55 protein-coding genes, 3 tRNA genes and 1 pseudogene (1 of these 59 only partly in view) are annotated in these 56,319 nt (G+C 66.3%); 43 read left to right on the top strand and 16 right to left on the bottom strand.

The window, feature by feature from the left end; genetic code table 11:
* The 5 genes from J2S97_RS07845 to J2S97_RS07825 form a co-directional block, all read right to left on the bottom strand.
* On the bottom strand, window positions 1-722 hold the 5' portion of the coding sequence (locus J2S97_RS07845; RefSeq protein ID WP_307048123.1) for a cation diffusion facilitator family transporter. Its footprint begins 199 nt before the window's first position; the window shows 722 of its 921 coding nt (coding positions 1-722); its start codon is at window positions 720-722; its stop codon lies off the left edge, out of view.
* Window positions 723-736: 14 nt separating this feature from the next.
* On the bottom strand, window positions 737-1,165 hold the full coding sequence (locus tag J2S97_RS07840) for a metallopeptidase family protein (protein WP_307048122.1): 429 nt from the start codon (window positions 1,163-1,165) through the stop codon (window positions 737-739).
* 9 nt (window positions 1,166-1,174) lie between these two features.
* Window positions 1,175-2,152 carry a DMT family transporter gene (locus tag J2S97_RS07835; RefSeq protein WP_307048121.1) on the bottom strand — a complete coding sequence of 326 codons (978 nt, stop codon included), beginning with the start codon at window positions 2,150-2,152 and terminating at the stop codon, window positions 1,175-1,177.
* Between the two features lie 119 nt (window positions 2,153-2,271).
* Window positions 2,272-3,213, bottom strand: a complete 942-nt coding sequence (gene bla, locus J2S97_RS07830; RefSeq protein WP_307048120.1) for a class A beta-lactamase — start codon at window positions 3,211-3,213, stop codon at window positions 2,272-2,274.
* Window positions 3,214-3,351: 138 nt separating this feature from the next.
* Window positions 3,352-4,233 (bottom strand): ArgP/LysG family DNA-binding transcriptional regulator, encoded by an 882-nt coding sequence (locus J2S97_RS07825; RefSeq protein WP_307048119.1) that lies wholly within the window; start codon window positions 4,231-4,233, stop codon window positions 3,352-3,354.
* A gap of 72 nt (window positions 4,234-4,305) precedes the next feature.
* Here J2S97_RS07825 and J2S97_RS07820 point away from each other — a divergent pair, with 72 nt between their 5' ends.
* Window positions 4,306-4,908 carry a LysE/ArgO family amino acid transporter gene (locus J2S97_RS07820; protein WP_307048579.1) on the top strand — a complete coding sequence of 201 codons (603 nt, stop codon included), beginning with the start codon at window positions 4,306-4,308 and terminating at the stop codon, window positions 4,906-4,908.
* A 95-nt stretch (window positions 4,909-5,003) separates the two neighbouring features.
* Entirely contained in the window at window positions 5,004-5,537 is a 534-nt protein-coding gene (locus tag J2S97_RS07815) for a methyltransferase family protein (protein WP_307048118.1), read from the top strand.
* A gap of 67 nt (window positions 5,538-5,604) precedes the next feature.
* Here J2S97_RS07815 and J2S97_RS07810 read toward each other — a convergent pair whose 3' ends face one another.
* Window positions 5,605-6,627 carry a PHP domain-containing protein gene (locus J2S97_RS07810; protein WP_307048117.1) on the bottom strand — a complete coding sequence of 341 codons (1,023 nt, stop codon included), beginning with the start codon at window positions 6,625-6,627 and terminating at the stop codon, window positions 5,605-5,607.
* A 174-nt stretch (window positions 6,628-6,801) separates the two neighbouring features.
* Between J2S97_RS07810 and J2S97_RS07805 the strand changes: the two genes are divergently transcribed.
* The 18 genes from J2S97_RS07805 to J2S97_RS07720 all read left to right on the top strand — a co-directional run bounded on the left by J2S97_RS07805 (window position 6,802) and on the right by J2S97_RS07720 (window position 25,390).
* Window positions 6,802-6,874, top strand: a tRNA-Glu gene (locus J2S97_RS07805).
* Window positions 6,875-6,987: 113 nt separating this feature from the next.
* A tRNA-Asp gene (locus J2S97_RS07800) sits at window positions 6,988-7,061 on the top strand.
* A gap of 48 nt (window positions 7,062-7,109) precedes the next feature.
* Window positions 7,110-7,185 (top strand) — tRNA-Phe (locus J2S97_RS07795).
* Between the two features lie 463 nt (window positions 7,186-7,648).
* Window positions 7,649-8,731, top strand: a complete 1,083-nt coding sequence (locus tag J2S97_RS07790; RefSeq protein WP_307048116.1) for a LacI family DNA-binding transcriptional regulator — start codon at window positions 7,649-7,651, stop codon at window positions 8,729-8,731.
* Between the two features lie 78 nt (window positions 8,732-8,809).
* On the top strand, window positions 8,810-10,489 hold the full coding sequence (locus J2S97_RS07785; protein WP_307048115.1) for an ABC transporter substrate-binding protein: 1,680 nt from the start codon (window positions 8,810-8,812) through the stop codon (window positions 10,487-10,489).
* A gap of 142 nt (window positions 10,490-10,631) precedes the next feature.
* A complete protein-coding gene (locus J2S97_RS07780; protein WP_307048114.1) occupies window positions 10,632-11,609 on the top strand; it encodes an ABC transporter permease in 978 nt (325 codons plus the stop codon).
* A 12-nt stretch (window positions 11,610-11,621) separates the two neighbouring features.
* On the top strand, window positions 11,622-12,689 hold the full coding sequence (locus tag J2S97_RS07775; RefSeq protein WP_307048113.1) for an ABC transporter permease: 1,068 nt from the start codon (window positions 11,622-11,624) through the stop codon (window positions 12,687-12,689).
* Window positions 12,686-13,621, top strand: a complete 936-nt coding sequence (locus tag J2S97_RS07770) for an ABC transporter ATP-binding protein (RefSeq protein WP_307048112.1) — start codon at window positions 12,686-12,688, stop codon at window positions 13,619-13,621. The genes J2S97_RS07775 and J2S97_RS07770 overlap by 4 nt, the downstream gene beginning before the upstream one ends.
* Window positions 13,618-14,757, top strand: a complete 1,140-nt coding sequence (locus J2S97_RS07765; protein ID WP_307048111.1) for an ATP-binding cassette domain-containing protein — start codon at window positions 13,618-13,620, stop codon at window positions 14,755-14,757. The genes J2S97_RS07770 and J2S97_RS07765 overlap by 4 nt, the downstream gene beginning before the upstream one ends.
* Window positions 14,754-16,367, top strand: coding sequence for a glycoside hydrolase family 32 protein (locus J2S97_RS07760; protein WP_307048110.1), 1,614 nt, complete (start codon window positions 14,754-14,756; stop codon window positions 16,365-16,367). The genes J2S97_RS07765 and J2S97_RS07760 overlap by 4 nt, the downstream gene beginning before the upstream one ends.
* A gap of 168 nt (window positions 16,368-16,535) precedes the next feature.
* Window positions 16,536-20,276, top strand: coding sequence for a GH32 C-terminal domain-containing protein (locus J2S97_RS07755; RefSeq protein ID WP_307048109.1), 3,741 nt, complete (start codon window positions 16,536-16,538; stop codon window positions 20,274-20,276).
* Window positions 20,277-20,671: 395 nt separating this feature from the next.
* Window positions 20,672-22,267: a glycoside hydrolase family 68 protein gene (locus tag J2S97_RS07750; protein ID WP_307048108.1), complete on the top strand. Its 1,596-nt coding sequence runs from the start codon at window positions 20,672-20,674 to the stop codon at window positions 22,265-22,267.
* Window positions 22,268-22,558: 291 nt separating this feature from the next.
* Complete coding sequence (locus tag J2S97_RS07745) at window positions 22,559-23,002, top strand: hypothetical protein (protein WP_307048107.1); 444 nt, start codon at window positions 22,559-22,561, stop codon at window positions 23,000-23,002.
* A gap of 88 nt (window positions 23,003-23,090) precedes the next feature.
* Complete coding sequence (locus J2S97_RS07740; RefSeq protein ID WP_307048106.1) at window positions 23,091-23,552, top strand: Asp23/Gls24 family envelope stress response protein; 462 nt, start codon at window positions 23,091-23,093, stop codon at window positions 23,550-23,552.
* Window positions 23,549-23,740, top strand: coding sequence for a hypothetical protein (locus J2S97_RS07735; RefSeq protein WP_104173701.1), 192 nt, complete (start codon window positions 23,549-23,551; stop codon window positions 23,738-23,740). The genes J2S97_RS07740 and J2S97_RS07735 overlap by 4 nt, the downstream gene beginning before the upstream one ends.
* Window positions 23,737-24,120, top strand: coding sequence for a hypothetical protein (locus J2S97_RS07730; RefSeq protein ID WP_104173700.1), 384 nt, complete (start codon window positions 23,737-23,739; stop codon window positions 24,118-24,120). Before J2S97_RS07735 ends, J2S97_RS07730 begins: the two co-directional genes overlap by 4 nt.
* Window positions 24,117-24,782 carry a DUF6286 domain-containing protein gene (locus J2S97_RS07725; RefSeq protein WP_373460517.1) on the top strand — a complete coding sequence of 222 codons (666 nt, stop codon included), beginning with the start codon at window positions 24,117-24,119 and terminating at the stop codon, window positions 24,780-24,782. The genes J2S97_RS07730 and J2S97_RS07725 overlap by 4 nt, the downstream gene beginning before the upstream one ends.
* Complete coding sequence (locus tag J2S97_RS07720; RefSeq protein ID WP_307048105.1) at window positions 24,779-25,390, top strand: hypothetical protein; 612 nt, start codon at window positions 24,779-24,781, stop codon at window positions 25,388-25,390. The genes J2S97_RS07725 and J2S97_RS07720 overlap by 4 nt, the downstream gene beginning before the upstream one ends.
* 165 nt (window positions 25,391-25,555) lie before the next feature.
* Here J2S97_RS07720 and J2S97_RS07715 read toward each other — a convergent pair whose 3' ends face one another.
* Window positions 25,556-27,520: a glycoside hydrolase family 13 protein gene (locus J2S97_RS07715; RefSeq protein WP_373460516.1), complete on the bottom strand. Its 1,965-nt coding sequence runs from the start codon at window positions 27,518-27,520 to the stop codon at window positions 25,556-25,558.
* 109 nt (window positions 27,521-27,629) lie between these two features.
* On the opposite strand from J2S97_RS07715, the gene J2S97_RS07710 reads away from it, so the two are divergent.
* From J2S97_RS07710 to J2S97_RS07690, 5 genes are all read left to right on the top strand, one after another.
* Window positions 27,630-28,916 (top strand): ABC transporter substrate-binding protein, encoded by a 1,287-nt coding sequence (locus J2S97_RS07710; RefSeq protein WP_307048104.1) that lies wholly within the window; start codon window positions 27,630-27,632, stop codon window positions 28,914-28,916.
* Window positions 28,917-28,923: 7 nt separating this feature from the next.
* Complete coding sequence (locus J2S97_RS07705; protein ID WP_307048103.1) at window positions 28,924-29,961, top strand: carbohydrate ABC transporter permease; 1,038 nt, start codon at window positions 28,924-28,926, stop codon at window positions 29,959-29,961.
* On the top strand, window positions 29,958-30,845 hold the full coding sequence (locus J2S97_RS07700) for a carbohydrate ABC transporter permease (protein ID WP_307048102.1): 888 nt from the start codon (window positions 29,958-29,960) through the stop codon (window positions 30,843-30,845). Before J2S97_RS07705 ends, J2S97_RS07700 begins: the two co-directional genes overlap by 4 nt.
* A gap of 23 nt (window positions 30,846-30,868) precedes the next feature.
* Window positions 30,869-31,123, top strand: coding sequence for a hypothetical protein (locus J2S97_RS07695; RefSeq protein ID WP_307048101.1), 255 nt, complete (start codon window positions 30,869-30,871; stop codon window positions 31,121-31,123).
* A gap of 100 nt (window positions 31,124-31,223) precedes the next feature.
* Window positions 31,224-32,303: a LacI family DNA-binding transcriptional regulator gene (locus J2S97_RS07690; RefSeq protein ID WP_307048100.1), complete on the top strand. Its 1,080-nt coding sequence runs from the start codon at window positions 31,224-31,226 to the stop codon at window positions 32,301-32,303.
* Here J2S97_RS07690 and J2S97_RS07685 read toward each other — a convergent pair.
* Window positions 32,300-33,256: a hypothetical protein gene (locus J2S97_RS07685; protein ID WP_307048099.1), complete on the bottom strand. Its 957-nt coding sequence runs from the start codon at window positions 33,254-33,256 to the stop codon at window positions 32,300-32,302. The two genes, J2S97_RS07690 and J2S97_RS07685, sit on opposite strands and share 4 nt — an antisense overlap.
* 10 nt (window positions 33,257-33,266) lie before the next feature.
* Window positions 33,267-34,073, bottom strand: coding sequence for an exodeoxyribonuclease III (locus J2S97_RS07680; RefSeq protein ID WP_307048098.1), 807 nt, complete (start codon window positions 34,071-34,073; stop codon window positions 33,267-33,269).
* A 274-nt stretch (window positions 34,074-34,347) separates the two neighbouring features.
* Between J2S97_RS07680 and J2S97_RS07675 the strand changes: the two genes are divergently transcribed.
* The 4 genes from J2S97_RS07675 to J2S97_RS07660 are packed head-to-tail and all read left to right on the top strand — an operon-like array spanning window position 34,348 to window position 38,720.
* Complete coding sequence (locus J2S97_RS07675) at window positions 34,348-35,847, top strand: CoA-acylating methylmalonate-semialdehyde dehydrogenase (RefSeq protein ID WP_307048097.1); 1,500 nt, start codon at window positions 34,348-34,350, stop codon at window positions 35,845-35,847.
* Window positions 35,847-36,947, top strand: coding sequence for an enoyl-CoA hydratase/isomerase family protein (locus J2S97_RS07670; protein WP_307048096.1), 1,101 nt, complete (start codon window positions 35,847-35,849; stop codon window positions 36,945-36,947). The genes J2S97_RS07675 and J2S97_RS07670 overlap by 1 nt, the downstream gene beginning before the upstream one ends.
* Before the next feature lie 10 nt (window positions 36,948-36,957).
* A complete protein-coding gene (gene mmsB, locus J2S97_RS07665) occupies window positions 36,958-37,899 on the top strand; it encodes a 3-hydroxyisobutyrate dehydrogenase (protein WP_307048574.1) in 942 nt (313 codons plus the stop codon).
* A 41-nt stretch (window positions 37,900-37,940) separates the two neighbouring features.
* Window positions 37,941-38,720: an enoyl-CoA hydratase gene (locus tag J2S97_RS07660; protein WP_307048095.1), complete on the top strand. Its 780-nt coding sequence runs from the start codon at window positions 37,941-37,943 to the stop codon at window positions 38,718-38,720.
* Between the two features lie 11 nt (window positions 38,721-38,731).
* Here the strand turns inward: J2S97_RS07660 and J2S97_RS07655 are convergent, their stop codons facing one another.
* The 4 genes from J2S97_RS07655 to J2S97_RS07640 form a co-directional block, all read right to left on the bottom strand.
* Complete coding sequence (locus J2S97_RS07655) at window positions 38,732-39,364, bottom strand: SAM-dependent methyltransferase (protein WP_307048094.1); 633 nt, start codon at window positions 39,362-39,364, stop codon at window positions 38,732-38,734.
* A gap of 156 nt (window positions 39,365-39,520) precedes the next feature.
* Entirely contained in the window at window positions 39,521-39,949 is a 429-nt protein-coding gene (locus J2S97_RS07650) for a DUF1761 domain-containing protein (RefSeq protein WP_307048093.1), read from the bottom strand.
* 82 nt (window positions 39,950-40,031) lie between these two features.
* Window positions 40,032-40,538, bottom strand: a complete 507-nt coding sequence (locus J2S97_RS07645; RefSeq protein ID WP_307048092.1) for a MarR family winged helix-turn-helix transcriptional regulator — start codon at window positions 40,536-40,538, stop codon at window positions 40,032-40,034.
* A gap of 30 nt (window positions 40,539-40,568) precedes the next feature.
* Window positions 40,569-42,311, bottom strand: coding sequence for an AMP-binding protein (locus J2S97_RS07640; protein ID WP_307048091.1), 1,743 nt, complete (start codon window positions 42,309-42,311; stop codon window positions 40,569-40,571).
* 224 nt (window positions 42,312-42,535) lie between these two features.
* On the opposite strand from J2S97_RS07640, the gene J2S97_RS07635 reads away from it, so the two are divergent.
* From J2S97_RS07635 to J2S97_RS07625, 3 genes are all read left to right on the top strand, one after another.
* A complete protein-coding gene (locus tag J2S97_RS07635; protein WP_307048572.1) occupies window positions 42,536-43,669 on the top strand; it encodes an acyl-CoA dehydrogenase family protein in 1,134 nt (377 codons plus the stop codon).
* 87 nt (window positions 43,670-43,756) lie between these two features.
* Window positions 43,757-43,915: a hypothetical protein gene (locus tag J2S97_RS07630; RefSeq protein ID WP_307048090.1), complete on the top strand. Its 159-nt coding sequence runs from the start codon at window positions 43,757-43,759 to the stop codon at window positions 43,913-43,915.
* A gap of 8 nt (window positions 43,916-43,923) precedes the next feature.
* Complete coding sequence (locus J2S97_RS07625) at window positions 43,924-44,811, top strand: hypothetical protein (RefSeq protein WP_307048089.1); 888 nt, start codon at window positions 43,924-43,926, stop codon at window positions 44,809-44,811.
* Window positions 44,812-44,843: 32 nt separating this feature from the next.
* On the opposite strand, the gene J2S97_RS07620 is transcribed toward J2S97_RS07625, so the two are convergent.
* Both J2S97_RS07620 and J2S97_RS07615 read right to left on the bottom strand, forming a co-directional pair.
* On the bottom strand, window positions 44,844-45,410 hold the full coding sequence (locus tag J2S97_RS07620) for a dihydrofolate reductase family protein (protein WP_307048088.1): 567 nt from the start codon (window positions 45,408-45,410) through the stop codon (window positions 44,844-44,846).
* Between the two features lie 59 nt (window positions 45,411-45,469).
* A pseudogene (locus tag J2S97_RS07615) lies at window positions 45,470-45,583 on the bottom strand (GNAT family N-acetyltransferase); the annotation flags it as partial.
* A gap of 211 nt (window positions 45,584-45,794) precedes the next feature.
* Between J2S97_RS07615 and J2S97_RS07610 the strand changes: the two are divergent.
* The 11 genes from J2S97_RS07610 to J2S97_RS07560 all read left to right on the top strand — a co-directional run bounded on the left by J2S97_RS07610 (window position 45,795) and on the right by J2S97_RS07560 (window position 55,756).
* Window positions 45,795-46,196 carry a cytochrome c oxidase subunit 4 gene (locus tag J2S97_RS07610; RefSeq protein ID WP_307048087.1) on the top strand — a complete coding sequence of 134 codons (402 nt, stop codon included), beginning with the start codon at window positions 45,795-45,797 and terminating at the stop codon, window positions 46,194-46,196.
* A gap of 98 nt (window positions 46,197-46,294) precedes the next feature.
* Entirely contained in the window at window positions 46,295-47,602 is a 1,308-nt protein-coding gene (locus J2S97_RS07605; protein WP_307048086.1) for a glutamyl-tRNA reductase, read from the top strand.
* A gap of 217 nt (window positions 47,603-47,819) precedes the next feature.
* Window positions 47,820-48,404, top strand: coding sequence for an HAD family hydrolase (locus J2S97_RS07600; protein WP_307048085.1), 585 nt, complete (start codon window positions 47,820-47,822; stop codon window positions 48,402-48,404).
* Window positions 48,401-49,120: a TetR/AcrR family transcriptional regulator gene (locus tag J2S97_RS07595; protein WP_307048084.1), complete on the top strand. Its 720-nt coding sequence runs from the start codon at window positions 48,401-48,403 to the stop codon at window positions 49,118-49,120. Before J2S97_RS07600 ends, J2S97_RS07595 begins: the two co-directional genes overlap by 4 nt.
* A 56-nt stretch (window positions 49,121-49,176) precedes the next feature.
* A complete protein-coding gene (locus tag J2S97_RS07590) occupies window positions 49,177-50,112 on the top strand; it encodes a hypothetical protein (RefSeq protein ID WP_307048083.1) in 936 nt (311 codons plus the stop codon).
* A 125-nt stretch (window positions 50,113-50,237) separates the two neighbouring features.
* The gene (locus J2S97_RS07585) at window positions 50,238-50,765 is read left to right on the top strand and encodes a PadR family transcriptional regulator (protein ID WP_307048082.1); all 528 of its coding nucleotides are present in this window, start codon (window positions 50,238-50,240) and stop codon (window positions 50,763-50,765) included.
* Window positions 50,762-51,478 carry an ABC transporter ATP-binding protein gene (locus J2S97_RS07580; protein ID WP_307048081.1) on the top strand — a complete coding sequence of 239 codons (717 nt, stop codon included), beginning with the start codon at window positions 50,762-50,764 and terminating at the stop codon, window positions 51,476-51,478. Before J2S97_RS07585 ends, J2S97_RS07580 begins: the two co-directional genes overlap by 4 nt.
* Window positions 51,475-53,709, top strand: coding sequence for an ABC transporter permease (locus J2S97_RS07575; protein ID WP_307048080.1), 2,235 nt, complete (start codon window positions 51,475-51,477; stop codon window positions 53,707-53,709). The genes J2S97_RS07580 and J2S97_RS07575 overlap by 4 nt, the downstream gene beginning before the upstream one ends.
* A gap of 189 nt (window positions 53,710-53,898) precedes the next feature.
* Window positions 53,899-54,306 carry a DUF1801 domain-containing protein gene (locus J2S97_RS07570; RefSeq protein ID WP_307048079.1) on the top strand — a complete coding sequence of 136 codons (408 nt, stop codon included), beginning with the start codon at window positions 53,899-53,901 and terminating at the stop codon, window positions 54,304-54,306.
* Window positions 54,307-54,323: 17 nt separating this feature from the next.
* Complete coding sequence (locus tag J2S97_RS07565; protein WP_307048078.1) at window positions 54,324-55,085, top strand: VOC family protein; 762 nt, start codon at window positions 54,324-54,326, stop codon at window positions 55,083-55,085.
* Between the two features lie 119 nt (window positions 55,086-55,204).
* Entirely contained in the window at window positions 55,205-55,756 is a 552-nt protein-coding gene (locus J2S97_RS07560; RefSeq protein ID WP_307048077.1) for a hypothetical protein, read from the top strand.
* 22 nt (window positions 55,757-55,778) lie between these two features.
* Here J2S97_RS07560 and J2S97_RS07555 read toward each other — a convergent pair whose 3' ends face one another.
* Entirely contained in the window at window positions 55,779-56,195 is a 417-nt protein-coding gene (locus tag J2S97_RS07555; protein ID WP_307048076.1) for a cupin domain-containing protein, read from the bottom strand.
* Window positions 56,196-56,319 lie beyond the last annotated feature (124 nt).

Here is a 56,319-nt window from a genome sequence, read left to right as displayed (position 1 = left end):
TGGATGTCGTGTACGGACACCACACCGTCCACGGAGAGGATGTGTTCGCGGATCATCTGGACTTCAACGCCCTTGGGGGTGGCCTCCAGGAGCACGTCCACCACATCGCGGAGCAGGTGCCACGCCCGGGGGAGGATCATCACTGCGATGACCATGGAGGCAATCGTGTCCGCCGCTTGGAACCCGGTGACCATGATCACCACGGCCGCGGCGATCACGGCGAACGAACCCAGAAGGTCCCCGAGCACCTCAAGGTAGGCGCCGCGAACGTTGAGGCTTTCCTTTTGGGCGCTGCGGAGGATCAGCAGCGACACCAGGTTGGCTATGGCGCCCAGGACGGCGGCGTAGAGCATCACATCCGTCTGGACTTCCGGTGCCGAACCGATCCGCCGGATGGCTTCAATGAAGATCACCACGGAGATCACAATCAGCACCAGTGCGTTGGCGAGAGCTGCCAGCACCTCGGCGCGCTGGTACCCATAGGTCCGCTGGTCGCTCGCGGGCCGGGTGGCAATCCAGGCGGCCAGCAGGGCAATGAACACGCCGGCGGCGTCGGACAGCATGTGGCCGGCATCGGCCAGCAACGCCAGGGATCCGGAGATCGCGGCGCCGATGATCTGGATCAGGACCACGGCCAGGGTGATGCTGAGGACGGCGATCAGGCGTTTGCGGTGCTTGCCCGTGGCCGTAATGCCGTGTGAGTGGCTGTGGTCGTGTCCCATGCCTACAAGGCTAGCTAGTCCCAGCCCAGTTCGTGCAGTCGTTCGTCGCTGATGCCGAAGTGGTGCGCAATCTCATGCGTCACAGTAATGGCCACCTCCTGGATGACTTCTTCCCGGGACGAGCAGATTTCCAGGATGGGCTCGCGGTAGATGGTGATGCGGTCCGGGAGCGAGCCCGCGCCCCACCAGGCATCGCGCTCGGTTAGGGGGACGCCCTCGTAGAGGCCCAGCAGCACGGTGTCCGGGTCCTCGCCGGGCTGCGGAACGTAATCGTCCTCGATGAACACGGCAACGTTGTCCATGGCCCGCGCCACATCCGGAGGGATGCGCTCCAGGGCGTCGCTGACGGCCGACTCGAAGTCTTCCTCGGTCATCGGGAATGGTGTGTCATCATCCGCCCCGTCCGGGACGATCGGGAGACCTGGCGGCAGGTTGGCGGGCATACCAAGACTCTAGCGGGACTTTCGCCGCGTCAGCCCCACACCTACGAGGCAGATCACGCCGCCCACCAGGCCCCATACGGTGGGCACTTCACCGAGCACCAGCCAGGAGATGAGGATGGTGGTGCCGGGGACCAGATACGTGGTGGCAGCCAGCTTTCCGGCGTCGATGAGGGACAGTGCGTACGCCCACGTGGTGAACGCGATCGCCGTCGGGAAGATCCCGAGGTAGACGAGCCCAAGGGTTGCCGGCAGCGGGGCCTGCTGCAGTTCGCCCACCAGCTGGCCGCTGAACGGCAAGCAGCAGATGGCGCCGACCATGATGCCGAACCAGGTGGCCTGTGCCGCGGGGAACTTCCTCAACACCGGCTTCTGGACGATGACGCTGACGGCGGCGAGCACAGCGGCCAGGAGGCAGAGCAGCACGCCCAGCACGTCCGCCGTCGACCGGTGGCCGGAACCCAGCGCGATGACGGCCACGCCCGCGAACGCTATCAGGCTGCCGATAATCAGCCAGCGCGGGAATCCCTCTTTGAGGATCACCCCGGCCATCACGGCGATCAGGATGGGGTTGACGTTGATCAGCAGGGCGGCGGTGCCCGCGTCCAGCATGTGCTCGGCGGCGTTGAGGGCCACGTTGTAGCCGCCGAACCACATCACGCCGTACGCGAGGATGGGCCACCACTCACGCCCACGGGGCAGGTTCCGCAGCTTGGGCAGCACCACCAAGCCGAGGACGACGGCGGCAATCGCCAGCCGTCCCAGGGTCAGGGATCCGGGGGAGAAGCTTGGGCCCACCGCGCGGATGCCCACGAAAGCGGAGGCCCACAGGATCACGGTGACGGCGACGGCAGCGACTCCAAGTTTGTTGACCGGCCCCCGTCCGGTAGTGGTCGGCGCGGGTTGCGGGGCGGGTGAGGGGGCAGCGTGCGGAGACCCTTCGTGGGGGCCTGCGGACGGAATGGGGCCGGATGCGGCGGTGCTAGCCATGTTGCCAATCTAGCCCTCGCCGCGTCGCTGCGGCTGGCGGAAATCGGTCATGTGTAGTCGAGATCCTGCCAAACTCGTCGGGGCGTGGCTGGACGCTTTCGGCGGGACACTGGCGCTGGTTACTTGCCGCTGGTCACCGCCCGGGTAATGGCCGCCACCAGTTCGTTGCTCCCCGGCGTTTCGGCCACGTCGGTGGCGGAGTCAGTGAGGATGGAGAGCACCAGCGGTTCGCCGGCGGGATTCCAGATGACGCCGACGTCATTCACGGTGCCGAACAGCCCGGCGCCGGTCTTGTCTGCGGACGTCCAGCCGTCCGGCAGGCCCGCCCGGATGCGCCTTCCCGATGTGACGTTGGCCAGCATCCAGCCTGTCAGCAGGGACCGCGGTTCCGGGTTGAGGGCGCCGCCCAGCAGCAGCTCCCGGTACCCCTGTGCGAGCGCCCGCGGCGTGGAGGTGTCCCGCGGATCACCGCGCTCGGCGTTGTTTAGCTCGGGCTCCCAGCGGTCAAGCCGTGTTTCCGTGTCGCCAAGGGACCGGGCGTAGGCGCCGATCGCCGCAGGTCCTCCCAGTTCCTCCAGCAGCTGGTTTCCCGCCGTGTTGTCGCTGTGTGTCAGCGCCACTTTGCAGAACCATTTCAGCGGCAGGGTGCTCCCGGCGAAGTCAGCGCATTCAGGTGAGTTCACCACCACCCCGGCCGGATCGATGGGGATGCCCCGGTTGAGGTCCGCTAGCCCATTCCAGGCGCGTTGCAGCAATGCCGCCGCGGCGTAGACCTTGAACGTGGAGCACATGGCGAACCGCTCGTCCGCCCGGTGCCCGAACTCCGCGCCGGTGAGTCTGTCTGCCACAAACAGCCCGACCCTCGCGGAGAAATCCCGCTCGAGCCTCTCCATCCGCCGCGACAGCCAGTCCCTCCGTTGAAGGAGCACACTGGCCGCTGCCGACCCTTGGTAACTTGCTGCCACCGGCGCGCCGGCGAGGGCGATGCTTCCTGCCACAGGTGCCGCCAAGGTCCCGGCGAGCAGGGTCCGCCGCGAAATGTTTGAGTTACGTCCGGCCATGACTGCTCCCCAGTGAGTTGGGCCCGTTCCGCACCGCCATCCGGATCGCCGACTGGAAAATCGTTCGCGCCGACGGCGTGCACGCGAGGTCCACTCAACCGACGTCACCCTAATTTGTCAATCACTTTTACAAAGCTGTCACCTCAGCACGCGGGCAGCATCCTGGATCGCTGCCGCGACGCCGTCCAGCAAGGTCGATCCGTAGCGCCACTGCTGCCAGTGCAGCGGGACGTCCACGAAGGACCTGGCGGCCATTGTCTGGAGCGTTCGCTGATCAAGGTCTTCACCGATTTCGATCTCGGGAAGCAGGCCCCATCCCATGCCCAGCCGGATGGCTTCGCCGAACTCGTGGGCTGCGGGCACGTAGTGGCGCGGCGGCTGCAGGGGCTTGCGGCTGAACCGCCGCAGGTAGCGGTCCTGCAGGTCGTCCTTGCGGTCAAAGATGATAACCGGGGCCTTCGCCAGCGACTCCGCCGTTGCCCCGCCGCCGAACCAGGTTGCGGCGAAGGCCGGAGTGCAGACCGGCAGGTAACGCATCACCCCGAGCCGGCGGGAAGTGCAGCCGGGGGTCGGTTTGGCGGTGGCCGTGATGGCCGCGGCCGCTGCTCCGCTGCGGAGGAGTTCCAGCGAGTAATCCTGGTCCTCCCGCAGGATTTCCAGCTGGACCGTTCCGGCCGCCGCAGCCAGCCCGGCAAGCGCCCAGGTGTGCAGCGAGTCGCTGTTGATCACGAGGGTCAGGCGGGCGTCCTGATGGCGGTTGCCGGGCTGCAGTTCGTCGGCGAGGTCTGCGGAGAGCATTTCCAGCTGCCGGGCGAACCGCACCACGGCCTGGCCGGACTCGGTGAGTTCAATCGGCCTGGTCCTTCTCAGGACGGGACGGCCCACGGCCACCTCGAGGGCGCGGATACGCTGGCTGACGGCGGAGGCGGTCACGGAGAGATGGCTGGCCGCGCCATCGAAGCTGCCTTTCGCAACGATGGCCGCGAGCGTCCGGGCCTGATCCGGATGGATGTCGATCATTAGCTCATCTTATCTAAGCCCAGAATGTTTAACTGGTTTCATGAGGAAGATCCTCCTACCGTTGGGAGGGTGATCCTCCTCCCCGTAGTCTCAGGCCTGGCCAGCGGCCTCTCGCTCATCGTCGCCATCGGCGCCCAAAATGCCTTCGTCCTCCGCCAAGGACTCCAGCGCTCCCATGTCGCCCTTGTCATCTCCGTTTGCGCCGTCTCGGATCTGGTGCTGATCCTGTTGGGTGTGGCCGGTATCGGCGTCGTGATTGAACAGGCCCCGGCTGCCCTCGAGGTGGTGCGCTGGGCAGGAGCTGCCTTCCTGGCGGCCTACGGAGCCTTCGCCGCGTGGCGGGCCATCCGCGGGCAGGCGCTTGGGCAGCTCGCGACGGGGAAGGCTGCCAGCTGGGTTGCCGTCCTGGGAACCGGCCTGGCGTTTACATGGCTGAACCCCCACGTGTACCTGGACACCGTGCTGCTGCTCGGGTCCCTGGCCAGCACCCACGGCCCGGACGGCCGGTGGTGGTTTGCCGCCGGGGCGGGACTGGCCAGCATTGCCTGGTTCACGGCCTTGGGTGTCGGCGCGCGGTTCCTGGCCCCGGTTTTCCGGCGCCGGAGCTCATGGCGCATTCTCGATGCCGTGATCGCCTGCGTCATGTTGACGATGGCCGTCTTCCTGGTCGCCTGAGTTCCGGCGAACGCTCCTGCTGTGGCAGTCACGGGCCGGCAGGTCAGGGCCGGTGGCCCTTGTCCGTTCAGGAGGGCGGGTTCACGATTGCTGGTATGACAGCGTCTTCAGCCTCGGCCCGCGAAAGAAGGCGCGCAGCCATCGGCACTGCGGCCTTCGCGATTGCGCCGGCAACGGTGGCCGGAGTGGTTCCGTGGCTCCTGACCGGCTGGGAAGTGGCGGCGCCTGTCCCCGGCGGAGTTCCTGCGCAGCTCACGGGCGCGCTGCTGATCGGAGCAGGCGCGGCGGTGATTGCGAACTCCTTTGTGCATTTTGCCGTGGAAGGCCTCGGGACCCCCGCGCCTTTTGCGCCTCCGAAGCGTCTGGTGGTGGGCGGGCTCTACCGTTACGTGCGGAATCCGATGTACGTGTCCATCGCGGCGGCCGTCGCCGGGCAGGGGCTTTTGCTTGGCCAGCCGAAGCTCTTTGTGGCACTGGCCATCGGCGCCGTTCCCGTGGTGGCGTTCGTCAGGCTCTACGAGGAGCCGGTGCTGACGCGGAAGTTCGGGGCTGACTACGAAGAGTACCGCCGGAACGTCCCGCGCTGGCTGCCCAGCCTCACGCCGTGGCGGCCCGAGGATCAGGAATAATCCCGGCGCTGGTTGCAGCACGGCCAGGCCTCCGGCGGGCGCCGGGGTTAGCCGGCCGGAACGGAGGCTACTTTCCGCGTCCGGACCACTCCAGCAACCGGTCCAGTGGCCAGGTCGTGACGATCCGCTCCGTGGGTACGCCGTTCGCGGCCGCCCGCTCGGCTCCGTATTGCAGGAAATCCAACTGGCCCGGCGCATGGGCGTCACTGTCGATGCTGAAGAGGCAGCCGGCAGCCAGGGCCAGTTGGATCAGCTCGCCCGGCGGGTCCTGCCGCTCGGGACGGGAATTGATTTCGACGGCGACACCCTGCTCGGCGCACGCGGCGAACACCCGCTGGGCGTCGAACTCGGACTGGGGCCGCGTTCCCCTCGACCCCTGCAGCAGGCGCCCGGTGCAGTGGCCCAGGACATTCGTGTGCGGATCGCTGATGGCGCCCAGCATCCTGTCGGTCATGGTGCGCCGGTCGGAACGGAGCTTCGAGTGGACGCTCGCCACCACGATGTCCAGCCGGTCCAGCATGTCGGGTGACTGGTCCAGGGTGCCGTTCTCCAAGATGTCCACCTCGATGCCGGCCAGCAGGCGAAAGCCGCTGCCGTCGTCGTGGTTGATCCCCGCCACGACGTCCAGCTGCTCCGTGAGGCGTTCGGCGCTCAGTCCGTTGGCGATCTTGAGGTTGGGTGAGTGGTCCGTCAGGGCGAGGTAGTCCCGGCCCAGCGTCCGGGCGGCGTCAGCCATGAGTTCGATCGGGGACCCGCCGTCGGACCAGTCGCTGTGGCTGTGCAGGTCACCGCGGAGGGCGGAGCGCAGTTCGGCGCCGCCTTTCGCGAGCGGCTGCTGCCCGCGTTGCCGCAGGCCCTCGAGATACTCGGGGACGCCGCCGTCGACCGCCTGCCGGATGACCTCGAAGGTTCTGTCCCCGATGCCCTTCATGCTCTTCAGCCGGCCGTTGCGTGCCCGCGCTGCAACCTCGTCCGGATCCAGGGCGCCGATGATTCCGGCCGCCTTTCGGAACGCCTGGATCTTGAACGTGGGGGCCAGCTCGCGTTCGAGCCAGAAGGCGATTTCATTGAGGGCATCAACGGCGTCCATCAGTCCATCTTGCACCCGCCCCGCACCGAATCCTGCACCTGTGCGAGGCCGATTTTGGATATTCGGGAAGTAGGCTCTATAGTTTTAGAGGTCCAGTTCGGAGCAACTCGAAAGGACAAAAACGAAAGGCTTCGGCCCTTTATTTTTGCCCTGAATGAGCCGGATTGAGTTCAGGCCCCCATCGTCTAGCGGCCTAGGACACCGCCCTTTCACGGCGGCGGCACGGGTTCGAATCCCGTTGGGGGTACGCAAGGAAGTGGTCAAACCGGACCGAAAAGTCTGGTAGGCTAAAGGCCTTGAAAAATTGCAGTAGCGATACTGCAGACAGCAAGAAACACGCAGTACAAGCAGTACAAGCAAGGCCCTGTAGCGCAGTTGGTTAGCGCGCCGCCCTGTCACGGCGGAGGTCGCGGGTTCAAGTCCCGTCAGGGTCGCTCTGATTGCCAGAAGAAATTCCGGCTGTCATGGTGACATGTCACCTAGGCTCTGTAGCTCAGTTGGTAGAGCGTTCGACTGAAAATCGAAAGGTCACCGGATCGACGCCGGTCGGAGCCACCACTGGGAAGCATCAGTTCTTCGGAACTGGTGCTTTTCTTCTTTAACCGCCCGCCCCTGAGGTGGCCCGCCCCAGCCTAGCGGGCCCGCCCCAGCGTGGCCCTGTGGTTTGGCCGCCCTAGAGGTGGCCCGCCCCTCCGCGCCGGCCCCTTGCCCTGCCGAGGTGTATTCCCCGTCGCCTGGTCTTTTCCCCCAGCCGACAGCGGGGGAGCCGACCGTTTCGAGGGGATTTCCTGTCAGCCTAGCCCGGCCACCCGCGTCGTCGGTACGTCGCGGCAACATCGCGGTGGGCGCCGGAAGCCGCGGCAAGCTGGACGCAAACTGCAGGACCTACCGCGAAAATTACCCGTTGACAGGATCCAAGTAACGCGCGTAACCTAAATCACACGCTCGAAGTAACGCGCGTTAGTAACCGAGATTTCAGCTGGCCACGGCGGCCAGTGTTGGCAACGTTCCGGAGCATTCAATGGCGAACAGCACACCCACTGCGGCGGAGGCGACTCCCACGGCCCCCGGGCACCGCGGCGTCACCATGGCGGACGTGGCCAAGGCAGCCGGCGTGTCCCGCACCGCGGTGTCCTTCGTCCTCAGCAACCGCGAGAACGCCAGCATCTCCGAGGAAACCCGCACCCGGATCCTCGAAGCCGTCCAAGCGCTCGGCTACAGGCCCAACGCCGGCGCCCGCGCCCTGGCATCGCAGCGCAGCGACTGGTACGGCATCGTCACGGAGATCGTCACGGCACCGTTCGCCGTCGACATCATCAAGGGCGCGCAGGACCAGGCCTGGCTGGACCGCCGGTTCCTGCTCATCGCCCCGTCAGACCAGGCCGACGCCGTAGGACCCAACAAGGGCATGGAGGATGCAGCCTTCGAAAAGCTGCTGGAGCAGAGGGTGGAAGGACTTCTGTACGCGGCCACCTTCCACCGGCCCGTGCACGTTCCGAAAAGCGCCAATGAGGTGCCCACTGTCCTGATCAACTGCTTCGACGCCGACGGGAAGCTGCCCTCGATCGTCCCGGACGAACGCGCCGGGGGCCGGGTCGCCGTCGAGCATTTGCTCCAGGCCGGCCACAAGAGAATCGGCGTCATCAACCTGGATCCGAATATCCCCGCCGCCGTCGGACGACTGGAGGGGTGCCGTGAAGCACTCGCCGAAGCAGGGCTGGAACTGGACCCTGATCTTATAGTCGCGGGATACGCGACGGCGGACGGCGGCTACGAGGCAGCCTGCCAAATCCTTGACAAATATCCCGCTGGGGAAGGCAGGCCAACTGCCCTGTTCTGCCTCAACGACCGGATGGCCATGGGCGCGTACGACGCCATCAAGGAACGTGGACTGGCCATCCCCCAAGACATCGCCGTGATCGGCTTCGACAACCAGGAACTCATTGCGGCCTACCTCAGGCCCAAGCTGACCACGGTTGCGTTGCCCTTCGAGGAGATGGGTGCGCTGGGTGTCCAGACACTCGCAAGCCTTACAGCAGGACAGCCGATCATTGCACATCAGCAAATGGTCGACTGTCCGCTGCTAGAACGCTATTCAGTCTGACGGCAAATCAACTACTGAACGGCAACCCCAACCACACCTTCACCTTCGACAGCGAAGACGAGGAAAGAGATATCCATCATGACACAAGCACGATTCCTTAGGTCTGCCCGCATCGCAGCGGCCGGCCTGGCCATGGGCGCCCTGGTGCTCACCGGCTGCTCCGCCAACGCGGGCAACTCCGGCTCCGCCAAGGCTGACGCCTCGGCCCAGAGCGCGCTCCTGACCATTCCCCGCGAAGACATGGGCACGTTCGTCCGGAACTTCAACCCGTTCGCCCCCACCGTGGCCCCCATGACCCAGCAGGCCATCTACGAATCCCTGCTGGTCTACAACCCGGCCAACGGTGACACCACCCCGTGGCTAGCCAGCGAATGGAAGGCAGCCGAGGACGGCAAGTCCATCACCTTCACCCTCCGCGACGGCGTCAAGTGGTCCGACGGCCAGCCCCTGGTCCCGGCCGACGTTGTCACCACCTTCGCGCTGCAGAAAAAGATCAAGGGCGGCTACGACTACCTGGACACGGTCACGGCCGAAGGCACCAACCAGGTCAGGTTCAGCTTCAAGACCGCCTGGTCCCCGGCCCTGTTCGATCTGGGCCAGCTGAGCATCCTGCCGGACCACGTCTGGTCCAAGATCGCGGACCCCGAGAAGGAAGCCAACGAAAAGCCTGTTGGCACCGGCCCGTACACCGAAGTGGATACTTTCCAGGCCCAGTCGTTCGTGCTGAAGAAGAACCCCAACTACTGGCAGCCGGAAAAGCAGAAGATCGCCGGCATCAAGATGCTCGCCTTCGCCGGGAACGACGGCGCCAACCTCGCCGCCGCGAACGGCGATGTGGACTGGGCGCCGCAGTACATGCCCAACATCGAGAAGACCTTCATTTCCAAGGACCCGGACCACCGCAAGTACTGGTTCCCGCCCACGGGTTCCATGATCAACTGGCAGCTGAACACCACCAAGGCCCCCTTCAACGACACGGACGTCCGCAAAGCACTCTCGATGGCCGTGGACCGTGAGCAGGTCACCAAGATCGGCATGAGCGGCTACACCAAACCGGCGGACTGCACCGGGCTCTCCGGGAACCATGAAACCTGGAAGAACAAGGACGTCCAGGACAACTGCGACTGGACGAAACTCAACGTTGACGAAGCCAACAAGCTCCTGGACAAGGCCGGCTACCCCAAGGGCGCGGACGGCAAGCGCACGCTGAAGGACGGCAAGCCCTTCGAGTTCAAGATCTCCGTGGGCGCCGCGTCCTCCGACTGGCTCTCGGTGGCCAATGTGATCGCCCAGAACCTCGCCGAGGTGGGCGTAACGGCAAAGGTTGATTCCCCGGACTGGGCAGCCGTGGTTGCCGGCTATGAGACCGGCGACTTTGATTCCGGCATCGTCTGGAGCGCCAACGATCCCAGCCCCTACAAGTACTTCGCGGGCATGATGGGCACCGCCACGGTCAAGCCGGTGGGTGAGAAGGCGTTCGAGAACTACCACCGCTTCGGCGATGCCAAGGCCGACGCCCTGCTGACCGAATTCGCGGCCGCCGCCGACGAGGACAAACAGCACGAAATCGCGGACAAGCTCCAAGAGGAGTACAGCGCCGTTGCCCCCGCCATCCCGCTGTTCGCAGGCCCGGAATGGGGCGCGTACAACAACACACGCTTCACCGGCTGGCCTACCGAAGAAAACCCGTACGCCACCCTGTCGGTCCGGGCACCCACTACGGTGCTGGTCCTGACCTCGCTGGAACCGGCCAAGTAAGGGCTAGCCGGCCCCGGGCCCGTATGCCCACACCACCCCTTCAGCAGCAACGGCGTGCCCGGTGCCCTTAGGCATCTGATCACCGGTACCTACGCACCGGGCACGCCGCCCCACTTCCGCAATTCCCGAATGGAGGGAAACCGTGCGCTTTATCCTGCGCCGCCTGGGTTTCTACCTGATCGCCTTCTGGGTGTCCATCACTTTGAATTTCCTCCTCCCGCGCTTTATGCCGGGGGACCCCGTATCCCGCATGTTCGCCCGCACCCAGGACCGCATGCAGCCCGAACAGATCGAGGCCCTGCGCAAGCTGCTTGGCGTCGATGACCGGCCCATCTGGGAGCAGTACGTCGACTACCTGCACAACATGGTCACCGGGCAGATGGGCGTCTCCATCTCCCGGTTCCCCACCCCGGTCACCGAAGTGATCGCCTCGCAGGTTGGCTGGACGCTCCTGCTGGGCGGGACCGCGCTGGTGATTGCCGCCGTCGTGGGCAACCTGCTCGGCATCCTGGCCGCCTGGCGGCGCGGCGGGGCCATTGACTCGGCTCTGCCTCCCTTCCTGATCTTCATCGGGTCCTTCCCGTACTTCTGGCTCGCGATGGGCGCCCTCTACCTGTTCGGCGTCACCCTGGGCTGGTTCCCCATCCGCCACGCGTTCAGCGACACCATCGAGCCCAGCTTCAGCTGGGAGTTCGTGTCCGACGTCGGGATGCACCTGGTGCTGCCGGCCCTCACCATCGTGCTGGTTTCGGTGGGCGGCTGGATGCTCGGCATGCGCAACACCATGATCGCCACCAACGCCGAGGACTACATCACCATGGCCGAAGCCAAGGGTCTGCGCCCCGGCCGGATCATGTTCCGCTACGCCGCCCGCAACGCCATGCTGCCGTCGGTGACCAGCTTCGGCATGAGCCTGGGCTTCGTGGTGGGCGGTGCGCTGCTGACCGAAGTGGTGTTCGCCTACCCCGGCGTGGGCTACCAGCTCCTCAACGCCGTGCAGGGCCTCGACTACCCGCTGATGCAGGGGCTCTTCCTGACCATCACGGCCGCCGTGCTGCTGGCCAACTTCCTCGTGGACATCCTCTACGTCCGCCTCGACCCGCGCGTGCGCGCCAACTAGGAAGGACGGATCATGACCACTTCCATCGCAACCACCGCCTCCTCCGTGTCCGGGGAGACCCTCGCCGGCGGCACGCTTCCCGGCACCCTTGCCGGAAACACTGCAGGAACGCCCGACGGCGGTGCCGGACTCCCTCCCGGAGCCTCCGTCCGCAGGCCCAACCGCAGCCTGCTGCACGGCCTGCTGACCAACAAGAAGGCCATGGTGGGCGCGGCCATCCTGTTCGTCTTCATCGCCCTGGCGCTGCTGGCCCCCGTGCTGTACCCGGACAACCCCTCCAAGATCACCGGCATGGCGTCCCAGGAGCCCGACGCCGAGTTCTGGCTGGGCACCACGGCCAAGGGCCAGGACGTCCTGGCCCTCACCATCCACGGCGCCCGCAGCTCCCTGCTGGTGGGCCTGACCGTGGGCTTCGCCTCCACGTTCATCGGCATCCTGGTGGGCCTGGCCTCGGCCTACTTCGGCAAGTTCATCGACGAGGCACTGTCCCTCACCACCAATGTGTTCCTGCTCCTGCCGGGGCTGCCTCTCCTGGTGATCCTGGCCGCGTTCCTGCCGCCGGGCCTGGGCACAGTCGTCCTGGTCCTGGTGGTCACCGGCTGGGCCGGATCCGCCCGGGTGCTGCGCTCGCAGGCACTGTCCATCCGGTCCAAGGACTTCGTGGCCGCGGCCGTGGTCACGGGTGAACGGCCCCTGCGGATCATGTTCCGCGAAATCCTGCCCAACATGGCCTCCATCGTGATGGGCACGCTCCTGGCCTGCATCATCTACGGCATCGGCGCCCAGGCCGGGCTCGAGTTCCTGGGCCTCGGTGACGTCAGCACGGTCTCGTGGGGCAACAACCTTTACTGGGCCGGCAACGAGGGCGCCCTGCTCACCGGCAGCTGGTGGGTGTTCATCCCCTCCGGCCTGTGCATCGCGCTGGTGGCGTTCTCGCTGTCGCTGATCAACTACGCGGTGGATGAGGTCACGAACCCGCGACTGCGGAAAATACAGGTGAGGAAAATACAGGTGCGGAAGATCAAGAACACCAAGCCCGCGCGCAAGCCTTCAAAACCCGGAAAGCGAGCATCGGCATGACCGTCTCCCAGACCTCCTTCGGGTCGCACGAACCTGTCCTGGAAATCAGGGACCTCACCGTGAAGTACCGCGGCGATACCCGCTCCACCACCGCCGTCGACCGCGTCTCCTTCAGCATCGGGACGGGGGAAATCTTCGGCCTGGCCGGCGAATCCGGCTGCGGTAAATCCACCATCGCCAACGCCATTATGCGGCTCCTCCGGGACCCGGCGGAGATCGCCGGCGGCAGCATCCGCTTCGGCGGCAGGGACGTCCTGGCCATGGGGACCGAAGAGCTGCGCCGCTTCCGCTGGCAGGACGTTGCCATGGTGTTCCAGTCCGCCATGAACTCGCTGAACCCCGTGATGACCATCGGCGACCAGATTGTGGATATCTATACCACCCATGCCGGCTACACCCGGAAGGAGTCGCTGCGGCGGGCAGCCGAATTGCTGGAGCTCGTCCGGATCGATCCCGCCCGGCTGAAGTCCTACCCGCACCAGCTCTCCGGCGGGATGCGGCAGCGCGCCGTCATCGCGATGGCCGTGGCCCTTAAGCCCTCGCTGCTGATCCTGGACGAACCCACCACCGCCCTGGACGTGGTGGTGCAGCAGGAGATCATGGCCCAGATCAAGGAGCTGCAGCGAGAACTGGGCTTCTCCGTCCTGTTCATCACGCACGACATGTCCCTCATGGTTGAGCTCTCGCACCGGATGGCCGTGATGTACGGCGGCCGGATCGTGGAGACCGCCAAAGCCAAGGACATCCACGCCGCGCCACTGCACCCCTACACGCAGGCACTCATGGGCGCCTTCCCTCCGCTCACCGGACCCCGTGTTCCCCTGACGGGCCTGGCCGACGGCGTGAAGTTCAGCAACATCGCCGACCTCCAGGAAGTCTCGCCCGCGCATTTCGTGTCCCCCCTTCCAGTCCTCCAAGGAGCACAGCCATGAGCACCCCGGTTTCAGCACAGGCGGCACCGGCACCGAACGCGCAGGGCCAGGCCAGCGGCGAGGCTCCCGCCCTCGAAGTGAAGGGCCTGGTCAAGGACTTCTCCAGCGGCGGCCTGTTTTCCCGGGCCTCGGTCCGGGCCCTCGGCGGCGTGGACCTCGCCATCAGGAAAGGCGAGATCGTGGCCCTGGTGGGGGAGTCCGGCTCAGGCAAGAGCACCCTGGCCCGCTGCATTGCACGGTTGGAGAAGCCCACCGCTGGCCAGATCCTCCTCAACGGCACGGACGTCCTCAAACGGGACCGCTTCCAGGCATCCAGGGAATACCGGTCGCAGCTGCAGATGGTGTTCCAGGACCCTTTCGGCTCGCTCAACCCGGTCCACCGGATCGAACATTTTCTCACCCGTTCCCTGACCCTCCACGGAAAGGCCGGGACGCCGGAGCAGCTGCGAGGCCGCCTGGATGAGCTGATGACCACCGTGGGACTCACCCCGGACATGCTCAACTCCTACCCGCACGAGCTCTCCGGCGGGCAGCGGCAGCGCGTGGCCATCGCCCGGGCGCTCGCCGTTGAACCCGAAGTGATCCTTGCGGACGAACCCACTTCCATGCTCGACGTTTCCGTGCGGATCGGCATCCTGAACCTGATGCGCCAGCTGCGGGACCGGCAGGGCATCTCGATGCTCTACATCACCCACGACCTCGCGTCCGCGCGCTACCTCGCGGACCGGATCGCCGTGATGTTCGCCGGGGAACTCGTGGAGGAAGGCGAATCGCTGGACCTGCTGGCCAACCCGGCCCACCCCTACACCAGGCTGCTGGTATCGGCCGTGCCGGATCCCGCCCGCACCGGATCCTACGACCCGCACGAACGTGCCGCGCTGCGCGCAGCCGTGATGGAATCGGCGTCGTGCGCGTTCGACGGCGATGCGGAGCAGCGCTGTTCCGCCACCGAACCCGTCCGGCACCGCGTGGGCGATCCCGCCAACGAACACTGGGTGCGCTGCCACCTCTACCGGCCGCCGGCCACAGCGGCAAGCCATGCCTTGTCCGCCGAGCCCCTCGAGCCCGCGCTCCCGACAGCCCACGACGCGTCGCCAACCGACGGATCCCGCACAGAAAACAAGGCTTCCGCATGACCGAACTGACCCACCCCTTGGCCACCGTGCCCCGGGATGAACTCGTGGCACGGGCCGAGGCCGACCCGCACCGGCCGCGCTTCCATTTCGTCTCGCCCGCAGGCTGGCTCAACGACCCCAACGGGGTAAGCCAGTGGAACGGGACCTACCACCTCTTCTACCAGTACAACCCCGAGGGTGCCTTCCACCACCGCATCCTGTGGGGCCACGCCACCAGCACGGACCTGGTCCACTGGACCGACGAGCCCGTGGCGCTGGAGCCTTCCGACGGGCCCGACGCCGACGGCTGCTGGTCCGGTGTGCTGGTGAACGACGGCGGCACGCCCACCCTCGTGTACTCCGGCCGGCATGGCGAGCGCGAACTGCCCTGCGTGGCGGTCGGCTCGCCGGACCTCCTGACCTGGACCAAAGCGCCCGAAAACCCTGTAATTCCGGCGCCGCCGGTCGGTGTGGACATCACCGCCTACCGCGACCACTGCGTCTGGCGGGAGGGCCCGGTCTGGCGCCAGCTCGTGGGGTCCGGAATCCGCGGCCGCGGCGGCACGGCCTTCCTGTACGAGTCCGACGACCTCCGCCGCTGGGAATACATCGGCCCGCTCTTCATCGGCGATGCCGCCTCCGGCGATCCGGCAGCCACGGACTGGCAGGGCACCATGTGGGAGTGCGTCGACCTGTTCCGCGCGGGCGCCGGGACCCTGGGCGGCGCCGGAACCTTGGGCGGCTCCGTGGCAGGGGCGGGCGGCGGTGCGTCGGGTGACCGGACACCGGGCACCGACGTGCTCGTCTTCTCGGCCTGGCACGACGGCGACACCCGCCACCCGCTCTACTGGACCGGCCGCTACGCCGGGGATTCGTACACGCCCCGGGAATTGCACCGGCTGGACTATGGCGGCCGCTATTTCTACGCCCCGCAGTCTTTCGCGGACGACTCCGGGCGCAGGGTCATGTTCGGCTGGCTGCAGGAGGGCCGGGAGGAAGCCGCCATGGTGGAGGCCGGATGGTCGGGCGTGATGAGCCTGCCCCGGGTGGCCACCCTGGGCGTGGACGGGGAGCTGGCTTTCGCTCCCGTGCCGGAGGTGGAGTCGCTGCGCCGCGACCATGTCCGGATCGGTCCGCGCACCGTGGGGGGCAGCGAGGTCCTGTCCGGGGTGTCCGGCAACCAGCTGGACCTTGAACTGGACCTGGAACTGGAGCCCGGCAGCGTTTTCCGGCTGGGTGTGTTGGGGACCGCCACGGCCCCGGGCGACGGAGTCACCGCCGGCCTGGCCGAGGAAACAGTCATCGAGATCGGTTACGACGTCGGCGCCGTCGGCTTCCCGCAGTCCTATGTGCTTCTGGACCGCGCGCGCAGCAGCCTGGACCGGGCCGTGGATGCCGAGGAGAAATCCGGACCGGTGCGGCTGCCCGGCGGCAAGCTGCACCTGCGCGTCCTGGTGGACCGCTCGGCGCTGGAGGTCTTCGCCAACGGGAAACCGCTGACGGCCCGGGCCTATCCGATCCTCGGCGGGGAGGCAGTCCGCATGTCGGCGGCGGGAACGGTCCGGCTGCTGCAGCTGGATGCCTGGCGCATGGACGGCGTCTTCGACGGCCCGCGCCCGCTGTTCCCCTGACACCCTCATCGATTGCTCCGTAACGGCCCTTTTCGGGCTTCGTAACGGCCGTTGCGGAGCACGCCGACAGGGTTCCCTGGCCGGGCTTGCGAGGCGAGGAGGTCGCTGGGGAGCAACCGATGCCCTAAACCCATCCTGAAGCATTTTCCAAGGTCAAAGGCGATCTGAATGTCCAAAAGGTTAGTTGCAGGTTTTACCGCGGCCGCGCTCGGCCTTGGCACCCTGGCTGGAGGTTCCGTCCTGGCCCCGGCCATGCTGGCCCCGCCCGCCCAGGCTGCTCCTGGAACAGGGCTCATTACGCTGGGCAGCAGCACCAGCTCCATGCCGGACGTGGTGCCCGTCAGCGGAAGCTGGACCCGGACGTCGGCCGGCGGCCAGTCCGCCGTCGCCCCGCCGGACCAGAACGCCACGGCCATCAGCGAGCAGCGCATCAGCAGCACTGCGAGGTACACAGCCGACGTATCAGTGGACCCCGGCAGCCCCTACGCCGTGGGAGCCTTGGTGTTCCGCGGCGCGGCCGATGCCAGCAGCGGTTATGCAGCCACCATCGATCCGAACCTGGACAGGGTCCGGCTGTTCGATCTGGCCACCGGCGAGGATGTGGCGCCGTCCGCGGCAGTTCCGCTGGACACCGGGCGGAGCTATGCCGTGGACGTCCATGTGGACGGGCCGCGGATCTATGTGGCGGTGGACGGCGTGGCCCGCATCGATGCCTCGGACCAGCGGTACCAGGACGGCCATGTGGGGCTCCACGCCTTCAACGGCTCAGTGAACTTCAGCCAGCCCCGGGTCCGCACCGTCGACGCCAACGTCAGCGGCTGGCTGACAGACGCTTCCGGCTGGACCGCGACGGCCACCGGATTCCGGGGCGCCGCTCCCGGCGGCGCAAACATCAGGGCCGTCGCCACCGGCCAGTCCCCGCAGGTCACGGATTTCACCGCCGACGTCCAGGTGACCTCGGCCCATGCAGTGGGCTCCGTCCTGTTCCGCACGAACGCGAGCGGAACTGCCGGTTACGCGGCCGAAGCGGACGCCAACGCCGGACGGCTGCGGCTGTACCGGATCGAGGACAACGCCACCCTGGGCAGCTACGCCACAGGCATTACCGTCGGCGCGGTGTACCGGCTGCGGGTGACGGCCGACGGCGGTCAGCTCGCAGTGCGGTGGCAGACGGACCTGATGGACCCGAACGGCTATACCCCGGTTATCACCGCCGTCGACACCGCGCACGGCTCGGGCCACGTGGGCCTGCTCGCCTTCAACGGCGACACCGTCTTCCAGGGCATGACCCTCAAGGGCCTCGACACATCCCTGCAGGGCTGGCGCACGTCCTCGGGCAGTTGGGAGCCGGATGCCCGGGGCATCCATGGTGCAACGGACGGCCTGGCCGCCGGTACGGAAGCTGCACGTTTCGTCCAGGCGGCAGCGTCCGACGTCGTCGCCTCCCTCGACCTGGACGTCGCCGCACCGGCAACGGCCGGCGTTGTGGTCCGGAGCGCGGCCGACGGCACCGGCGGCACCGAGCTCCGGGTGGACCCCGGAGCGGGAACGGTACTCCTGAAAGACCGGGGCACGGGGACCGTCCTTGCCAGCGGGTCCGTGCCGCCGGACAGCTTCGCGGCCGGCCAGCTCAACCGCGTCCAGCTCACCGTCCGGGGTACCGAGGCAACAGCCCTGATCAACGGCGTCCAGGCCGTCTCCGGGCCGGCCGGGACGGCTTCGGGCAGCGGCTTCGGGCTGCGCGTCAGCGGCGGCGGAGCCTACTTCCAGAACGTCCGGGCAGACGACGTGGCCAGCTACATGAACGGCCTCTACCAGCCCGGCTATCACTACAGCCAGAACTCCGGCAACAGCTCCGACCCCAACGGACTGGTCTATTTCGACGGCGAATACCACCTCTTCCATCAGGACCGCGGCCGCTGGGCGCACGCCGTCAGCACCGACCTGCTGCACTGGAAACAGCTGCCCATCGCGTTGCCGCACCTGGCGGCCGGCGAGTCCTGGTCCGGCTCCGCGGTGGTGGATGCGAACGATGCCAGCGGGCTGTTCGACGGCGGCCAGGGCCTGATTGCTTTCTACACGAGCTTCAACCATGACGCCGCCAATGGAAACCAATCCGTGCGGGCCATGTACAGCAAGGACCACGGCCGCACCTGGGAACTCGCGCAGGCCGAGCCCGTGGTGGGGAACCCCGGCGGCCCGGACGGCGGCTGGGACTTCCGGGACCCCAAGGTCACCTGGGACGCGGCGGGCAGCAAGTGGATCATGGTGGTGGCCGCCGGCGACCACCTGCGCTTCCACACCTCCACCGACCTGGTCCACTGGACGTTCACCAGTGCGTTCGGCTACGGCGACTGGGTCCGCGGCGGGGTCTTGGAATGTCCGGACTTTTTTGAATTGCCGGTGGAAGGGCAGCCCGGCGTTAAACGCTGGGTGCTGTGGTGGAGCACGGGTGCCGTCAGGCCCACCAACGGCTCTTCTGCGCAATACGTCACCGGGATGTGGAACGGGACCGCCTTCACCGCGGACACCGGTCCGGAGCAGGTCCTGCAGGCCGATTCCGGCCGCGACTATTACGCGGCCATGAGCTTCTTCGGGGTACCGGACGGCCGGCACATCATGCTCGGCTGGATGAGCAACTGGGACTACCCCTTTAGCCTGCCCACGGGCCGGTGGAACGGGCAGCTGAGCGTCCCGCGCCAGCTCAGCCTCAAGGACGTTCCGGGTGCAGGACTCCGGCTTGGACAGGAACCGGTGGCCGAGCTGGCCGGCCAGAGGACGTCCACGTGGCAGGCGTCCGACGTTACCGTCACGCCCACATCGGCCAATCCGCTGGCTGCCGCCGCCGGGCGGTCCTTCGAGCTGGAGGCCGAGGTTGCGATCCCGTCCTCCGGCGGTGCCTCGGCGTTCACCTTCGGGCTCCGGAAAGGCACGGCAGGCGGCACCGTCGGCGGCACTGCCCAGGAAACGCTGCTCCGCTATGCGACAGGCGCCGGCACCATGACGCTGGACCGCGGACAGTCCGGCAGAGCGGACTTCACCCGGTATTTCGCAGGTGCGGCGGCGGACAACTCCAGCACGGCGTGGAGTTCCGAAACTGTGGCAGCGTCCGGGGGCGGCACTGAGCGGCGGGTGAAGCTGAGGGCGCTGGTGGATTCATCCTCGGTTGAAGTCTTCGGCGGCGACGGCACGGCAGCCATTACCTCCCTGGTCTTCCCGGATGCGACCTCCACAGGGCTGTCCTTCAGCACAAGCGGCGGTGATGCCCGGCTGGTCTCCGCCAAAGTCCATCAGCTGGCGGACACGGCGCGCCTCACCGCAGCGCCGCCGTCGGCTGTCCTTCCCGCAGCAACCGGCACCGCGCGGCACAACCTCGGTTCCTACTCGGTGGTGCCCGGCGGCCGCTGGGAAAGCACGGGAGCAGGGCTGGCCGGCATATTCGACAAGGACTCCACCGTCATGAGCGCGGCCACCTACTTGGATGTCCGAGTGGCTGCCACCGTGCGTTTCGGGGGTGTGCCCTACGCCGGGGCCATGCGCAGCAGCGACCAAGTGCCAGGTCGGGGCTACGGCGGCGCCGGTTCGGTGCTCCTGCGGGCCTCGGCCGACGGCTCCACGGCGTACTACGTCAACCTGGACCCTAACCTGCGGCTGGTGCGGATCTTCAAGATCCAGGACGGCGTCTTCAATCCCGCCAGTAGTGTCCTGGCGAGTGTGCCGCTGCTGCTCAGCCACGGCGTCAGCTACAGCCTGGAGGCCCAGGCGGCAGGGGAGAGGCTGACAGTAAAGCTCGACGACGCCGAAATCCTGGCCGTCGATGACGCTTCCCTGACCTCCGGAAAGGTGGGACTGAACGTGTTCGACGGCCGGGCAGCGTATCAGGATGTGCTGGTGACAGGCTCCGGATGAGCGTGCTCCAAGCTGCGGAGGAAAGTGAACGCGGGATGATCGGAGGGTGACATTTCACACTAAATCAGATTTATGATGCAACATTTGACTCACAAAATCCGCTGTGGCACGCGCGCGCAATGGGCAATGTAAGCGCTTGCACAAATGGAGCGAAACTCGGTTTTTGGCGGCCCGAAACACGGTTTGATAAGCAGGCCGCGGCCCACCTAGCGTGGAAACCGGCGCCGGAAGAGATCATCTTCCGGGTCGCCTCCCGGGGCACTACCCAAGCCCCGGACCCCTCGACACAAAGGCGTCCCCGATGACGCCTGCGCGTTGTCGGGAACGCCGGAGTTTCGGGAAAGGGCATATGCCCGTCTTCCACGAATGGTCTTACTCCGCGAGAAGAGCAAAAAATGCACAAGCACCCCAACACACCCCGGATGCTGCGGTGGCGCCCCGCCGCCGCAGCACTGGCAGCGGCCGTGGCGGCCTCTGCCTTCCTTGCGGTTCCGTCGGCCCAGGCCAACGAACCCGCGGACCCGCCCGCCGCTGAGCAGATGCCTGCCCCCACCCCCGGCTTCCCGCTGCCCACCGATCACAGCCAGAAGGCCTATGACCCGGCGGCGGACTTCACCTCGAAGTGGACCCGCGCCGACGCCAAGCAGATCATGGCGCAGAGCGATTCCACGGTAACGCCCGGCCAGAACTCCATGAGCCCCGACGTCACCATGCCGGAAATCCCCGAGGATTTCCCCGCCATGAACGACGACGTCTGGGTCTGGGACACTTGGTCGCTGACTGACGAGAACGCCAACCAGATCAGCTACAAGGGCTACGACGTCATCTTCTCCCTGGTCGCCGACCGGCACGCCGGCTACGGTTTCGACCAGCGCCACTGGAACGCCCGGATCGGTTACTTCTTCCGCAAGACCAACGCCGACCCGGCCAAGGACAAGTGGAACTACGGCGGACACTTGTTCCTGGACAACACCTCCATCGGCAACACCGAATGGTCCGGCTCCACCCGCCTGATGCAGGGCAACCAGGTCAACGTGTTCTACACGGCCACCACGTTCTACGACGTTGCCGAGCGCAACGCCGGAGGCGGCGGCATCGCGCCGGACGCGGCCATCGCCAAAGCGCTGGGCAAGATCCACGCCGACGAGAACGGCGTGACGTTCGACGGCTTCAAGCACACCAAGCTGCTTGAGCCGGACGGCAAGATGTACCAGAACAAGGCCCAGAACCCGGGCTTCGCCTTCCGCGACCCCTACACGTTCGCTGACCCGGCCCACCCGGGCAAGACCTTCATGGTCTTCGAAGGCAACACCGGCGGTACCCGCGGCGAATACGAGTGCAAGCCCGAGGACCTGGGTTACAAGCCCGGCGACCCCAACGCCGAGAACCTCAACGAGGTCAACAGCAGCGGCGCCTACTACCAGACCGCCAACGTCGGGCTGGCCGTGGCGGACAACAAGGACCTGACCAAGTGGTCCTTCCTGCCGCCGATCCTCTCCGCCAACTGCGTGAACGACCAGACCGAGCGTCCGCAGATCTTCATCCAGAACGAAGGCGGCAAGAACAAGTACTACCTGTTCACCATCAGCCACCAGTTCACCTACGCAGCCGGTATGCGCGGACCGGACGGTGTCTACGGCTTCGTCGGCGACGGCGTCCGTTCCGATTACCAGCCGATGAACAACAGCGGCCTGGCCCTGGGCTCGCCGACGGACCTCAACCTTCCGTCCGAGTCCCCGGAGGCACCCACCCCGAACCAGAACGGCCGCCAGTTCCAGGCCTACTCGCACTACGTGCAGCCGGGCGGCCTGGTGCAGTCCTTCATCGACAACGTGAACGGCGTCCGCGGCGGCTCACTCTCGCCCACCGTGAAGATCAACTTCCGTGACGGCGTTTCGCAGGTGGACCGCAGCTTCGGCCAGAACGGCCTCGGCCCGTTCGGCTACCTGCCCACCAACGTCAAAGTTGGCGGCGAAGGCCTCTACAAGTAGCCCTCACCGGGGTACTCAACATCCGCAGTAGCAAACAGGGGCGTCCGGAACCATCCGGACGCCCCTGTTCCTTTTTGTGCTCCCTTATATATACGGAGACATGTGCGGATATATACGGAGGGATGTGCGGCAGAACGGGGTGGCTTCCTCGTTCAAGGGGGAGCTTCCGTAGCCCCCGCTTGGAATCCCGCACGTCATCCGGGCTAGACTCGCACGCCGGGGACAGAACGCCAATGCCGCCAGCTGCCGGAAACGGAGCGGGCGGCGCAATCTCAACCAGAAATGTGACCTTTGAAAAACCTTTCACGCCCTCTGACCGCAGCCGCCCTCTTCGCCGCACTGGCACTCACCGCGTGCTCCGCACCGGAAACCGGCAGCGCGCCGTCGTCGTCCGCTCCCGCAACCGCCGCGGCAACGCCGACCCCTAGCAAGAGCTCCGGGCCGTTCGGGGACTTTCCTTCCGCGGCGGAGGCGTGCACCACCATCTCCCAGCAGGCAACCGGCGCCTCGCTGTTCCCGCTCTCGGCAGCACAGGGCAAAACGGCGGAACTTGAACAGCTGAAAACGTCGCTCAGCGAGACCGCCGAACGCGTTCCGGACGACCTCAAGGCCGATTTCGCCAACCTCAATGACGTGGCCGTCGCCGGGCTGAGCGACCAGACGGTGTACTCGAGCGGAAAGTTCGACGCCGCCATGACCCCGGTCACCGCCTGGCTCGCCGCCAACTGCAAGTAGCGGATTTCGGCTTAGCAATTTCCACTGGCGTTCAGTCGCTTGCCGCGGCCAAGGGATAGGGTGGTGTTCAAGAGAAGGGGAGTGCCTGATGGAATACCAGAACCCACATCCCGCGCCGGGGGCCCACGTTGAACCAGGCAGTGCGCTGACGGCCGGCACCGGACGCACGATCATTTCCGAAACGGCAGTTGCCAAGGTAGCCGGCATTGCCGCCCGCGCCGTGCCGGGAGTCTATTCGCTCGGCACCGGGCCGTCCCGTGCCCTCGGGGCCATCCGGGATGCCGTCGGCAGTTCGGACCATGCCGCCGGCGTCCACGCGGAAGTTGGCGAGACGCAGGTAGCAGTGGACATCAACCTCGTCGCCGTCTACGGGACGCCGCTGCACTCCCTGGCGGACCAGGTCCGTGCCGCTGTCTATACGGCCGTGGAAGAGCTCGTGGGCCTGCAGGTCATCGAGGTCAATGTGGAGATCAACGACGTCTACGTGGCAGGTCCGGCAAAGCCCGGGCTGCCAGTGGAAGCCCGGACTGAAAGGGAGGCCATCCAGTGAACCTGACCGTGGTGGGAATTGCAGTGGGCGCCTTCGTGGCCTTTATGTCCTTTCAGTTCGGCGTCTGGGGCTTCCTGGTTTCGCTGCTTTTCATGGGAATCGGTGCCCTTCTTGGCCGCGCCGCAGAAGGGAAACTTGACCTGCGCAGCGTGTTCGATGCCATCACAGGCCGGCGCTCGTCCTCATGAGCAGCGCGGCCGGAACCGTGGCCGGTGGCTCCGTGATGGCCGGACACAACCGCATCAGTACGCAGGCGCTCACGAGCCTTGCCCGGGCCGCCGCAGCTGAGGCCCTGGGGGTCCCGGCGCACGACGTCCGGGCTGACTGGTCCGACGACGACGGGCTGCTGGCCTTGTCGCTCGTCCTGCCTATCAGGATCCCGCCATTGACAACGGTCCTGCGCGATCCCGGCCGCGTCGCCGGGTTCGGCGGGTCCATCTGGGAGCGCGCCGTTGCGGCAAAAGCCGTGATCCTGCACCGCGTTGCGGAGCTCAGCGGGGCGCAGCTGAGCAGGGTCGACATCCGGATCAGCGGCGCCGCCATCAGCGAAGGGGGAAGGGTCCAGTGAACAACGCGACGGACGTCCGCTCAAAGGGCAGCCACGCAGCGGGACACGGCGCGGATGCCGTCAATGCCGGCGCTGCCGCGGATTCCCGGGGTGCCGGGATGCGCCGGATCCTGGACCGCGAAACGCGCTCTTCCCGGGCCGGAGTGTCCGGCATCGCCGCGGTCCTGGTGGTGGCGCTGTGCGGCTACGGACTCCTCGAAGCCGCCGTGCGTGCCGTCGGGCAGCCGCCGTGGCTCATTGATCCGGAGACTGCGGCGGAGCGCATCATCGCGCTCCCGCAGGGCATATCGCCCCTGCTGCTCGGCGTCATCGGAGCCTTTACGGCCATGGTGGGGCTGTTCTTCTTCCTCAATGCGGTGCTGCCAGGCCGGCGGGCCAGGCATCTGCTCTCGGACCCGCGTGCCGGAGTGGTGGTTGACGACGAAGTGATCGCCTCAGCGCTTGCCCGCCGTGCCAGGCTCGCTGCGAACGTCACCCAGGAACAGGTGATGGTGGTGGTCTCACAACGGCAGGTGACGGTCAACGTGCGTCCCACGTCCGGGGTGCCGGTCAGTGAAAATGCCGTCCTGGCGTCGGTGCTGGAGGAACTGCGGGAAATGTCTCCCGCTCCAATGCCCGAAGTGCGCGTCAGCGTGGCCACGTCCGGGGTGATCGGGGCATGAACAACACCCCCAGAGTCTTGAACCGGATCCTGATCGGGATCCTGGGCCTGAATCTTCTGGTCATTGGACTGCTGCTGGTCCTGCTGGCCACCGTGCCGGCCGTGGGTCCGTGGTGGCAGCAGTGGTCCGCCGGCGTGTGGAGCGGGATGAGCCAGCTGTTTCAGCGCACCGGCATTCCCGGCCGTGAAGAAAGCTGGCTGTGGGCCGTGATCGCGCTGGTGCTGGCCCTGGTCATCGCCGCGATGGTCGCATGGGTAGCGCAACAGGGCAAAGGCCGCTCCGGCCTGATTGTCGCCGAGGATGACGCCGGCGATTTCCCCGGCAATGTGCGGATCGGCAGCGGCGTTGCCGAGCAGGCGCTGCGGGCGGCATTGGCCGGGCGGCAGGACCTTGCCGGTGCCACAGTCGCCACCTACGAGATCCGCGGTGAGCCCGCATTGAAAATCCGGCTGCAGCCGCGCCACGGCGTGGCCCCGCACCTCCTCGCAGCGGATGTTTCGGCCCTCGTGGAAGCTTTGGACGCCGTGGTCGGCAAACGCACGCCCGTGCTGATCCACATTGGCGCCGGCGCCCGCTCACGGTTCAGCCGGGCCGAACGCGTCCGCTGACACCCGGCGGCTGGTCCGGGCGACTGGTCCCCCGCGACTGAGTCCGAACACACCGCAGGGGCCAAACGGAGCAGAACCGAAACCACACAACCCGAACACCGCAGGGGCGCTGTCTTTCCTTCCGGAAGGCAGCGCCCCTGTCCCGTTGTGCGGTAGGCGTGCGCTTTAGTCGGCGAGAAGGTACGCGGCGGAGTTCGGCGCCAGTTTCCGTGCGCCGCCCCGGTCCGTCCCCGATTCGGCGTCGCCGCCTGTCACGGCTTCCGGCATGCTGGCCAGAACGACCCGGTACCCGTCCGGCAGCGGGGCTGCAGCGATTCCCATGTTGGCGATCACCAGGACCGCCCCGTTATGGAAAGCGAGCACACCGTCCGCGGGCTCGTGCGAATCTGCCCAGCCGAAGCTCCCGGCGCCCAGGCGGTGTTCGCGGCGGAGAGCCAGGGCGGCGCGGTACAGCTCAAGGGTGGAACCGGCGACGCCGTCCTGACGGTCCGCGGCCAACGCACCGAATGACTCGGGCTGGGGGAGCCAGGGGGCGGCAGGAGCGTGGCGTGCCCCGGATGTGGTGCCCTCATAACCTGCGCCGTCAGCAGCGGTGAACGCGGACGCGAATCCGTAACCCGGTTCCTCGGACTTCCACGGGAGCGGTACCCGGCAGCCGTCGCGTCCGCGTTCCACCCCGTTGGTCCGGAAGAACGTGGGGTCCTGGCGGGCTTCGGCCGGGACCGCGGTGTGCTCGGGAAGGCCCAGTTCCTCGCCCTGGTACAGGTAGGCCGAGCCGGGGAGGGCGAGCGACACCATGGTGGCGGCCCGGGCACGTGCCAGCCCCAGCCCGGCGTCGGGCTGTTCATCCTCGGCGGCGATACCCTTCGGGAACGTGGTGGGATCCTTCAGCCCGAAGCGCGTGGTGTGCCGGACGGTGTCGTGGTTGCTGAGAACCCACGTAGTGGTGGCCCCCACCGTGGCGGCAGCGCGCAGCGAATCCTCAATGGCCATCGCAGTCCGGGCGGCATCCCAGCCGGCCAGCAGGAAGTCGAAGTTGAAAGCCTGCTGCATTTCATCCGGCCGGACATACCGGGCCAGCCGCTCGGCCGGCTCCACCCAGGCTTCGGCCACCAGCATCCGGTCGCCGTCGTAGTCGGCCAGCACCCGGTTCCAGTCTCGGTAAATGTCGTGGACACCGTCCTGGTCAAAGAACGGCGACGGGGGATACAGCGGTGAGACCGGCTGGTGCCCGTCACCCCCGGCGGCACCGGCGATGTCGGTGGCAACACTCCCGGCAGCGGCAGCGCTCCCGGCAGCGGCACCGGCAGCGTGGGCGCGGTGCGGTTCCTCCGCTTCGGTATGTCCGCCTGGGGCATCGCCGGGCACTTCGGTGGCCCCTTCCACCATGGCCGCGGAGCCTTCCCAGTCAGGCAGTCCCGCTTCCTTGACCATGCCGTGGGCCACGTCCACGCGGAAGCCGTCCACGCCGCGGTCCAGCCAGAACCGCAGCACCGAGCGCATTTCCTCCTTGACCTCGGCGTTGTCCCAGTTCAGGTCCGGCTGCTTGGTGTCGAACAGGTGCAGATACCATTCGCCGGGCCTTCCGTCGGCCTCCGTGACGCGGGTCCAAGCGGGGCCGCCAAAGATGGACTTCCAATTGTTCGGTGCCAGGCCGCCGTCGCCGGAACCGGGAACCGAATCCTTTCCAGGGCGGAACATGTACCGGTCCCGTTCGCGGGACCCCGGGGCTGCCGCAAGGGCATCTTGGAACCAGACGTGTTCGTCCGAGGTGTGGTTGGGGACCAGGTCAACGATCACCTTGAGCCCCAGGCCGTGAGCTTTCTGCAACATTTCATCGAAGTCCGGCAGGGAGCCGAACAGCGGGTCCACTTCGCGGTAGTCGGCAACGTCGTACCCTGCATCGGCCTGCGGTGATTTGTAGAAGGGGGACAGCCAGACGGCATCAACCCCGAGCCTGTGCAAATGGTCCAAATGCGCCGTTACACCGCGGAGATCGCCCATCCCGTCCCCGTTCGCGTCGGCGAAGGACCGGGGATAGACCTGGTAAACAACGGCGCTGGCCCACCAGGCCTGGATGGACGAGCCGGCAGTGGGGACTGGGCTGTGTGCCACAGATATCCTTTCCATAAACTTCGGTGTAAACGCTTGCATTTCTCACCGCAACGTTACTAGTGTGATGGGCACCACTTCAACCGCACCGCCGATTTGCTTGTCACTCAGCGAGGAGTCCCCTTTTATGAAAACCCCTAAGTTCCTACTGCCGGCCGCAGCCGCCGGTGTTCTGGCATTAACGCTCTCTGCCTGCGGTGGCGGAGGCGGCACCACGGGCGGCGGAGGCGGCGGCGACGCCGAACAAGGCCTCGACGGCCGCGGCCCCATCACCTACGTCCAGGGCAAGGACAACAGCAACGTCGTCCGCCCGCTGGTCGAAAAGTGGAATGCGGCCCACCCGGATGAGAAGGTCACCTTCAAGGAGCAGACCGACCAGGCCGACCAGCAGCACGACGACCTGGTCCAGAACTACCAGGCAAAGAACCCCAACTACGACGTCGCCAGTGTCGACGTCGTGTGGACCGCTGAATTCGCAGCCAAGGGCTGGCTCCAGCCGCTCAAGGACAAGATGGCGGTGGACACGGCAGGCATGCTGACACCCACCGTCGAAGCCGGTTCCTATAAGGGCACCCTGTACGCGGCACCGGTTTCCTCTGACGGCGGCATCCTCTACTACCGCAAGGACCTTGTTCCCACGGCACCCACCACCTGGGCCGAAATGATGGAGATGTGCTCCATCGCCAAGGCCAACAACATCGGCTGCTACTCGGGCCAGTACAAGCAGTACGAAGGCCTTACGGTCAACGCGTCCGAGGCCATCAACTCCTTCGGCGGCTCCGTCCTGGACAAGGACGGCAAGCCCAGCCTCAACACGCCCGAGGCCAAGGAAGGCCTTGAGAACCTCGTGAAGGCCTTCGCCGACGGCAACATCCCGAAGGAAGCCATCACCTACCAGGAAGAGGAAAGCCGCCGCGCATTCCAGGACGGCAACCTGCTCTTCCACCGCAACTGGCCGTACGTCTACAACCTGGCCACCACTGAAGGATCCTCAAAGGTCAAGGACGTTCTCGGCATGACGGCCCTCCCGGGCAAGGACGGCCCCGGCGCCTCGTCACTGGGCGGCCACAGCGCAGCCATCAGCGTGTACTCGAAGAACAAGGCCACGGCCCACGACTTCGTAAAGTTCCTGGTCGAAGAAGAGCAGCAGAAGTTCTTCGCAACCCAGGGCTCGCTGGCCCCCGTGCTCGGCGACCTGTACGAGGACCAGGAACTCGTTGCCAAGCTGCCGTACCTGCCGGTGCTGAAGACTTCCATCGAGAATGCCGTGCCGCGTCCGGTCACGCCGTTCTACCCGGCGGTCACCCAGGCCATCCAGGAAAACTCCTACGCAGCACTCAAGGGCGAAAAGTCGGTGGAACAGGCTCTGTCTGACATGCAGAAGTCCATCGAAACCGCCGGTGCGGGATCGTAGTCTAGCCATGGCAACCGAATTGGGCCCGACGCCGGTCAAGTCACCGGCGTCGGGCGGTACCCCGGTCCACCACGGCCCTAAGGGCGTGGGCGAGGACAACAAGATCCTGAGCCAGGGCAAATGGGCTTCCTGGCTCCTAGCCCCCACCATCATTGCCCTGGCGATCGTGATCGTTTACCCGATCATCAGTGCAATCGTGATGTCCTTCCAGAAGGATGCCGGCCTGGATCCCGTGACAGGGCTGTTCACGGCCGGCGGTCCCGCGGGCGTGCAGAACTACGTCAACTGGATCGCGCAGCAGTGTGCGGCTCCCGGCGGCGGAACTGTCGCCTGTCCGCCAGGAACGCTCGGTGCACAGTTCTGGTCGGCAACGGCCACCACGTTCCTCTTCACTGTCATCACGGTGACGTTCGAGACCATCCTTGGCTTCTGGATGGCCATGATCATGGCCCGCACGTTCAAGGGCCGGAGCCTCGTCCGCGCAGCCGTCCTGGTGCCGTGGGCCATCCCCACCGCAGTCACCGCCCAGCTGTGGCTGTTCATCTTCGCCTTCGAGGGCATCGCCAACAAGATGTTCAACGCCAGCATCCTCTGGACCGGCAGTGAATGGCCGGCCAAATGGGCAGTGATCATTGCCGATACGTGGAAAACCACGCCCTTCATGGCGCTGCTGATCCTCGCCGGCCTGCAGATGATACCGGCCGAGGTCTACGAAGCGGCCAAGGTGGACGGCGCCACTGCCTGGCAGCGGTTCCGGCTGATCACGCTTCCGCTGGTCAAGCCTGCACTAATGGTTGCCGTCCTGTTCCGGACGCTGGACGCTTTGCGCATGTTCGACCTGCCCTACATCCTGACGGGCGGTGCGAACAACACCACCACGCTGTCCATCCTGGTGATCAACCAAATCAGGCAAGGGTTCAACGCGGCCGCGGCGCTATCCACCATCACGTTCATCATCATCTTCATCGTCGCCTTCATTTTCGTCCGCTTCCTGGGCGCCAATGTTGTCGAACAAAGCGGCGCCACGGGTAAGGGGAAGAAATGAGCACCGGGACAGCCCTCCGTGCCGAACAGGACAGGGGCCGCAAGGCCTCCCAGAACCGGGAAAAATGGGCACAGGCACGCACCTACATCAGCGCCGCCGTGATCCTTATCTGGTGCCTGGCGCCCGCCTACTGGATGGTGGTGACGGCGTTCAGGGAAGTGGGCTTTACCTACGACACCTCGCTGCTGCCGACCCACGTCACGCTGGACAACTTCATCACCGCCTTCGACACCTCGTTTGGCAACAGGTTCGGCCAGGCTCTGCTGAACAGCATTTTCATCGGCATCACGGTGACAGTCATCTCGCTGCTGATCGGTGTGTTCGCCGCTTACGCCCTGGCGCGCCTGAACTTCCGATTCAAGTACCTGGTGCTGGGCTTCATCCTGGGGGCTTCCATGTTCCCCGGCGTTGCCCTCATCACCCCGCTCTTCCAGCTCTTCACCAACATCGGCTGGATGGGCACCTACCAGGCACTGATCATCCCGAACATCTCGTTCGTGCTTCCGCTGACCGTGTACACCATGACGTCCTTCTTCCGCGAAATGCCGTGGGAGCTGGAGGAATCGGCCCGCGTGGACGGCTGCACCCAAGGCCAGGCGTTCCGGAAGGTCATCATGCCGCTGGCGGCACCGGCCATCTTCACCACGGCCATCCTGGCGTTCATTTCCTCCTGGAATGAGTTCCTGATCGCCAGCCAGCTGTCCAGCGACGCGACCCAGCCGGTCACGGTGGCCATCGCAAGCTTCGCCGGGGCACAACCGAACCAGATTCCGTACACGGCCATCATGGCCGCCGGAACCATCGTCACCATTCCCTTGGTGATCCTGGTCCTGGTCTTCCAGCGCAAGATTGTTGCCGGCCTCACCGCCGGCGCCGTCAAGTGATCCGTCAAGAGGCAGGCACAACTGTGGGCGGGGAACAGAACCACGGACGGGTCCGCAGCGAACACCGCCGGGCCCGCTCCGGGGAAGATTTCGACATCATCATCGGATTCCTGGGGTTCTGGGCCGTCGTCCTGCTGGTGGTCACCGTCTGGATGGAGGTGACCGCCCAGCCGGCCCTCGGCTGGGCGCTGGGCCTGCTGGCCACGCTGCTGGCGCTGTACGGGATGGTGCGGGTTCGCCGCCGGCTGCCCGCCAGGACCGCTACGCGTAAGAAGTAGGAGCTGACCAAGAGCTCAACGGCTGAGCGGAATAAACTGGTTTGTTGCCGCAGAACACCAGGTAGCAAGTTTCTGCGGACAGCTGACAAGGGGAAATACCGTGGCACGCACAACTGACAGGGCTCAACGGGGCGGCCATTCCGGCGTCAGCATTGAGGATGTCGCCGCAGCAGCCGGGGTTTCCACTGCGACAGTCTCGCGCGCGGTCCGCGGGCTGCCCAGGGTTTCACCGGCCACCCGGGAAAAGATTCTCGAGGTGGCCGGTGCCTTGGGCTACGTGGCCTCCTCGTCCGCCTCGGGCCTGGCCACCGGGCGGACCAAGACCATCGGCGTGCTGGCACCGTTCGTGAGCCGCTGGTTCTTCTCCAAGGCTATCGAGGGCGCGGACCGGGAGTTGCACGCCCGCCAGTACAACCTCTCGCTGTTCAACCTCGGCGGGCACGGCAGCAACCGCGAACGGCTCTTCAGCAAGACCATGGTCTACAAGCAGATCGATGCCCTCCTGGTGCTTTGTATGGCACTGACCCACGAGGAAATCGAACACCTGCAAAAAATCGACATTCCCTTGGTGGTGGTCGGCGGCCACGTCGAGGAGTGCCCCTACATCGGCATCGACGACTACGCCGCGGCGTCCACCGCCGTGCGGCACCTGATCAGCCTGGGACACAAGGACATCGCCCTCCTGCACGGCGACGACGAAACGGACCTCAACTTCGACGTTCCCCGCGTCCGCATCAAGGCTTTCCAGGACGTTATGGCCGGATCCGGGCTGACGGTACGGCCGGAATGGGATGAGTGGGGCGACTTCACGGTCCGCAGCGGCCAGGACGCATTCACTAGGATGTGGGCCCGGCCCGGCCCGAAACCCACTGCCATCTTCTGCGCGTCGGACGAGATGGCCATGGGCGTGATCTTCGAAGCCTACAAAGTGGGGGTCAGGGTACCGGAGGACCTGTCCGTCATCGGGATCGACGATCACGATTTCTCGGACGCAATGGGGCTGACCACCGTGCGGCAGCGTCCTGACGAACAGGCTGAACTCGGCACCAAGATGCTGCTGGATGAGCTGGACGGTGCCATCGGTTCGGTCCACTCAACGGTGGCACCGCACCAGCTGATCGTCAGGAGAACGACGGCGCCGCCCCCCTCCGCGGAAACGTCGGCTAGCCGCCTGGTCTAGGACGCGCGGGCGAGTTGCCTGATGGGAATCCAGCGCGAGGCCAGCCGGCGGTAAGCCGCAGCGGCCCCGGTCATGTCCCCTTCCGCCAGGCATTCGATGCCCAGGCGCACGTCCATCGGTGAATCGTCCGGATACACCTTGTCCGCAACGGCGCCGTAGTCCAGCTCCACCACGGAACCGGGGTGGAAGAGTTCCAGCCACTCGGTGAGCTGGGTCATGTCGTCCAGCATGTCCAGGTCGGGGGCGGCCAGCGCCAGGTTGGCCACGGCATACCGGACCCGTTCCAGGGCTTCTCCGATCCGTGCCCAGACCCGGACCGTGACGATCCGTCCGCCGGACTCCACCACGTCCTGGGGGTCGGATTCCTGGAAGAGCGAGAACCAGCTGAACGGGATGCCCCATGTGGAGGCGCGGGTGTGGACGCGGGTGGAGCCCTCGCGGGCCTTCACGAGGTCAATGCGTTCCTGGTGCTTGTCCCGCTGCTCCTCCGGAATCAGCAGCTCGGCCAGGGGGCCGTGAATGCCTTCCATGAGGGCGTTGGCGGCAAGCCCCGCCCGGAGCACCAGCTGGCTGGGGCAGTACAGCAGCGCCGGCCCGTTGTCGTCGGCACCGGGGTCGACGGCGGAACCCGGCCCGCCGTCGTCGGACGTCCCGGCAGCATCCGGCGCGCCGAAAGATGCACGCCTGCTCGGCTGCTCAGGCTCGGCGGGAGCCGGAACGACCCGCACCAGATCCGTCCGACCCGTGGGGAAGGGGTCTCCGCCGGGGCGCGTGATCCGGCCGAGGGAGGCCTGCAGCTCCGCGTTTTCCACGGCAGCACGGGACACCGTCCTGGCACCCGCGGCGTGCAGCGCGGCGCGCCGTTCCTCCGGGAAGGCGGAGAGCGGCTCGTAGATCCGCAGGGCGGAGGAGAACGGCAGTCCGGCCTGGCCCCGGTACAGGTTGCCCGTCATCGCGGACCCATCAGTCGGTCAGCTCCACGATGACCGGCGCGTGGTCCGACGCGCCCTTGCCCTTGCGCTCCTCGCGGTCGATGGACGCCCCGGTGACCCGGGAGGCCAGTGCGGGGGAGGCGAGGACGAAGTCGATCCGCATGCCTTCCTTCTTGGGGAAGCGGAGCTGCGTGTAGTCCCAGTAGGTGTAGACGCCGGGGCCGGGGGTGTGCGGGCGGACGACGTCAGTGAATCCGGCCTCTTCGAAGGCGTGGAACGCGGCGCGTTCGGGTTCGCTGACGTGGGTCATTGCGTTGGCACGGAAGAAATCGATGTCCCAGACGTCGTCGTCCTGCGGTGCGATGTTCCAGTCGCCCATCAGGGCAATCTGCGCGTCGGGTTTTTCGGTGACCCAGGTCAGGGCGTGGGTCTTCAGCATGTCCAGCCAGCTGAGCTTGTAGGGCATGTGCTCGTCGTCGAGTGACCGGCCGTTGGGGACGTAGAGGCTCCACACCCGGACGCCGCCGCACGTGGCGCCGATGGCACGGGCCTCCTGGACGGGGTCCTTGCCGTTCTTGCCGAAGACCGGCTGGTCCAGGAAAGAGCGCTCCACATCCTCGAGGCCCACGCGGGAGATGATGGCCACGCCGTTCCACTGGTTCACGCCAAAGTGCGCCACCTCATAGCCCATGCGCTCAAAAAGCTCCCACGGGAAGTTGTCGTCCTTGCACTTGGTTTCCTGGATGGCCAGGACGTCACAGTCACTGCGCTGCAGCCAGGCCTCCACACGGTCGGCACGGGCACGGAGGGAGTTCACATTCCAGGTAGCAATCTTCACAGTTCCTAACTTACCGAACTTGGGCGCCTGGCATCTGTCCAGCACAGCGGTTCGCCGCCGTCATGACCCTATTTCGCCAGGGAAGCGCGCAGACACGCCGGTTTTCGCGGCGGGTATGCGAACAGAAGCCAGTTAAGAAGGTCACGACGGCGGCGCTTGGGAACAGACGCCGGTCACCTCCAGCACCCTCGCCAGCGCTCTGGAATTTAGTAGGAAGTCCGAGTATATTCAGCAGCAAGGATGATGTAGGTCACATGCAAAGGAGCATTCCGCCATGGTTCGCGAGCTTTCCCATTATGTAGACGGACAGCGGGTAGAAGGCACCTCCGGGCGCTTCAGCGACGTCTACGATCCGTGCACGGGCGAGGTCCAGGCGAGGCTGCCGCTGGCCAGCGCCGAAGAGGTCCGCAATGTCATCGCCAGCGCGGAGAAGGCCCAGGAGGCGTGGGGTGCCATGAACCCCCAGCGCCGCGGCCGGATCCTGCTGAAGTTCGTGGACCTGGTGAACGAGCACCTGGACGAGCTCGCCGCCCTGCTGTCGTCCGAGCACGGCAAAACCCTGCCGGACGCGAAAGGCGACATCCAGCGCGGCATCGAGGTGGTGGAATTCTCCGCCGGCGCCCCGCACCTGCTCAAGGGTGAGTTCTCCGACGACGCAGGGTCCGGCATCGACGTCCACTCCATGCGCCAGCCCCTGGGAGTGGTGGCCGGCATTACCCCGTTCAACTTCCCCGCGATGATTCCGCTCTGGAAGTCCGGCCCGGCCCTCGCCGCGGGCAACGCGTTCATCCTGAAGCCCTCGGAACGGGACCCGTCCGTGCCGCTGCGGCTGGCCGAGCTGTTCACCGAAGCCGGCGTGCCGGACGGCGTCTTCAACGTGGTCAACGGGGACAAGGAAGCAGTGGATGCGCTGCTCGAGGACGAGCGGGTCAAGGCCATCGGCTTTGTGGGCTCCACGCCGATCGCCCAGTACATCTACGCCACGGCGGCCAGCCACGGTAAGCGCGCCCAGTGCTTCGGCGGGGCCAAGAACCACATGGTGATCATGCCGGATGCGGACCTGGACATGGCCGTGGACGCGCTGATGGGCGCGGGCTACGGATCCGCCGGTGAACGCTGCATGGCCATTTCCGTGGCGGTCCCCGTGGGCAAGGACACCGCCAATGCCCTGGTTTCCAAGTTGGAGGAACGCGTGAAGCACCTCAGGGTGGGACACAGCCTGGACAAGGATTCGGACTTCGGGCCGGTGGTGGCGGCGTCAGCCAAGGAACGGATCGAAGGTTACATCCAGTCGGGCGTCGATGAGGGCGCAACCCTCGTGGCGGACGGCCGCGGCCTCACTGTTGACGGCTACGACGGCGGGTTCTGGGTGGGCCCCACGCTCTTCGACAACGTCACCAAGGACATGAAGATCTACAAAGAGGAGATCTTCGGCCCGGTGCTCAGCGTGCTGCGCGCCGCCGACTACGACGAAGCCCTCCGGCTCTGCAGCGAGCACGAGTTCGGCAACGGAGTGGCCATCTTCACGCGCGACGGCGACGCCGCCCGTGACTTCGCCAGCCGCGTGCAGGTGGGTATGGTGGGCATCAACGTGCCCATCCCGGTGCCGATCGCCTACTACACGTTCGGCGGCTGGAAGGCCTCCGGCTTCGGGGACCTCAACCAGCATGGCGCCGATGCGTTCCGCTTCTACACCAAGACCAAGACCGTGACCAGCCGCTGGCCCTCCGGCATCCGCCAAGGCGCCAGCTACGTGATGCCGGAAGGCAGCTGATGAGCGCAGAACCTACCGCAGGTACGAACACAGCAAGCCCCACTGACGACGTGCTGTTTGAGCGGCGCGGCCACCTCGGCGTCATCACGCTGAACCGGCCCAAGGCCGTGAACGCCCTCACCGCCGGCATGGCCGCCGCCATGCTGGAGCGGCTCGCCGACTGGGCGGACGACGACGGCGTGGCCACCGTATTGGTGCGCGGCTCCGGAGAGCGGGGGCTGTGCGCCGGCGGCGACATCGTGGCCATCTACGAGGACATGCTGACCGGCGGTGATTCCACGGCGGACTTCTGGCGCACCGAGTACCAGCTCAACGCGCTGATCGCCGGGTACCCCAAGCCGTATGTCGCCTTCATGGACGGCCTGGTGCTGGGCGGCGGCGTGGGGATCTCGGCGCACGGTTCCGTGCGTGTGGTCACCGAACGCACCCGCACGGGCATGCCGGAGACCACCATTGGATTTGTGCCCGACGTCGGCGGCACCCTGCTGCTGTCCCGCTCGCCGGGGGAGGCGGGCACCCACGCGGCCCTCACAGGCGCCCACCTGAGCGGAGCGGACGCCCTCTTCCTGGGCCTGGCGGACCACTTCGTGGCGTCCGAAAGCCTGCCCGCGCTGGCGGCCGCGCTGGAAACCGAAACGGCGGAAGCCGCCGTCGGACGCTTCACCGGAAAGCCGCCGGCTTCGGCGCTGGCCGGGCAACGGCACTGGATCGACGCCTGCTACCCCGGTGACGACGCCGAGGAGATCCTCCGCCGGCTTCGCGCCTTTGACGGAGGCGCTTCCGGCGGGCCCGCGGACGCCGCCGACGCCATCGAATCGAAGTCTCCCACCGCCGTGAAAGTGGCGTTGGAATCGCTCCGCCGCGCCAAGGGCCTGACCCTGGAGCAGGCCCTGGAGCAGGAGTACCGCGTGGGCCTGCGGTTCCTGGCGGGACCGGACTTCCGCGAAGGCATCCGTGCGCAGGTGGTGGACAAGGACCGCAACCCGCAGTGGAAGCCCGCCAGCCTGCACGAGGTCTCCGCCGCCGACGTCGGGATGTTCTTCGAGCCGCTGGGGGAGCGGGAGCTCAATCTGCAGTCAAAGGAGGCCGACAATGTCTGAAGCACCCGCAATGCCTGAAACAGCAGAACCCGGAGAATCCGGAGGAAAAGTGCACGTGGCGTTCCTCGGCTTGGGGCACATGGGCGGTCCCATGGCCGTCAACCTCGTCAAGGCCGGGTACACGGTGGCGGGTTTCGACGTTGTGCCCGCAGCGCTGGACGCGGCCCGGGAGCACGGGATTCCCACCGTGGCAACGCCCGCCGAAGCTGTTGCCGGTGCCGACGTGGTGCTCACCATGTTCCCCAGCGGCCAGCACGTCCTTGACGCCTACCGCGGAAAGGACGGCCAGCCCGGGCTGCTGGACGCTGCCGGGCCGGACACCATGTTCCTGGACTGCTCCACCATCAACGTGGACGAGGCACGGGAGGCGTCCGCGCTCGCCGTGGCCGCCGGCCACCGGGCAGTGGACGCTCCCGTCTCCGGCGGCGTGGTGGGGGCCGAAGCCGGAACCCTGACATTCATGGTGGGCGCCCTGCCCGAAGACTTCGAAGCCGTGCGGCCCCTGCTCGAAGTGATGGGCAAGCGCGTGGTCCACTGCGGCGCCCACGGCGCTGGCCAGGCCGCCAAGGTCTGCAACAACCTGATTCTGGGCGTCTCGATGATCGCGGTCAGCGAGGCGTTTGTGCTCGGCGAGAAGCTGGGGCTGACGCACCAGGCCCTGTTCGACGTGGCGTCCGCGGCGTCGGGTCAGTGCTGGGCGCTCACCACCAACTGCCCGGTCCCGGGACCCGTGCCCACCAGTCCGGCCAACCGGGACTACCAGCCGGGCTTTGCCGGGGCACTGATGGCGAAGGACCTCAAGCTGGCCCTCAATGCGCTGCAGAGCACCGGAGTGGCCGCCCGGATGGGGCCGCTGGCATCGGAGATCTACGATACGTTTGCGGCGGAGGGCGGCGCGGGCCGTGACTTCTCCGGCATCATCACGGACATCCGGGACAAGTCGTCGCACTAGAGGCAGCAGCATTCGAAGCAGAACCACGTGAGGAGTCAGGCATGACGGAACAGTACGGGAACATTCTGGTGGAGCGGCGCGGACGCGTGGGGCTGGTGACGCTGAACCGGCCCGAAGCGCTGAATGCGCTGAACAAAGCCACCATGGATGAACTCGTGGCTGCCGTCACGGCCATGGACGCGGACCCCGAAGTGGGCGCCGTGGTGGTCACCGGGTCCGGCAAGGCGTTTGCCGCCGGCGCGGACATCAAGGAGATGGCCGCCCAGGGCTACATGGACATGTACGCCGCGGACTGGTTCCGCGGCTGGGAGGACTTCACCAGGCTGCGCATCCCCGTGGTGGCGGCCGTCTCCGGCTTCGCCCTGGGCGGCGGCTGCGAGCTGGCCATGATGTGCGATTTCATCATCGCCGGGGACAATGCCAAGTTCGGGCAGCCGGAGATCAACCTGGGCGTCCTGCCGGGCATGGGCGGATCACAGCGTCTGACCCGGGCCGTGGGCAAGTCCAAGGCCATGGACCTGATCCTTACCGGACGGTTCATGGATGCCGAGGAGGCCGAACGCGCCGGACTGGTGTCCAGGGTGGTGCCCGCCGCTGATGTCGTGGAAGAGGCCCTCAAAGCTGCCGAGGTGATCGCCTCCAAGTCGAAGCCGGTGGCGATGGTTGCCAAGGAAGCGGTCAACGCCGCGTTTGAAACAGGCCTGGCGCAGGGCGTGCTTTTCGAACGGCGGATCTTCCACTCGCTGTTCGCCACCGAGGACCAGAAGGAAGGCATGGCCGCGTTCACGGAGAAGCGGCAGCCGGAATTCAAGCACCGCTAAGGAGTCCGGCCCTAAGGCCGCGGCGCCCGGCGGTGGGCGCGGAGCACTGAATCCGTGACGGTGACGGAGCCGCCGTCAGCGTCCGGCACCGAGCGCCGGCGCGCTTCGCAGACGTCGATTTCCCACTCGTCCGGATCCAGCCCGGCGGCAATTTCCTCCGGGGTGAAGAGGAGACCGGGCTCGCTGGGGCGGCGGATGCCGGCCTCAAGGTCGGAGGGATGATGGCCCACGATCAGGAGGGTCCCGCCGGGGGCCACCGACGCCGCGAGCCGGTGATACAGCTCGGTCCGCTGGGCCAGGGGCAGGTGCATGAACTGGGCGGATACGAGGTCGAACGTGCCCCCCGGCGGGGGCGATGCGGTGAGGTCATTGTGGGCCCAGGTGATCCGCCCGGCCGCCTCCGCATCCTGCGACGCCCTTTCGGCTGCCCGCCCCAACGCCACCGAGGAGATGTCCACGGCCGTCACCCTCCAGCCTTGGCGTGCCAGCCAGATGGCATCGGCGCCCTCGCCGCTGCCGACGTCCAGGGCCGAGCCCGGACGGAGCCCGGCAGCCTCGGCCAGCAGGTTCGGGTTCGGGTTGCGGCTCCACACCGAACCGTGCTGGCGGTAGCGCTCATCCCAGAACGACTCGTCAAACTTCATCCGTGGTCTCTCCTCGCTGCCCGTGCTTCAGGTCCCGGCAGCGTGCCGTCAGGGACGGCCCACGCTAAGCCGTGACTATGCCACGATACGCCGAGAGAGCGTCCTCAAGTTCCTCCGCCCTCAGGTTGGAGTTGATGACGACGCTGATAGGCGCAGCTAAGCCGCGCTGATGCCGAACAGCCCGATGATCAGGCCCATGACCACCAGGGTGACCAGTTCGTGCGCGCAATTCAGGACGGTTAGCCCCGCCGGGCGGCCCTCGAAGGCGTCGTGCGTAATGAAGCGGGCGGCGGTGAACCCGGCCCAGAGGATGACGGCGGTGATGAGCGTGTTGGCCAGGAAGTTGCCGCCGTAGAAGTGCTGGGAGAGGGCGGCCGATCCGGCCAGCACCAGGGCGCTCACGAAGCTGACCACCAGCGTGATCAGGATGGGCTTGACCGCGTCCTTCGCCTCGCCGCTGGGGGATACTTTGGCGACCTTCATCCAGTAGTTGCCGAAAACTTTCGGGGTGTACCAGACCGAGCCCACCACCATGCTGGAAAGGGTGGCCAGCAGTACGGCCCAGATGTTGATTTCCGGAATCATTGCGCTCTCCTCAGGTCCAGCTTCAGGTCCAGTCCTCCGCAGTCTAGGGCTGGCCGCTGCATTGTTCGCGGCAACACGGTGGTCAGTCGGCGAAGTCGCCGGCGTTCCGGCGGAATTTCCCCAGGATCCGGATCAGCTGGTCCACGTCCTGGCTGGCGAAACCGGACTGGGCGAACACCTCGGAGTTGAGTGCCGCCGTCGCAGTTTTGGCCAGGGTGCGTCCCTCGGCGGTGAGTTCGATCAGGGTGGTGCGGCCGTCCGTAGGATGCGGGGAGCGGACCACCAGGCCGGCGTCCTGGAGGCGGTCGACGGCGTTGGTCACCGACGTGGGATGGACCTGCAGGAGCGCACTCGCCTTGTTCATGGGCAGTGCGCCGCTGCGGGCGAAACTCAGCAGCGCCAGGAGTTCGTAGCGGGCGAAGGTCAGGCCGAAGGGCTTGAGGACGCCCTCGATCCGGGCCAGCAGGATCTGCTGCGTGCGCATGATGGCCGTGATGGCGGCCATCGGCGCGGCAACGTCACCCCAGCCGTGCCGTTCCCAGTTGCGCTGGGCGTCGGCAATGGGATCGCGCGGGAGCGGGTTTCCCATGGCACCTCCTGACATTTGGGTTGCTCCAGCCTAGCTTTTCAAACCCGGGAAATCCGCCTCCGAGTACTCGATGCCCAGGCCCTCCGGCAAAGGTCCGCTGCCGTGCCGGAGCTCTTCGCTGTGCCGGAGTTCCACACGCCGGATCTTGCCGGAGATGGTCTTCGGAAGGTCCGCAAATTCGAGCCGCCGGATGCGTTTGAACGGAGCCAGATGCTCGCGGCAGTACCGCAGGATTTCCTCCGCGAGTTCGGGACCGGGCTGGTGCCCGGCGGCCAGGACCACAAACGCCTTCGGCACGGACAGCTTGAGCGGATCGGGGGAGGGGACGACGGCGGCCTCAGCCACCGCCGGGTGTTCGATCAGGACGCTTTCCAGCTCGAAGGGCGAGAGGCGGTAGTCGGAGGATTTGAACACGTCATCGCCGCGGCCGACGTAGGTGATGATGCCGCGCTCGTCCCTGCTGGCCATGTCACCCGTGTGGTAATAGCCGTCCCGGAAGGCGTCCGCGGTCTTCTCGGCGTCGCCGTAGTACGCCTTCATCAGCCCCACGGGACGGGGGTCCAGGCGGAGGCAAAGCTCGCCGTCGTCGGCCTCTTCCCCTGTCGCGGGGTCAACCAGCACCACGTCGTAGCCGGGGAGCGGCTTGCCCATGGCGCCGATCTTGATCGGCTGGCCGGGGGTGTTGGCGATCTGCACGGTGGATTCGGTCTGGCCGAAGCCGTCGCGGATGGTCTGGCCCCAGGCGCGCTGCACTTGGTCGATCACCTCGGCGTTGAGCGGTTCCCCGGCGGACACCACCTTGGTGGGCGGGTTCTTGAGGACGGTGAGATCGGCCTGGATGAGCATGCGCCACACGGTGGGCGGGGCGCAGAAACTGGTCACTCTCTCCCGGTCCATCTGTTCCATGAGGGCCTTGGCGTCGAACCGGCTGTAGTTGTAGATGAAGACGCAGGCCTCGGCGATCCAGGGCGTGAACACGTTGGACCACGCGTGTTTGGCCCAACCGGGTGAGGCGACGTTGAGGTGCACGTCCCCGGGTTCCAGCCCGATCCAGAACATGGTGGAGAGGTGGCCCACGGGGTACGAGGTGTGCGTGTGCTCCACGAGTTTGGCCCTGGACGTGGTCCCGGACGTGAAATAGAGAAGCAGGGTTTCGTCCGCCTTGGTGGGGGCGTCCGGGGTAAAGCCGCCCGGGGCGCCGGCTGCCTCTGTGTACTGGGCGGCGCCGGCCGCCGGTTCGGCGGCGGGAACTGCGGCAGGGCCGCCGTCGGCGATCTCGATCAGTCTGTAGTTCCCCGGAACGTCGGCAAACTTGCCGATGTTGGAGCTTCCGACGGCGGCCCAGCCCGCCTCACCGCGCTCCACCCGGTCCGTCAGGTCCGCCGGGCCCATCAGGGTGGTGGTGGGAATCATGACGATTCCCAGCTTAATGCCGGCCAGCATCAGTTCCCAGAGCTCCACCTGGTTGCCCAGCATGATGATCATGCGGTCGCCGCGGCGGACCCCCTGGCTGCGGAGCCAGTTGGCCACCTGGTTGGAGCGCTCGGACAGCTCCGCGAAGGTTCGCCGCGTGGCGCTGCCGTCCTGCTCCACGATGACCAGGGCGGGCTTTGCGGCCTTGCCGGGGTCCGCGGCGATCCGGTCGAACCAGTCGAGGGCGAAGTTGAACTCGTCAAAGCGGGGCCACTGGAATTCACTCCGTGCCTGGCCGTACTCCTCGCGCAGGGCCAGCAGCCTGTCCCTCGCGGCCCGGAAGTCGTCGGTGACTGTCATGGGGGCCCTTTCGCCTAGTGATCCACATCACTGTGCAATATACTAGGACATCCAAGGGTTTGGAAGGGCCGCCACGACGGTGTGGACGGCGGACGACGAAGGGATACATGCCCGTGCAGACACAGGGACGTGCCAGCGGATCGCCGGAAACCGCGGAGCCCGGGGCACCTGAGGGACCGACTGACCGGCGGCCGGAGCTGCCGCCGTTCCCGGACGCGGACCTTATGTACATCGTGGACCTGCTGCCCGCGGGGGAGCGTTCGCGCTATCTGGAGGTGCGGGACTTCCTGCAGTCCCGCATCCGCGCCGCGTCCATCGAGTACTGGAACCGCGAGGAGTTTCCGTTCGGCCTCTTGGCTGAAATGGGGAAATACGGGCTGGGCGGGCTGCAGACGGACGGGACGTCGGCGCTTTTCAAGGGCCTGATGTACGTGGAAGTGGCCCGAGCGGACGTTTCCCTTTCCGCCCTGGTGGGGATCCACAACGAGCTGATCGTCGGGATGATCGACGAGCTCGGTTCGGAGGAGCAGAAGCAGCGCTGGCTTCCTGGGCTGACAGCCTTCACCCAGCTGGGGGCCTTCGCTCTCACGGAGCCGGACCACGGATCGGACATTGCCGGCGGCCTCGAAACCTCGGCCCGGCTCGAGGGCGGCGAATGGGTGATCAACGGCACCAAGCGATGGATCGGCGCCGGAACCATTGCGGATTTCGCGCTGGTCTGGGCCCGGGACGAGGCCGACCGGCAGATCAAGGGCTTCATCGTGGAGACGGACCGGCCCGGCTACTCGGCCACGAAAATCTCCAACAAAATCGGCCTCCGGATCATGCAAAACGCGGACATCCGGCTGGACGACGTGCGTATCCCCGAAACGAACATGCTGCCGGGCGCCACGGACTTTTCCAAAGCCAACGACCTCCTCCGCGACTCGCGCGCCTGGGTGGGCTGGCAAGGTGCCGGAATCCAGCTGGCCGCGTTCGACGTCGCCCGGGCCCATGCGCTGGAACGGAAACAGTTCGGCAGGGAACTGGCGAGGTTCCAGCTGGTCCAGCAGCAGCTGGCCGAAATTTTGGGCAACGCCAGCGCCTCCCTGGCACTCATGGCGCAGCTGGCCCGGATCCAGCAGGACGGGAAGTTGGAGATGGTGCAGGCCGCGATGGCGAAGTCCACCACCACGCGGCTGGCGCGGGCCTCGGTGGCCATGGGGAGGTCGCTGATGGGCGGCAACGGCATCAGCAGCGACTACGAGATGGGCAAGCTCTTTGGCGACGCGGAAATTCTCTATACGTACGAGGGCAGCTACGAGATCAACTCGCTGATCGTGGCACGTGCCGTGACAGGAAAGTCGGCGTTCGTCTGACGGGAGTCCTGGAACTGAGTGAGGCCGGGCCGGATGGAATCCCGGGCCGGTTTTTCGGGCTTGAGCTTGGCTCAGTAGGGTGGCCGGATGGATATCACGTGGGTGTTTGTACTCATCCTTCTGGTCATGTTTTTCGGCACCATCAGCGTCGTCGGCGCACTGAACCGGATCGCTACGGCCACCGAAGCCTCCGCTGCCCATCTCGAGGCCCTCGCCAGGGCGGCTGACGTCCCAGCCGGCTCCTAGGCGATCCGGTGGACCCCGTAGCTGATGCTGAACGGGGCGCCTGGTTGCACGCGCTCCTCGATCCCACTGCGCGGGACATGCACTGTGTTGTGCCGCACGGCTATCCCGCCTATGCCCGGGTGTTCCATCCGGCAACGCGGGACAGGCCAGCCGGCACGTTGTCGTGGCACAGGCAGGACCGGTCATTGCTCGTCGAGATGGACACCGAACCGGTGGCGTGGTCAACCGTGGCCGCCACGTTCGGCAAAACCATGCACCCCTTGGCGCAGTTCCACCGCCTTGTCGGTCCGCCGTCCGGAACGTACGGCGAAATCCTCGACGCTGACGGGTGGCGGTACTCCGAACCGCAACAGGGAAACCTTGATGTGGACGTCTTGGCAGCGGCTGCGGCCCTCCTGTGCCGCCATACAGCGACTCCCGGTGCCGGGATGGCTGCCGTCTGGGAAGGGTGGGGCGGCCTCACCAGTGCGGCGGGATATGCGCAGTTGACCTTCGGTGGGCCGGACGGCGAGGCCGGAGCCGAGGCCTGGAGCCGGGCCGAAAGCCCGGGAACGGGGCTGCTGCCGGCGAGCGTGGTTGACGGTCCAAGACTCGAACTGCCCGGCCGTGGCCATTTCCTGTTTTCGGCCGGACCTGGCGTGTTCGCGGATCCTGCTTGGACCCTCACCGCGCCATGGCACCACGACCCGCGCTGGCCGCAATCGCCGAGCCTCCTCTGGCCTGAGGACAGGTCCTGGGTGCTGGTCACGGAGATCGATTTTGATTCGACAGTGGTGGCCGGAAGCTCAGCCCTGATCGCGGAACTGGTACGCGCCCCGGGTGTTGAAGCCCTGCAGATCAGTGAGGGGGCGTGCCTCACCTGGGACGCTGACGGGCTCAACCAGCCCGGTGCTTAGCGCCGCGCCCGAGTGAAACGGCTCTGCTCTTGCTAGTCCTGGCCGTTTTCGTAGTGGAGCAATACCACTCCGTTGCCGAAGGTCCGGGTTCCGGCGAGCTTGAGGTTCATCCTGATGTCCGGTGACTCGAACAGCGGCCGTCCCTGGCCCAGCACCACGGGGTGGACGTAGAGCCGGTATTCGTCGATCAGGCCGTGCCGCATGAACGTGGCGGCCAGGTTGGCGCCGCCCACGGCGAGGTCGCCGCCGGGCTGCGCCTTCAGTTCCATGATTTCTTCAGGCACGACGTCGCGCATCACCTTGGTGTTCCATTCCGCCGTCGTGAGGGTCCGGGAAAAGACGAACTTGGGCATGTCACGCCAGATCCCGGCGAACTCGGCCATGGCCGCCGGGCTGTCGGGATCCTGGTCCGCCGTGGGCCAGAAATCGGCCATCAGCTCGTAAGTGATCCGTCCGTCCATGAACCCGCCCATCGCCCTGCACTCATCGTTGAAGTGTTGGTGCAGCTCCTCGTCCACGAGGTGCCAGCTGATGTCGCGGTCCAAACCTTCAAAGAATCCGTCAAGGGACACTGACATCATCAGGATGATCTTTCGCATGGCTACCTCCGTGGCTGGGCCGGCATCGGGGCGGGGCCGCCGTCGTAAGTTCCAGTGAATCACTCAAGGATTCGTTGGAACAGGACATGATCCTGCCAGGAGCCGGCAATCTTCAGGTAGGACGGCGCAAGGCGGATCTCTGCGAACCCGGCGCGCGTCAGTAGTTTCCGGGACTTCCTGGCCTGCCGCATGCAGGGCGAGTTTGCAGTCGATGGCGGCGCGCTGGCCGGCGGGCGTGAAGAACTCCTCAGCTCGGTAGCTGGCCGGCCAGCGGGCCACTGGGTCCTTCGTCCCTTACGCCGCGGCCGGCTGAGGATCAGAGTTGACTCAGGGGCAACTGCTGGGGGCGACCCCCCAAGTGATTCATCCGCTGAAGGAGGGGCCATGAGAATCGAATCCTGGATTTTCGGAGGCTTGGCTATATTCTTCGTACCCGTCGGCGTGGTCTACGGCCTGGTAACGGGTTGGACCGAGCCGGTGGGCTTCCTTGCGTTATGGCTGGTCGGTGGCCTGGCCGGGCTGATCGGGGGCTACCTGGGGTACACCGGCCGACGGATAGGGCTGCGTCCCGAGGACCGTCAAGACGCGGAGATCCACGAGGGTGCCGGGGAGCAGGGCCAATTCAGCCCCTGGAGCTGGTGGCCGATCGCAGTTGGCCTTTCCGCCGCCGGAGGGTTCCTGGGGCTGGCGCTCGGATTCTGGCTCATCTACCTCAGCGCCGGGTTCGCCCTGATTGCACTCATTGGCTGGGTCTTCGAGTACAGCCGCGGCGATCACGCCCACTGAGGTCAAGAATTCCCCAAGGTGAGGGTACGAATCTGTCCCTATCTGAAGGCTCCGGTCGGATGCGGAACCGGCCAGGACACTTTTGGGAGGGATGCCATTTGTCTGGACTGCCTCACGCTGCGGCGCCAGGCCGGCGCAACGCTGACGGGTGCGCCGGCCTGCTGGTGCTCATGGCCAAATGCCGTGACCTGGACATGGATTCCGTTGCCCGCCTCCACGCCGCGTCCTCCCAGTTGTCCAGGAACATCCTGGCCGCCAGCGCGGCAATTGCCGGTGCTGTGGTGTTGTCCACGTGCCATCGATTCGAAATCTTCTGCGATGTGATGCCAGGGACAGATCCCGGCGCCGCGCGCCCCGGCATCCTGGATTCCCTCACTCGTAGCTCCGGCGTGCCCCGTTCCAGTCTCTCCTCCCGGTTCGAGTACAAGTCCGGGCAGTCTGCGGCGGAGCACCTCATGGCCGTCGCGTGCGGTCTTGAGTCAGCGGTGGTGGGTGAGCGGGAAATCACCGGCCAGGTCCGCCGGGCACTATCCGAAGCACAGAAGGCCGGAACGGCCAGCGGGCAACTGACCCGCCTCTTCCAAGCCGCCGCCAGAACGGCGAAGGAAGTCGGGGCACGGACTTCGCTCAGCGCCGCCGGCCGGTCCATCGCCTCCGTGGCCCTGGAGGTGGCCACGACGGGACACGGAAGGCCGGCCATCTCTGACGCCGCGGTGGTCGTTCTTGGCACCGGGTCCTATGCGGGTTGCATCACCCGGCTGCTCAAGGACAAACAATGCTCACATATCTCGGTGTTCTCCCGGTCCGGCCGCGCCGAGGCATTCGTCGCCGTCAGGGGAGGAACGGCGCTCACGCCAATGGAGCTGCCCGCGGCCGTCCGGCAGGCGGACATCCTGGTCGGATGCAGCGGCAGCGGAACGCGAATCGGTGTATCGGGGCTTATGCGATGGCGGCAGGAGACCCGACGTCCGCTGGCCGTCGTCGACCTCGCGCCCGGCCACGACTTCGAGCCCCACGTTGCGGACTTGGAAGGCATCGAACTGATCACACTGGAATCCGTGTACGTCAATGCTCCCGGGGCGGACGCAGACGCCCTGCACCAGGCCCGGATGCTGGTCAGGCAGGCGGCCCGCCGCTTTGAGGAGCAACAGCGCCTCCGCAGCGCTGACCTCGGCATCGTCGCCCTTCGCCAGCACCTCCATCAGGTTCTTGACGCCGAAATGGACCGGGTCAGGAACCAGCGGGAACGGGCTGCGGCCGCCGAGGAGGTAAATATCGCCCTGAGACGGATCGTCCGTCAGTTGCTCCATACGCCAACCGTCCGCGCCAGGGAACTTGCCGCAGAGGGCCGGCAGGACGACTACCTGGCAGCCTTGGACGCACTCTTCGGCATCAGGGCACCTTAGAACTGACTCCTAGCAATGGCCCACTATTGCGATGCGTCTATAGTGAGCTTTGTTTAGGCGAAGCGTGGGGACTGGATGCGGCCGGAAATTGGTGCGTCCTGTTCGACCTGGACAACACGCTGTTTGATCATGAGGCTTCGGCGCGCGCTGGTCTGGCGTCGTTCCTTCGGCATCTCGGGCAGAACAAACCGACGAGCTGACCCGCACCTGGTTCGACGTGGAGCAAGTCACCTACGACCGGTTCCTTAGCCGCGAACTTTCCTTTCAGGAACACCGCCGTGAGCGGCTCCGTCAGTTCCTGCCCCGCACGGCCTTTCCAGTGCCAACAACCGACTCGGGTCTGGACGAACTGTTCAGGGTCTACGTCAAGGGCTACGAAGCCGCCTGGGCAGCGTTTCCGGACGCGGCACCTGCCCTGCGGCGGCTCAGGGAAAACGGAATGACGATCGGCATCATCACCAACGGCAGCCACCATCAGCAAACCGGAAAAATCGCCGGGATCGGCATCGAGCCGCTTGTGGACCGGATCTTCAGCTCCGAACTCACGGGCCACGCCAAGCCCTCGCCCGAGGCTTTCCTGCTGCCCTGCGGGGAGATGCAGCTCTCGCCGGCCCGCACCTTGTACGTTGGCGACAACTTCCGCGTCGATGTCGAGGGCGCCAGGAGCGCGGGGCTCAGGGCGGTCCACCTGGACAGGGAAGGACCCGCAGGTCCCGGGACCATTCGAAGCCTCACGGAGCTGGATAGGTGTACGGAGTACACTGATTGGATGGAAGCGGCAGAACGGAAGGTGGCCACATGACCCAGCAAGTGGAAGCTGTGCGCCGGATTCCGCTGAACCGGGATCGCGTGCTGAGTGCCGCCGTCGTGTTAGCCGATGAGTTGGGGATCGAAGCACTCAGCATGAGACGGCTGGCGCTGGAGCTGGGCGTGGTGCCCATGGCGCTCTACAAGCACGTCGCCAACAAAGAGGAACTTCTCGACGGCATGGTCGACGTCATTGTCGGCGAGATCGATCCGCCGGTCAGCAGTGCAGACTGGAAGGACGCGGTCCGGCTGCGAATCCTCTCGGCGAGGAGGTCGCTGCTGCGGCATCCATGGGCGCGTCAGGTGCTCGAATCCCGCACCAACAGGACCCCGGCCGTTCTGGGATACATGGACTCGTTCATCGGGATGTTCCTGGCCGGCGGCGTTTCCGTGGATCTCACCCACCACGTTATGCATGCACTCGGCAGCCGCATGTGGGGGTTCACCCAGGAGTTGTTCGACGACTCGGCCAACCCGGCGCCCGCCCCGGTGACGCCGGAAACCCAGGCGGCCATGTACCAGGAGATGGCAACGCGGTATCCGAACATTCTGGAAGTCGCGACGGCGGCAAAGCACGACGACGGCTCGGTGGTGGGGCAGGGCTGCGATGATCAGTTTGAGTTCGAGTTCGCGCTGGACCTCCTCCTCGACGGGTTCGGGCGTTTCCACGAGCAGGGCTGGACGTCGGCGCGGGCGAGGCTGGAACGGTAGCTCCCGGACGCCGGAGTCCCTGTCGAACCCCAACACGGGCGTGTTAGCTTTTGGGGATGGAGGTGCTCGACTGGCTGCTCGACTCTGACCCCGCGATCCGCTGGCAGGTCCTTCGCGGCCTCACGGGCGCGCCGGCGTCGGAAGTGCGGGCGGAACGGGCACGCGTCGCCACAGAGGGCTGGGGCGCCAGGCTGCTCGCGCTGCAGGACGAAAACGGTCAATGGGATGGCGGCACTTACTACCCGTCACCGTTCGACGACTCCGAGGACGGCCAGCCCTGGACTGCAACCACCTACAGCCTGCTACTGCTGCGCGACTTCGGGCTCGACCCCCGCAGCGACGAGGCCCGCAACGCCGTCGCCCTCGTCCGCGAAAACAGCCGCTGGGAAGAGGGTGACCAGCGCTTCTTCGAAGGGGAGGTGGAGCCGTGCATCAACGGAATGGCCGTAATGCTCGGCGCCTACTTCGGCGAGGATGTCGACGGCGTGGTGGTGCGGCTGCTGGGTGAGCAACTCGCCGACGGCGGGTGGAACTGCGAAGTGGAACGAGGCTCCGTGCGTTCGTCGTTCGGGACCACGATCAACGTCCTCGAAGGCCTCCTGGAGCACGAGCACGCGACCGGCGGCTCGCCCGCTTCAGTCCAGGCGCGGCAGCGCGCCGAGGAGTACCTGCTCGAGCGCGGACTGTTTCGGCGCAGGAGCACAGGCGAGCTGATCGACAGCGACTGGCTGGAGTTCTCGTACCCGACACGGTGGTTCTACGACGTGCTGCGCGGCCTTGAGTACTTCCGCGCCGCAGGTAGCCGCCCGGACGAACGCGTCGCCGAGGCCGTGGAGGTGCTGCGTTCTAAACGGCAACCTGATGGCACCTGGCTTCTGGAGAACTCCCATCCCGGCCGGACCCATTTCGCCATGGAGGACGGTGACGGACGCCCGAGCCGGTGGAACACGCTGCGGGCGCTGCGGGTGCTCGACTGGTACGGGCGGGCCTAGCCGTCCGTCACCCAGGTGCCCCGGCTGGGGACGACGGGATGTCGCCGGCCTGACCGGGGGCATCCGCCGTCACGGAACGCGTGGCGGTACTGGACGCAACTATGTACTGAGTGTATAGATGAGGTGTGAACAACACACTTACCCTTCTGGGGCTGCTGAGCAAGGAGCCTAGCTACGGCTACGACCTCAAGCATTCCTATGACCGCTACTTCGGCACGCAGAAGGCTTTGGCCTTCGGTCAGGTGTATTCCACCCTTGCCAGAATGGTCCGGGACGAACTGATCCGGGCACTGGGCGAGGAGACAGGCGGCGGTCCTGACCGCAAGAAATACGAAGTCACCCCGTCGGGCAAAGCCCGGGTCCGGCAGTGGCTGTTCACGCCGGATGTTCCGTCCGAGGCGCTGCAGAGCGAGCTGTTCGCCAAGACCGTCGTCGCCCTGCTGATCGACGACGACGCCGACCGGCTGCTGGACGTGCAGCGTTCGGAGCATATGGCCAGGATGCGTGAGCTGACGCGCCTGAAGAAGGACGCCGACCTGCTGCAAGTGCTTATGTGCGACCACGGCTTGTTCCACATCGAGGCAGACCTGCGCTGGATCGACCTCACCATGGCCCGCCTGACCCAACTCAAGAAGGAGCTCCAGAGCGCATGAGCACGATTGATCCCCGGTCACCCATCCTCAGCGCCCGCGGGGTTCGCCACTCGTTCGGCCAAACGGAGGCGCTGCGAGGCATCGACCTCGATGTCCACGCCGGCGAAGTGCTGGCTGTCATGGGCCCGTCCGGATCGGGCAAGTCAACCCTGCTGCACTGCCTGGCCGGGGTTCTTGTCCCGACGGGCGGCAGCGTGACCTACAGTCCCTCCGCGGGGAAGTCCCCGGTAGAGATCAGCTCTCTGGGCGAGCCGAAGCGGACCCGGCTGCGGCTGACCGATTTCGGGTTCGTCTTCCAGTTCGGCCAGTTGCTGCCGGAGCTCTCGGCAGTGGATAACGTCAGCATCCCCATGCTCCTGGGCGGAACCAAGCGCTCCGAGGCAATGCGCCGGTCGGCGGACATGCTGGACCGCCTGGGACTGGACGGGCTTGGGGCCAAGCTTCCGGGTGAACTGTCCGGAGGCCAAGCGCAGCGCGTCGCCGTGGCCCGCGCGCTCGTGACGTCCCCCGCCGTGTTGTTCGCTGACGAGCCCACTGGCTCGTTGGATTCCCTTGGATCCGAGAACGTACTGACGATCATGCTCGAGCTGGTCCGGGAGTTCGGCACGACGGTAGTGATGATCACCCATGACGCCCGCACTGCCGCTTATGCGGACAGGGAAGTCATAGTGCGCGACGGCGTGACCGGCGCCGGCTACCGGGTGTCCACGTGAACCGGGGATTGCTGAAACTGGCCGTGGTCGGCAGCCGGTCCTCCTACGGCAGGCTCACCGGAATCACCGTCGGCGTCGCCGTCGGAGTCTGCCTGCTGCTGCTGTTGTGGGGCGGCGCCAACGGACTCAACGCCCGGGACGACCGCGGTGCCTGGCTGCGCGAAACCGGCAGCCCCGCGATCTCAATTCCGACGGCGGCCGGGGATCCGGCCGCTTCGGGGCCGGCAACCCCGGTTCCGCTGACTCCGGACACGGTGCTCATGAGGGCAAACCCGGTGGAGGTCTTCCGTGACCAGCTGATCAACCGCCGCGACTTCGCAGCGCTCAGCCCGACAACGGCTGAAATCCCGGGCGTACCCGGCCCGCCGGCGCCGGGCGAATACTATGCGTCACCGGCCCTCCAGCGCCTGATTGAGAGCACGCCACGGGACCAGTTGGGCGACCGCTTCGGGCAGTTCGCCGGAACGATCGGCGATGCTGCCCTGCCGGGACCGGACTCCCTGGTCGTCGTCACCGGAGCAACGGAGACGGAACTCCGCCGGAGCGGGCGGGCTTTCCTGGTGTCCGGGTTTACCACCAACCCCTACGGAGCCAGCGCGGCCGCGTACACCACCGTTTTGCTTATCGGTGCCATCGCGGTCTTCTTCCCCGTACTTCTGCTGATCAGCATCGTCACCGGCCTGGGAGCAGCCCAGCGCAGGGAACGCTTCGCCACCCTGCGACTGATTGGCGCATCCCCACAGACGGTCTCGCGCATCGCCGCCGTCGAAACCGCGGTGCCCAGCCTGATCGGTGCCGTGTTCGGCGTATTCCTCGCCGCCGTGCTGAGGCCGGCCGCCGCCCAGATTACGGTCAACGGCACCAGGATGTTCGAAGCGGATCTGGCCACGGGCTGGGAGGCGGCCACCGCCGTCGTCGTACTAGTTGTGACGGCGTCGGCCCTTGTGGCCGCCTACCGCACTTCCCGGGAAGGCGTTGGTCCTTTGGGTGTTACGCGGGCCATGCAAGAGAAAATACCCACCGCGTGGCGGATGGTGCCGCTGCTGGCGGGACTGGCGGCGATGATCGCGGCAGTTGTCATCATCCATGTCCTGGAAGTACGGGTCCCTTGGCTTGAATCGCCGCTGCTCATCGGCGGATTCGCACTGATCCTCTTAGGCATAGTGGTCATCGGCCCGTGGCTGACGCGGCTCGTGAGCCGGATAGGACTTCGCCAGGCCCACAGCGCCGCGGCAGTCATTGCCTCCAGCCGGATCCAGCGGACACCCGTGGCGACATTCCGTTCCGTTTCAGGCCTGGTGATTGCAGTGTTCGTGGTCTCCGTCTTCGCCGGCGCATCCAGCATCATCCAGGAAACGGACGCGCCGGCAGACCGGCCCGGTCTGCTCCAGCCCACAAGTCTCCACGCGACCGTGGCCGCCGAATCCAGCCCGGAGCAGGTGGCGGAGGCCGCGCGTGGGGCCGGTCAACTGGAGGGAATCCGAAGCGCGACCATCGGCTACGGACCAACAGCCCTTAACCAAAGGGATCCCGGCCCTGAGATCTTCTTTCGTGCCGCTGATGCTCCTGGATTGGGATTCGAGGACATCCCGGCAACGGAGATCGTCGCCGTTGATTCGTCATTCCTCCGCCACTGGACAACGCAGCCACTGCCACTGACCCAGGCTCCCGCGCGGAATCTCGACGGGCTGGTGCCGGTCGTTATTGTCGTCGGCACCGACGGGACGCCCGAGGCCATGGACCGCGCCCGGACAGCACTGAACGGTTCCGGCGTCACAGCCATCCCCGCCACCTCCCCGCTGGACATCAAACTGCAGTCCTCCACGCGCCTGGTTCATGGCCTGGCGGTGCTCGCGTACCTCGGCATGTTCGTGGCCATTGCCATCGCCGGACTTTCCCTGGCCGTCGCCACCGCTTCAGCGGTGCTGGACCGAAAACGCGTCCTTGGCCTGATGCGGCTGATGGGGATGTCCGTGTCCGTCCTGCGCCGCATCATCACGCGTGAGGCGGCCGTCCCGCTCCTGACTGTGCTGGTGCTATCCATAGCACTCGGGTTCCTCGTGGCATGGATGATGGTCACCAGCATCAATGACGCCTATCGGGTGACTTGGCCGGCGACCGACTACTTCGCAGCCTTGGGTCTAAGCCTGTTCCTGGCGCTGGCCGCCGTCGGATCAACCTTCAGTCTCATCCGTGCCGGGACCGCCATCACGGCCACGCGATTCGAATGACGCCTCGAGCATGCGGTTGCGGTAGCAACGCCTCGGGCCGCACTGGCCGATCGTCAGGCGTCGCCTCAACCTGGAATCTCCCCGTACTCATCACCGGGGCGGTCGCGGCCGTCTGCGGCGTCACGGCGATACTGCTCTGAAGCGGAACACCCGTTCCCTTGTGTTCGGCTGATGTGCGAATGTGATGGCATGGACTACAGCAAGGACGCCCGCGTGGACCACTACATTGAATTGCTCCCCGTTTGGCAACAGGCCATCTGCCAACAGGTCCGCGACCTGGTCCACGCCGCCGATCCCGAGGTCGCGGAAGTGATCAAACGCTCCGTGCAGCCCTACTTCGTCCTCGACGGCAACATCTGCGCGCTGCTCGCGGCCAAGGATCACGTCAACGTCTTCCTGTACGACGGCGGCATCGTCCCGGATCCGCAGAACATCATCACTGCCGGACACGACAACAAAACGGCCCGCACCGTTGCCTTCCGCGAAGGCCAGACCGTGAATGAGCAGGCACTCGGCGAAATGTTCAAGACGATCATCGCCAACAACCGAGCCGGCGGCTGGCGGAAAATCAAGGCGGCCAGCAAGAAAGTTCTCTAGGACAGAAGGGCACCTGAATGACAATCCGTGACACCCGCTCCGTCGGCGTTCCCGGCAAGGTCGACACGTTCCAGCCGGATCCCCGGGCCGCCATGGACTTCTACGGTCCGCTTTTCGGCTGGAGTTTCGATGATCCCACCCCGATGCCGGCCGGCCTCGAGGGCGATTACTACACGGCCCGCATCCGCGGACGGCAGGTTGCAGGAATCGGCCAGGCGCCGCCGTCATCGCCGCCGACGTGGAACACGCACGTGCGTGTCGACGACGTCGGAGAGGCTCTGGCTCGCGCCAAGCATGAGGGAGGAACGCGCCTCGCTGGACCGTTTGGAGCCGGCCCGGACGGCGTCCTCGCTGTGGTGGCAGACGCCACCGGCGTCCCGTTTTGCCTGTGGCAGGCTGGCGAGAGCGACGGCGATGGTCTGGACGACGAACCGAACACGTGGGCGATGAGCTCGCTGCACACGCCAGATGTCGAACGGGCACGGGCGTTCTACGGCGCAATGTTTAATTGGGAACTCGAGCCGGTCCCGAACGCTGCCTTCTCACTGTGGCGCCGCTCAGGCCGAGTCGTGGCTGTCGTGACGGCGACGGACGGCGTCGCGGTCCCGCCCCATTGGAGCGTCAACTTCGCTGTCCAAGACCCGGACTCCATAGCCCGGCACGCCGTCGCTCTGGGCGGCACTATCCTGATGGCACCCATGGACACGCCGGGATTTCGCAGCGCGGTGATCGGCGACCCCCAGGGTGGTTTCATCGCGGTCAGCGCAGCCGCCGGCTGATCCGCCAAACATGAAGGCGTTCCGATCCGGCCTTGGAATCTGGGTCTCGCCAAAGGTACCGATCCATGCTGTGATGGCTAGCAGACAGTCCATGGGGTAGTCGGCTTCAGGGAGTCATCGTGACGACGAAAACAACCCTCGATACATTCGATGTTTCCCGCGTGCGGGACCTCTTCCTCATCACTGGGGCCTTCGCGACGGGCCTGTCCTGGTGGATCGGAATGACCGCCTTTGTAAACGCCGGAGGCCTGGCCAGCGGCGGAGCTGGATTTGTCCTGTTCCTCAGCGTTCCCCTGATAGCGACTTTTGTAGTCTACCGCGCGCTGCGACGTCGGAACGCGTCCGGTTTGGCGGGTTCGGAGAGTACGCGCGGCCATGGGAGCCATCGCCGTTCCGGCTCAGGCCGCCACAGCAGGCGCTTTGCCCCGGAGCCATCCGGCAGTCGCGGCGTCAACGGCCTGCTTGTGTTGAATCGCCCGGCAATGCGGGACTTCCTTGTCATCATCGCCGGTTTGGTGACGGTCCTTTGCTGGTGGATCGGGATGACGGCATACATGAACGCAGGCGGACTCGCCCACCTGGAAGCACTGGTATTCCTGATTGTGCCTGTGCTGGCAACCGCTGGAACATTCCTCGCAGCCCGCCAACCTGGCTCTGGCTCGCGGAGCTAGTCAAAGCGCTCGGGCTCCATCTTTAGGCTTCCGGAAACGGGGGAGGGCCGACGATCTCGATGCCGCCGTGTTCCCGTCCTGATTGGCGGATGCGGTCGAAGTTCACCGCTCCCGACGCATGACCGGTGCCGAGCGGTTCGCTGGCGCCGTCGTAGAACGCCTGCGCCGTGCCAGGGGTGTGCAGGCACAGCACACGTGTCTTGTCCTGGAGGACTTTGAACGCGTGGGGGACGCCGCGCGGTGCGATGGTCACTCCGCCGGCAGCGACCCGATGCTCGGTGCCGTCCATGTTGATCAGGATCTCCCCGGCCAGGACGTACATGGTTTCATCGGAATCCGGATGCGTGTGCATGGGCGTGACCTTGTTGAGGGACATCTCGTCTTCGAAGAGGAGGAACGCTCCCGCGGTGTCTCCTTCCGTCGCCTTCCACGTATGCACCCCTCCACCAAAGAACCATCGCCTGGCCCCTTCCCCAGGTTGCCGGACGATTGCTGATGCTGCCCTTTTCGTCTCCATGGTTTTCGCCTCAATGCGTGGAAGGAAGACTTATGAGACTAATGTC

The organism is Arthrobacter oryzae (assembly GCF_030812315.1).
Classification (GTDB): domain Bacteria; phylum Actinomycetota; class Actinomycetes; order Actinomycetales; family Micrococcaceae; genus Arthrobacter; species Arthrobacter oryzae_B.
Note: the sequence above shows the minus strand (reverse complement) of the source record. Positions and strands in the feature narration are given on the sequence as shown.

What these genes read in the sequence shown, in the direction of transcription:
- J2S97_RS07840 (WP_307048122.1), bottom strand. Translation starts at nt 1,165, where the DNA reads ATGCCCGCCAACCTGCCGCCAGGTCTCCCGATCGTCCCGGACGGGGCG.
- J2S97_RS07835 (WP_307048121.1), bottom strand. Translation starts at nt 2,152, where the DNA reads ATGGCTAGCACCGCCGCATCCGGCCCCATTCCGTCCGCAGGCCCCCAC.
- bla (WP_307048120.1), bottom strand. Translation starts at nt 3,213, where the DNA reads ATGGCCGGACGTAACTCAAACATTTCGCGGCGGACCCTGCTCGCCGGG.
- J2S97_RS07825 (WP_307048119.1), bottom strand. Translation starts at nt 4,233, where the DNA reads ATGATCGACATCCATCCGGATCAGGCCCGGACGCTCGCGGCCATCGTT.
- J2S97_RS07815 (WP_307048118.1), top strand. Translation starts at nt 5,004, where the DNA reads ATGACAGCGTCTTCAGCCTCGGCCCGCGAAAGAAGGCGCGCAGCCATC.
- J2S97_RS07810 (WP_307048117.1), bottom strand. Translation starts at nt 6,627, where the DNA reads ATGGACGCCGTTGATGCCCTCAATGAAATCGCCTTCTGGCTCGAACGC.
- J2S97_RS07790 (WP_307048116.1), top strand. Translation starts at nt 7,649, where the DNA reads ATGGCGAACAGCACACCCACTGCGGCGGAGGCGACTCCCACGGCCCCC.
- J2S97_RS07785 (WP_307048115.1), top strand. Translation starts at nt 8,810, where the DNA reads ATGACACAAGCACGATTCCTTAGGTCTGCCCGCATCGCAGCGGCCGGC.
- J2S97_RS07775 (WP_307048113.1), top strand. Translation starts at nt 11,622, where the DNA reads ATGACCACTTCCATCGCAACCACCGCCTCCTCCGTGTCCGGGGAGACC.
- J2S97_RS07770 (WP_307048112.1), top strand. Translation starts at nt 12,686, where the DNA reads ATGACCGTCTCCCAGACCTCCTTCGGGTCGCACGAACCTGTCCTGGAA.
- J2S97_RS07765 (WP_307048111.1), top strand. Translation starts at nt 13,618, where the DNA reads ATGAGCACCCCGGTTTCAGCACAGGCGGCACCGGCACCGAACGCGCAG.
- J2S97_RS07760 (WP_307048110.1), top strand. Translation starts at nt 14,754, where the DNA reads ATGACCGAACTGACCCACCCCTTGGCCACCGTGCCCCGGGATGAACTC.
- J2S97_RS07755 (WP_307048109.1), top strand. Translation starts at nt 16,536, where the DNA reads ATGTCCAAAAGGTTAGTTGCAGGTTTTACCGCGGCCGCGCTCGGCCTT.
- J2S97_RS07750 (WP_307048108.1), top strand. Translation starts at nt 20,672, where the DNA reads ATGCACAAGCACCCCAACACACCCCGGATGCTGCGGTGGCGCCCCGCC.
- J2S97_RS07740 (WP_307048106.1), top strand. Translation starts at nt 23,091, where the DNA reads ATGGAATACCAGAACCCACATCCCGCGCCGGGGGCCCACGTTGAACCA.
- J2S97_RS07730 (WP_104173700.1), top strand. Translation starts at nt 23,737, where the DNA reads ATGAGCAGCGCGGCCGGAACCGTGGCCGGTGGCTCCGTGATGGCCGGA.
- J2S97_RS07720 (WP_307048105.1), top strand. Translation starts at nt 24,779, where the DNA reads ATGAACAACACCCCCAGAGTCTTGAACCGGATCCTGATCGGGATCCTG.
- J2S97_RS07715 (WP_373460516.1), bottom strand. Translation starts at nt 27,520, where the DNA reads ATGGAAAGGATATCTGTGGCACACAGCCCAGTCCCCACTGCCGGCTCG.
- J2S97_RS07710 (WP_307048104.1), top strand. Translation starts at nt 27,630, where the DNA reads ATGAAAACCCCTAAGTTCCTACTGCCGGCCGCAGCCGCCGGTGTTCTG.
- J2S97_RS07705 (WP_307048103.1), top strand. Translation starts at nt 28,924, where the DNA reads ATGGCAACCGAATTGGGCCCGACGCCGGTCAAGTCACCGGCGTCGGGC.
- J2S97_RS07700 (WP_307048102.1), top strand. Translation starts at nt 29,958, where the DNA reads ATGAGCACCGGGACAGCCCTCCGTGCCGAACAGGACAGGGGCCGCAAG.
- J2S97_RS07685 (WP_307048099.1), bottom strand. Translation starts at nt 33,256, where the DNA reads ATGACGGGCAACCTGTACCGGGGCCAGGCCGGACTGCCGTTCTCCTCC.
- J2S97_RS07675 (WP_307048097.1), top strand. Translation starts at nt 34,348, where the DNA reads ATGGTTCGCGAGCTTTCCCATTATGTAGACGGACAGCGGGTAGAAGGC.
- J2S97_RS07670 (WP_307048096.1), top strand. Translation starts at nt 35,847, where the DNA reads ATGAGCGCAGAACCTACCGCAGGTACGAACACAGCAAGCCCCACTGAC.
- mmsB (WP_307048574.1), top strand. Translation starts at nt 36,958, where the DNA reads ATGCCTGAAACAGCAGAACCCGGAGAATCCGGAGGAAAAGTGCACGTG.
- J2S97_RS07660 (WP_307048095.1), top strand. Translation starts at nt 37,941, where the DNA reads ATGACGGAACAGTACGGGAACATTCTGGTGGAGCGGCGCGGACGCGTG.
- J2S97_RS07655 (WP_307048094.1), bottom strand. Translation starts at nt 39,364, where the DNA reads ATGAAGTTTGACGAGTCGTTCTGGGATGAGCGCTACCGCCAGCACGGT.
- J2S97_RS07650 (WP_307048093.1), bottom strand. Translation starts at nt 39,949, where the DNA reads ATGATTCCGGAAATCAACATCTGGGCCGTACTGCTGGCCACCCTTTCC.
- J2S97_RS07645 (WP_307048092.1), bottom strand. Translation starts at nt 40,538, where the DNA reads ATGGGAAACCCGCTCCCGCGCGATCCCATTGCCGACGCCCAGCGCAAC.
- J2S97_RS07640 (WP_307048091.1), bottom strand. Translation starts at nt 42,311, where the DNA reads ATGACAGTCACCGACGACTTCCGGGCCGCGAGGGACAGGCTGCTGGCC.
- J2S97_RS07635 (WP_307048572.1), top strand. Translation starts at nt 42,536, where the DNA reads ATGTACATCGTGGACCTGCTGCCCGCGGGGGAGCGTTCGCGCTATCTG.
- J2S97_RS07630 (WP_307048090.1), top strand. Translation starts at nt 43,757, where the DNA reads ATGGATATCACGTGGGTGTTTGTACTCATCCTTCTGGTCATGTTTTTC.
- J2S97_RS07620 (WP_307048088.1), bottom strand. Translation starts at nt 45,410, where the DNA reads ATGCGAAAGATCATCCTGATGATGTCAGTGTCCCTTGACGGATTCTTT.
- J2S97_RS07610 (WP_307048087.1), top strand. Translation starts at nt 45,795, where the DNA reads ATGAGAATCGAATCCTGGATTTTCGGAGGCTTGGCTATATTCTTCGTA.
- J2S97_RS07595 (WP_307048084.1), top strand. Translation starts at nt 48,401, where the DNA reads ATGACCCAGCAAGTGGAAGCTGTGCGCCGGATTCCGCTGAACCGGGAT.
- J2S97_RS07590 (WP_307048083.1), top strand. Translation starts at nt 49,177, where the DNA reads ATGGAGGTGCTCGACTGGCTGCTCGACTCTGACCCCGCGATCCGCTGG.
- J2S97_RS07580 (WP_307048081.1), top strand. Translation starts at nt 50,762, where the DNA reads ATGAGCACGATTGATCCCCGGTCACCCATCCTCAGCGCCCGCGGGGTT.
- J2S97_RS07570 (WP_307048079.1), top strand. Translation starts at nt 53,899, where the DNA reads ATGGACTACAGCAAGGACGCCCGCGTGGACCACTACATTGAATTGCTC.
- J2S97_RS07565 (WP_307048078.1), top strand. Translation starts at nt 54,324, where the DNA reads ATGACAATCCGTGACACCCGCTCCGTCGGCGTTCCCGGCAAGGTCGAC.